Annotated in this window: 44 protein-coding genes and 1 pseudogene (2 of these 45 cut by a window edge); 32 read left to right on the top strand and 13 right to left on the bottom strand. The window is 40.0% G+C overall.

Annotated features, from left to right (window positions below):
• The 12 genes from addA to IEU90_RS00215 all read left to right on the top strand — a co-directional run.
• Positions 1-2,131, top strand: partial view of a helicase-exonuclease AddAB subunit AddA gene (gene addA / locus IEU90_RS00270; protein ID WP_188357564.1) — the 3' portion only. Its footprint begins 2,042 nt before the window's first position; only the last 2,131 of its 4,173 coding nucleotides appear in the window; the start codon falls outside the window, past its left edge; it ends in the stop codon at positions 2,129-2,131.
• The gene (locus IEU90_RS00265; RefSeq protein WP_153709465.1) at positions 2,132-3,067 is read left to right on the top strand and encodes a LacI family DNA-binding transcriptional regulator; all 936 of its coding nucleotides are present in this window, start codon (positions 2,132-2,134) and stop codon (positions 3,065-3,067) included.
• A 66-nt stretch (positions 3,068-3,133) separates the two neighbouring features.
• Complete coding sequence (locus IEU90_RS00260) at positions 3,134-4,312, top strand: acetyl-CoA C-acetyltransferase (RefSeq protein ID WP_153709466.1); 1,179 nt, start codon at positions 3,134-3,136, stop codon at positions 4,310-4,312.
• Between the two features lie 296 nt (positions 4,313-4,608).
• Positions 4,609-5,958, top strand: coding sequence for an SLC45 family MFS transporter (locus IEU90_RS00255; RefSeq protein ID WP_153709467.1), 1,350 nt, complete (start codon positions 4,609-4,611; stop codon positions 5,956-5,958).
• A gap of 92 nt (positions 5,959-6,050) precedes the next feature.
• Positions 6,051-8,303: a glycoside hydrolase family 65 protein gene (locus IEU90_RS00250; protein ID WP_153709468.1), complete on the top strand. Its 2,253-nt coding sequence runs from the start codon at positions 6,051-6,053 to the stop codon at positions 8,301-8,303.
• 18 nt (positions 8,304-8,321) lie between these two features.
• The gene (gene pgmB / locus IEU90_RS00245) at positions 8,322-8,984 is read left to right on the top strand and encodes a beta-phosphoglucomutase (protein WP_153709469.1); all 663 of its coding nucleotides are present in this window, start codon (positions 8,322-8,324) and stop codon (positions 8,982-8,984) included.
• 72 nt (positions 8,985-9,056) lie between these two features.
• Entirely contained in the window at positions 9,057-9,551 is a 495-nt protein-coding gene (locus tag IEU90_RS00240) for an Lreu_0056 family protein (protein ID WP_188357563.1), read from the top strand.
• 81 nt (positions 9,552-9,632) lie between these two features.
• Positions 9,633-10,256, top strand: a complete 624-nt coding sequence (locus IEU90_RS00235) for a GTP pyrophosphokinase (protein WP_153709471.1) — start codon at positions 9,633-9,635, stop codon at positions 10,254-10,256.
• 1 nt (position 10,257) lies between these two features.
• Positions 10,258-10,923, top strand: coding sequence for a response regulator transcription factor (locus tag IEU90_RS00230; protein WP_153709472.1), 666 nt, complete (start codon positions 10,258-10,260; stop codon positions 10,921-10,923).
• A 12-nt stretch (positions 10,924-10,935) separates the two neighbouring features.
• Entirely contained in the window at positions 10,936-12,183 is a 1,248-nt protein-coding gene (locus IEU90_RS00225; RefSeq protein ID WP_153709473.1) for a sensor histidine kinase, read from the top strand.
• 1 nt (position 12,184) lies between these two features.
• A complete protein-coding gene (locus IEU90_RS00220; protein WP_153709474.1) occupies positions 12,185-13,375 on the top strand; it encodes a chloride channel protein in 1,191 nt (396 codons plus the stop codon).
• A 166-nt stretch (positions 13,376-13,541) separates the two neighbouring features.
• Complete coding sequence (locus IEU90_RS00215) at positions 13,542-14,882, top strand: glutamate--cysteine ligase (protein ID WP_153709475.1); 1,341 nt, start codon at positions 13,542-13,544, stop codon at positions 14,880-14,882.
• Positions 14,883-14,983: 101 nt separating this feature from the next.
• Here IEU90_RS00215 and IEU90_RS00210 read toward each other — a convergent pair whose 3' ends face one another.
• A complete protein-coding gene (locus IEU90_RS00210) occupies positions 14,984-15,703 on the bottom strand; it encodes a gamma-glutamyl-gamma-aminobutyrate hydrolase family protein (protein WP_153709476.1) in 720 nt (239 codons plus the stop codon).
• Between the two features lie 116 nt (positions 15,704-15,819).
• On the opposite strand from IEU90_RS00210, the gene IEU90_RS00205 reads away from it, so the two are divergent.
• The 3 genes from IEU90_RS00205 to IEU90_RS00195 all read left to right on the top strand — a co-directional run bounded on the left by IEU90_RS00205 (position 15,820) and on the right by IEU90_RS00195 (position 18,879).
• Entirely contained in the window at positions 15,820-16,686 is an 867-nt protein-coding gene (locus IEU90_RS00205) for an aldo/keto reductase (protein WP_188357562.1), read from the top strand.
• A 14-nt stretch (positions 16,687-16,700) separates the two neighbouring features.
• The gene (locus IEU90_RS00200) at positions 16,701-16,997 is read left to right on the top strand and encodes a cupin domain-containing protein (protein ID WP_153709478.1); all 297 of its coding nucleotides are present in this window, start codon (positions 16,701-16,703) and stop codon (positions 16,995-16,997) included.
• Between the two features lie 94 nt (positions 16,998-17,091).
• On the top strand, positions 17,092-18,879 hold the full coding sequence (locus tag IEU90_RS00195; RefSeq protein ID WP_188357561.1) for a glycerophosphoryl diester phosphodiesterase membrane domain-containing protein: 1,788 nt from the start codon (positions 17,092-17,094) through the stop codon (positions 18,877-18,879).
• A gap of 46 nt (positions 18,880-18,925) precedes the next feature.
• Here IEU90_RS00195 and IEU90_RS00190 read toward each other — a convergent pair whose 3' ends face one another.
• The gene (locus IEU90_RS00190) at positions 18,926-19,423 is read right to left on the bottom strand and encodes an ECF transporter S component (RefSeq protein ID WP_153709480.1); all 498 of its coding nucleotides are present in this window, start codon (positions 19,421-19,423) and stop codon (positions 18,926-18,928) included.
• 267 nt (positions 19,424-19,690) lie between these two features.
• Between IEU90_RS00190 and IEU90_RS00185 the strand changes: the two genes are divergently transcribed.
• Together IEU90_RS00185 and IEU90_RS00180 are read left to right on the top strand one after the other, a co-directional pair.
• On the top strand, positions 19,691-21,040 hold the full coding sequence (locus tag IEU90_RS00185) for an FAD-dependent oxidoreductase (RefSeq protein WP_153709481.1): 1,350 nt from the start codon (positions 19,691-19,693) through the stop codon (positions 21,038-21,040).
• A gap of 137 nt (positions 21,041-21,177) precedes the next feature.
• Positions 21,178-22,083 (top strand): Rpn family recombination-promoting nuclease/putative transposase, encoded by a 906-nt coding sequence (locus IEU90_RS00180; protein ID WP_225431249.1) that lies wholly within the window; start codon positions 21,178-21,180, stop codon positions 22,081-22,083.
• A 103-nt stretch (positions 22,084-22,186) separates the two neighbouring features.
• Here the strand turns inward: IEU90_RS00180 and IEU90_RS00175 are convergent, their stop codons facing one another.
• The gene (locus IEU90_RS00175; RefSeq protein WP_153709482.1) at positions 22,187-23,161 is read right to left on the bottom strand and encodes a GMP reductase; all 975 of its coding nucleotides are present in this window, start codon (positions 23,159-23,161) and stop codon (positions 22,187-22,189) included.
• Between the two features lie 197 nt (positions 23,162-23,358).
• On the opposite strand from IEU90_RS00175, the gene IEU90_RS00170 reads away from it, so the two are divergent.
• Positions 23,359-24,657 carry an adenylosuccinate synthase gene (locus tag IEU90_RS00170; RefSeq protein WP_153709483.1) on the top strand — a complete coding sequence of 433 codons (1,299 nt, stop codon included), beginning with the start codon at positions 23,359-23,361 and terminating at the stop codon, positions 24,655-24,657.
• A gap of 240 nt (positions 24,658-24,897) precedes the next feature.
• Positions 24,898-25,434: a bifunctional pyr operon transcriptional regulator/uracil phosphoribosyltransferase PyrR gene (gene pyrR / locus IEU90_RS00165; RefSeq protein WP_153709484.1), complete on the top strand. Its 537-nt coding sequence runs from the start codon at positions 24,898-24,900 to the stop codon at positions 25,432-25,434.
• Positions 25,435-25,519: 85 nt separating this feature from the next.
• Here pyrR and IEU90_RS00160 read toward each other — a convergent pair whose 3' ends face one another.
• Complete coding sequence (locus IEU90_RS00160; protein ID WP_188357560.1) at positions 25,520-25,906, bottom strand: hypothetical protein; 387 nt, start codon at positions 25,904-25,906, stop codon at positions 25,520-25,522.
• A 139-nt stretch (positions 25,907-26,045) separates the two neighbouring features.
• Between IEU90_RS00160 and IEU90_RS00155 the strand changes: the two genes are divergently transcribed.
• The 3 genes from IEU90_RS00155 to IEU90_RS00145 all read left to right on the top strand — a co-directional run bounded on the left by IEU90_RS00155 (position 26,046) and on the right by IEU90_RS00145 (position 29,271).
• Positions 26,046-26,777 carry a gamma-glutamyl-gamma-aminobutyrate hydrolase family protein gene (locus tag IEU90_RS00155; RefSeq protein WP_188357559.1) on the top strand — a complete coding sequence of 244 codons (732 nt, stop codon included), beginning with the start codon at positions 26,046-26,048 and terminating at the stop codon, positions 26,775-26,777.
• A gap of 5 nt (positions 26,778-26,782) precedes the next feature.
• Entirely contained in the window at positions 26,783-28,168 is a 1,386-nt protein-coding gene (locus tag IEU90_RS00150; protein ID WP_153709487.1) for an APC family permease, read from the top strand.
• 461 nt (positions 28,169-28,629) lie between these two features.
• The gene (locus IEU90_RS00145) at positions 28,630-29,271 is read left to right on the top strand and encodes a TetR/AcrR family transcriptional regulator (RefSeq protein ID WP_225431250.1); all 642 of its coding nucleotides are present in this window, start codon (positions 28,630-28,632) and stop codon (positions 29,269-29,271) included.
• A gap of 65 nt (positions 29,272-29,336) precedes the next feature.
• Here IEU90_RS00145 and IEU90_RS00140 read toward each other — a convergent pair whose 3' ends face one another.
• Both IEU90_RS00140 and yicI read right to left on the bottom strand, forming a co-directional pair.
• Positions 29,337-30,503, bottom strand: coding sequence for an ROK family transcriptional regulator (locus IEU90_RS00140; RefSeq protein ID WP_153709488.1), 1,167 nt, complete (start codon positions 30,501-30,503; stop codon positions 29,337-29,339).
• A 107-nt stretch (positions 30,504-30,610) separates the two neighbouring features.
• Positions 30,611-32,899 carry an alpha-xylosidase gene (gene yicI, locus IEU90_RS00135; protein ID WP_188357558.1) on the bottom strand — a complete coding sequence of 763 codons (2,289 nt, stop codon included), beginning with the start codon at positions 32,897-32,899 and terminating at the stop codon, positions 30,611-30,613.
• A 267-nt stretch (positions 32,900-33,166) separates the two neighbouring features.
• Between yicI and IEU90_RS00130 the strand changes: the two genes are divergently transcribed.
• The 4 genes from IEU90_RS00130 (at position 33,167) to IEU90_RS00115 (ending at position 38,484) form a co-directional block, all read left to right on the top strand.
• A complete protein-coding gene (locus tag IEU90_RS00130; RefSeq protein WP_153709490.1) occupies positions 33,167-34,561 on the top strand; it encodes an MFS transporter in 1,395 nt (464 codons plus the stop codon).
• Positions 34,562-34,624: 63 nt separating this feature from the next.
• On the top strand, positions 34,625-35,533 hold the full coding sequence (locus tag IEU90_RS00125) for an ROK family protein (RefSeq protein WP_229723496.1): 909 nt from the start codon (positions 34,625-34,627) through the stop codon (positions 35,531-35,533).
• Positions 35,534-36,997, top strand: a complete 1,464-nt coding sequence (locus IEU90_RS00120; RefSeq protein WP_153709492.1) for a glycoside hydrolase family 1 protein — start codon at positions 35,534-35,536, stop codon at positions 36,995-36,997.
• 11 nt (positions 36,998-37,008) lie between these two features.
• Positions 37,009-38,484 (top strand): glycoside hydrolase family 1 protein, encoded by a 1,476-nt coding sequence (locus IEU90_RS00115; protein WP_153709493.1) that lies wholly within the window; start codon positions 37,009-37,011, stop codon positions 38,482-38,484.
• A gap of 71 nt (positions 38,485-38,555) precedes the next feature.
• Here the strand turns inward: IEU90_RS00115 and IEU90_RS00110 are convergent, their stop codons facing one another.
• The gene (locus tag IEU90_RS00110) at positions 38,556-38,963 is read right to left on the bottom strand and encodes a hypothetical protein (RefSeq protein ID WP_153709494.1); all 408 of its coding nucleotides are present in this window, start codon (positions 38,961-38,963) and stop codon (positions 38,556-38,558) included.
• Positions 38,964-39,099: 136 nt separating this feature from the next.
• Between IEU90_RS00110 and asp1 the strand changes: the two genes are divergently transcribed.
• The 5 genes from asp1 to IEU90_RS00085 all read left to right on the top strand — a co-directional run bounded on the left by asp1 (position 39,100) and on the right by IEU90_RS00085 (position 47,572).
• Positions 39,100-40,641, top strand: a complete 1,542-nt coding sequence (gene asp1, locus IEU90_RS00105; RefSeq protein WP_188357557.1) for an accessory Sec system glycosyltransferase Asp1 — start codon at positions 39,100-39,102, stop codon at positions 40,639-40,641.
• Between the two features lies 1 nt (position 40,642).
• Positions 40,643-42,145 carry a glycosyltransferase gene (locus tag IEU90_RS00100; RefSeq protein WP_188357556.1) on the top strand — a complete coding sequence of 501 codons (1,503 nt, stop codon included), beginning with the start codon at positions 40,643-40,645 and terminating at the stop codon, positions 42,143-42,145.
• 116 nt (positions 42,146-42,261) lie between these two features.
• Positions 42,262-44,301 carry a fibrinogen-binding adhesin SdrG C-terminal domain-containing protein gene (locus IEU90_RS00095; protein WP_153709497.1) on the top strand — a complete coding sequence of 680 codons (2,040 nt, stop codon included), beginning with the start codon at positions 42,262-42,264 and terminating at the stop codon, positions 44,299-44,301.
• Between the two features lie 185 nt (positions 44,302-44,486).
• Positions 44,487-46,169, top strand: a complete 1,683-nt coding sequence (locus tag IEU90_RS00090; protein ID WP_153709498.1) for an alpha-glucosidase — start codon at positions 44,487-44,489, stop codon at positions 46,167-46,169.
• Between the two features lie 17 nt (positions 46,170-46,186).
• Entirely contained in the window at positions 46,187-47,572 is a 1,386-nt protein-coding gene (locus IEU90_RS00085) for an SLC45 family MFS transporter (RefSeq protein ID WP_153709499.1), read from the top strand.
• Between the two features lie 80 nt (positions 47,573-47,652).
• Here the strand turns inward: IEU90_RS00085 and IEU90_RS00080 are convergent, their stop codons facing one another.
• The 6 genes from IEU90_RS00080 to IEU90_RS00055 form a co-directional block, all read right to left on the bottom strand.
• Entirely contained in the window at positions 47,653-49,029 is a 1,377-nt protein-coding gene (locus tag IEU90_RS00080) for an amino acid permease (protein WP_153709537.1), read from the bottom strand.
• A gap of 176 nt (positions 49,030-49,205) precedes the next feature.
• Entirely contained in the window at positions 49,206-52,376 is a 3,171-nt protein-coding gene (gene carB, locus IEU90_RS00075) for a carbamoyl-phosphate synthase large subunit (RefSeq protein WP_153709500.1), read from the bottom strand.
• Positions 52,369-53,457, bottom strand: coding sequence for a carbamoyl phosphate synthase small subunit (locus IEU90_RS00070; RefSeq protein WP_153709501.1), 1,089 nt, complete (start codon positions 53,455-53,457; stop codon positions 52,369-52,371). Before IEU90_RS00070 ends, carB begins: the two co-directional genes overlap by 8 nt.
• Positions 53,458-53,819: 362 nt before the next feature.
• Positions 53,820-55,193 (bottom strand): SLC45 family MFS transporter, encoded by a 1,374-nt coding sequence (locus IEU90_RS00065; protein WP_153709502.1) that lies wholly within the window; start codon positions 55,191-55,193, stop codon positions 53,820-53,822.
• A gap of 162 nt (positions 55,194-55,355) precedes the next feature.
• The gene (locus IEU90_RS00060) at positions 55,356-56,369 is read right to left on the bottom strand and encodes a LacI family DNA-binding transcriptional regulator (RefSeq protein ID WP_153709503.1); all 1,014 of its coding nucleotides are present in this window, start codon (positions 56,367-56,369) and stop codon (positions 55,356-55,358) included.
• 78 nt (positions 56,370-56,447) lie between these two features.
• Positions 56,448-57,362 (bottom strand): LysR family transcriptional regulator, encoded by a 915-nt coding sequence (locus tag IEU90_RS00055; protein ID WP_153709504.1) that lies wholly within the window; start codon positions 57,360-57,362, stop codon positions 56,448-56,450.
• Between the two features lie 113 nt (positions 57,363-57,475).
• Between IEU90_RS00055 and vprA the strand changes: the two are divergent.
• Positions 57,476-57,671, top strand: a pseudogene (gene vprA, locus IEU90_RS00050) (vinyl phenol reductase) (it continues 1,252 nt past the right edge of the window).

The raw sequence follows: 57,671 nt of genomic DNA, 5'->3' as shown, positions 1-57,671 counted from the left end.
AAACCAGGAATTGATTTTTCATCCAGACGATGGGCAAATGCATCCGATTAATTATGGCGACATAGTGTTATTGGAACGGACAAAATCAATTAACAATGCATTAATGGAAGAATTTAATAAACTTAACATTCCGCTGACGGTTCATGATGTTGAAAGTTACTTTCAGGCCACTGAAGTACGAGTAATGATGGCTCTCCTTAAATTGATTGATAACCCACAGCAGGATATTCCATTAGCCGCCGTTTTGCGGTCGCCAATTGTTGGTTTGAATAATCAAGAACTTGCCTTTATTCGATTACAAAATCGGTCCGCTGATTACTACACCGCTCTTAAATCATTTATGAGCAATTATCAGCGTAAAGCTCTTCGCCACCAGTCCGTTTTTACAATGGAGCAAACGACCCAGCTGTATGAAAAGCTAGATCATTTTCTGGATTTATTACGGACTTTCCGTCAGACGGCGCAACAGCAAACCCTTGTTGAATTGATTTGGCAGATATACGACCAAACAGGGTACCTTGATTATGTGGGAGCAATGCCGGGCGGTCACCAACGGCAGGTAAATCTTCACGCGCTTTATCAACGAGCCCATTCTTACGAGCAAAGCAGTTTTAAGGGTCTTTATCAATTTATCCGCTTTATTGAAAAGATGCAGGAACATGATAAGGATCTAGGAGTAGCGCCGACACAATTAACTGCTAATACTGTCAACGTCATGACTATTCATGGGAGTAAAGGACTTCAGTTTCCGGTTGTCTTCTTAATCGATGCGACTCATGGTTTCAATAAGGGAGCGGCTCGTGAAAATGCCGTGGTTGATGCCGTAGCAGGGGTTGGGATTCGTTACATGGACGATCAGCGAGTGGTTTATGATACCCCGCAGCGCCAAGCAGTGATTGAAGAAGTCCGGCGTGGAGAACGTGCAGAAGATTTACGAGTTCTTTATGTAGCATTAACACGGGCAGAGCAGCGCCTAATCATTACCGGATCGTTTAACGAAGAGATGCGTACTCAAAGCCTGACCGGATCATGGGAACGATGGCAAAAAGCCTACCAAAGTAAGAATTTGCTCATTGGATCGCAGCCACGGATAAATGCAAATTCATTTATGGACTGGATTGGGTTAGCCCTAGCTCGTTATCCGGAGTTTAATGCTCAACGCTTAAGTCGTGGTAATGTAATTCTAGAAGAAAGTTCACTATCCGATACCAAAATAGCGGGTCTTGCGCCTGATCCTAACTTTATTGCTAAGACATATACAGCTGTCGATGTTACAGATGAATTAGCTAAAATCGGCGAAAATGCAAGTAGTATCGTAACCGCAAATAATGGTACAGCTGATAATGAAGTTCCGAGTCAAAAAATTGAAAAGATTTTGCGCTACCGTTATCCATATAGTGTTGCTACAAAAACAACCGCTTATCAGTCTGTAACGGATGTTAAACGGGTTTTTGAAGATCCTGACACACGTGATATGGCTCGCTGGGACTATGATCAACAGCAAAAGGTTAAAACGCAGGGAATATACCTAAATAATAATTTTGATGTTCCTGCCTTTATTCGCCAAAATGACCAAACACCGGCTGCAACAGAAATCGGGACAGCTACCCACCTTGTTTTCCAAAAACTTTCTCTTGATCAGGGAGTAATCGATGTGGAAGCTGTTGACCGTGAAATTCAGCAATTAGTTGCCGAAAAATTAATTAGTCCGCTAGTTGCCGCGCGTATTAATCGTGAAGGAATAGCATCTTTCTATCAAACAATAGTTGGCCGGCAAATCATGAAACACCCAATGGATTACCACCGTGAAGTTCCGTTTTCAATGATTATGAATGGACACGAGCTGTTTCAGGGAGTGAATGCCAGTGATGACGAACGAATTCTAATTCACGGAATAATTGATGGGTACCTAAAAACAAATGAAGGAATAATTCTTGTTGACTACAAGACAGATCATATTAACTCGGATTATCGAGACTTTGATTTAGCGCGAATTAAGGATCGGTATCGCGGCCAGCTAGAGCTTTATAAAGAAGCCCTGAACCTAATGGAAGGGATTCCAGTTGTCCAAATGGGTCTCTACCTGTTAGAATTAAGTGAATTCGTTTTATTTACAAAAGAAGGTGATTAGTTGGCTACCATAAAGGATATTGCACAAAAAGCTGGTGTTTCGGTATCAACTGCGTCTCGGGCATTAAACCATAATCCGCGAATTAGCGAAAAAACTCGCCAACGAATAGAAGAAATCGCAAAAAGGTTAGGCTATCAACCAAATTACAATGCACAAAACCTAACAAGGGGCGAGTCTAATATGGTTGGTATTATATTCCCGGTAACTAGTGATACTGCTCCGGCCAACCCATTCCATATTGATTTAATGCGGGGAATTAGCATGGCGTTAAAGCCGATTCATTATGAAATGGTTGTAGCAATAGCGCCAACAGCTGATGACCTCTTGCAGAGTGTTAAATCAATGGTTGAGCAATCAAAGGTACACAATTTTCTGGTCTTTTATACTACCAAAAATGACCCGATTACTGAGTACCTGCGACAAAAAAAGCTTAATTTTGTCGTAATTGGTCATCCCAATCATCGCGAGGACCGGTATGTCGATAATGATAATATTGCCGCCGGTAGAGTAGCCACTGATTACTTAATGGATCATCAACAGGTTAAATGTCCAGCATTTCTCCAGTCCGCCAGTGATTGGGTGTATGAACAGGACCGTAATCATGGGTACCAGCAAAGTATGCGGAATCATCAGCTGCCTGCAATTAGTTGGCGTTATACAGAAGATGGACCAGCTATTAAAGATTTTATTAAACAACACCCGCAAATTGATTCAATCGTTTGTGCTGATGACCTGTTGCTGGTACGATTAGTAAGGCAATTACAAGAATTTAACTTACCAACAATTTGTTTTAACAATAGTCGGCTTATGGGGATGTTAATGAACCAGGAAGATAAGGTTGACTTACAGCCGCGAAAATTAGGTCAACAGGCAGTTGAATTACTTTTCGAGCCTGGAGAACAATGCCGAATTGTTGATTTTAAAATAAATGATTAATTAAGAAAGGACCACGGATTTTATTGCCAGGGTCCTCTCTTATTTTTGCAATGGAGGGAATCATTAATGGAGAAGGTTTACATTGTTGCTGCTCAACGGACACCAATCGGTAAGTTTAATGGTCAGTTAGCATCAAAAACGGCAGTTGAATTAGGGGCAATTTCAATTAAAGCCGCTCTTAAGAAGGCTGGTCTTACGGGAGCTGACGTTGATCAAGTATTGATGGGGAATGTTATTCAAGCCGGTACAGGACAAAATCCAGCACGGCAGGCCGCAATGAAAGCTGGTTTAGGGGAGCAGGTTCCGGCTATTACGATCAATGACGTTTGTGCATCAGGAATGTCGAGTGTTGACTTAGCAGCGAGTTTAATTCGCGCTGGGCAAGCACAGGTAATAATTGCCGGTGGGATGGAAAGTATGTCGCAAGCGCCATATGTACTTCCGCGTGCTCGAAATGGCTACCGGTTCGGAAACGGGACCTTACTTGATGCAATGCAAAGTGATGCGTTAAATGATGTCTATGGCGGGTATCCGATGGGGATTACAGCTGAAAATATTAATGATAAATATCAAATTACTCGTCAACAACAGGACGAATTTGCATTTACAAGTCACCAGCGGGCTGTCAAAGCACAAAAAGCAGGGTATTTTGATTCTGAAATTGTTCCCGTTGAAGTTAAGCAAAAACGAACGACAATCACTGTTACAACTGATGAGGCTCCCCGTCCCGATACTTCAGTGGAAGCTCTTGGTAAATTAAAACCGGTATTTAAGGCTGATGGAAGTGTTACTGCAGGCAATGCATCAGGGATAAATGACGGTGGGGCAGCCCTAGTTCTTGCATCTGCGACAGCTATTGAACGACTTGGATTAACGCCCCTTGCTGAATGGCAGGGATCGGCGATTGTCGGACTTGATCCAGCGCTAATGGGACTAGGTCCGTATTATGCAATCAATAAACTATTAGCAAACCAGCAGCTTTCGGCAGATGAAGTTGAAACTTATGAAATTAATGAAGCATTTGCAACGCAGGCGATTGCATGTCAAGATTTGCTGCACTTGGATCCAGCAGCTGTAAATCCTTGGGGTGGCGCGCTTGCTCTAGGTCATCCCGTTGGCTGCTCTGGCGCACGAATAATCGTTACGATGATTAACGAAATGCACAAAGATAATCATGAGCTGGGAATCGCTTCTCTTTGTGTAGGCGGCGGAATGGGTGAAGCCGTTTTGCTTAAGAAAATGTGATAATGAATATTATTAATAGTTAAGAAGGTTAGTGATTAGGAAAGCTTCAATCACTAACCTTCTTTATTAATTTAAGTGAATATATTTTAAATAATTAATTAATATAAGCTTAAGATTGGACCTATTCATGGCAATAACTTTAAATTGCAAAAAATATAACTCTTTCTAAAAAAAGTTGTGCAATCGGTTGCACAAATATTTTAAATTTGATATCATTAATATTGCAAAAATACATGAAGCGCTTACAATAATAAGTGTCTTTTGGAACTATTTTATAAGTTAAGGAGTTGTTAGCAATGAGTCAAGAAAAGTCCGCTGGGGCTGGATTACCAACTCTCTCAAAGAGTACTATCTGGATGATCAACTTTGGATTCCTTGGTGTTCAGACAGCATTTACTTTGCAGAGTTCTCAAATGAGTCGGATCTTCCAAACTATTGGGGCCGACCCTAACAACCTTGGCTGGTTCTTCATCTTACCACCATTAGCTGGTTTGATTGTTCAACCAATCATTGGTTATTATTCAGACCGTACATGGGCACCTAAATTAGGTGGTCGGCGGTTACCATACTTACTATTGGGAATGATCGTTGCTGTTATTGTTATGATTTTGCTTCCTAATTCAGGAAGTTTCGGTTTCGGGTATGGTTCACTGGCTGCCCTTTGGTTCGGTGCAATTACTGTTGCTTTACTTGACCTTTCATCAAACGTGGCTATGCAGCCATTCAAGATGATGGTTGGTGATATGGTTAATGATGACCAAAAGAGTTATGCATATGGGATTCAAAGTTTCTTATCAAACACTGGTGCCGTTTTGGCTGCCGTTTTCCCATTCATCTTAACTGCATGGTTCGGGGTTCGTAACACTGCTAAACGGGGTGTTGTTCCTGATTCAGTTATCATTGCCTTCTACGTTGGAGCAGCATTGTTAGTTGTTACTAGTTTATTTACTGTTTTCCGGGTTCACGAATATGATCCGGCAACATATGCTAAGTACCATGGTATTTCTGAAGATGATAACAAAGAGGGTGGAAACTGGTTCACACTCTTAAAACATGCACCAAAGGCATTCTGGACGGTTACTCTTGTTCAATTCTTCTGCTGGTTTGCATTCCAATACCTCTGGACATACTCAGCTGGGGCAATCGCAAAGAACGTTTGGAATACTGTTGATGCTACATCTGCTGGTTACCAAGCTGCTGGTAACTGGTACGGTGTGCTTGCAGCTGTTCAATCAATCGCGGCTGTTATCTGGTCATATGTTTTAGCTAAGGTGCCTAACAAGTACCACAAGCTTGGTTATGGTGGTAGTTTACTTCTCGGTGCTCTTGGATTTATTTCAGTATTCTTTGTTCACGACCAATGGACACTGATTGTTTCATACACCCTTGTAGGTATTGCATGGGCTGCTATGAACACTTACCCATTAACCATTGTTACTAATGCGTTGACTGGTAAGCACATGGGTACTTATCTTGGACTATTTAACGGTTCAATTTGTTTACCACAGATTGTTGCTTCATTATTGAGTTTTGCTTTATTCCCATTATTTGGTCACTCACAAGTTCACATGTTTATCCTTGCTGGTATCGTTATGGCCCTCGGTGCTATTTCCGTTGCCACAATCAAGGAAACTTATGCTGAATAGAGAGTTATTAATAAAATAAATAAATTAATTAAGTTATAATAAAGGCGGGTTGAAAACTACCTTTATTTCAGACGAAAGGAATTGAGATTTTAATGAAACGTACATTTGATATTGCCCCTTGGCATGTAGCTACTCACAAGTGGGATCCACAAGACAAGCGTTTGCAAGAATCAATGACTAGTTTAGCCAATGAAAACCTTGGTATGCGTGGCTTCTTTGAAGAAGGTTACAGCGGTGACCACATGGAAGGTGTTTACCTTGGTGGTGTTTGGTTCCCTGACAAGACTCGTGTTGGTTGGTGGAAGATTGGTTATCCTAAGTACTTTGGTAAGATGATCAATGCTGTTAACTTCATGAAATTAATCATTAAGGTTAATGGTGAACAACTAGATTTAGCTAAGCAAACACCAAAAGACTTCAAGCTTGATCTTGACATGAAGCGCGGTGTCTTAGAACGTGAATTTACTGTTGAAATTGGCGGTACTGAAATGTACTTCAACTTCGAACGTTTCGTTAGTGCTACTCAAAAAGAATTAGTTGGTCAACGTCTTCACATTAAGAATCGCGGCAACAGCGATGCTAAAGTTGAAATCACAAGCATGATTGATGCTGACGTATACAATGAAGATGCTAACTACGATGAACAATTCTGGAATGTTTTAGGCAAGTCCGCTAATGGTGAACATGCTGAATTGACTTCCATGACTAAGGAAAACGACTTCGGTACTCCACAATTCATCGTTGGAATGAAGACTACTTCAAAGACAAACCTTGACCATGCTGGTGATGGTACTGATGAAAAGCACGCATACAACACCTTTGAAGGTACTGTAGCTGCTGGTAAGGAAGTTAACTTTGAAAAGCGGAGTATTGTAATGACTTCTCGTGACTACGATACTCAAGAAGAAATTGAAAAGAACCTTGACGAATTAAGCGCAAAACTTGATACGCAAAGCTTTGATGACTTACTTGCCCCACACATTAACGAATGGGCAGACCGTTGGGTTAAGTCTGATGTTGAAATTGAAGGGGACGAAGGTGCTCAACAGGGTATCCGCTTTAACCTCTTTGAATTATTCTCAACTTACTACGGTAACGATGACCGTCTTAACATCAGTCCTAAAGGGTTCACTGGTGAAAAGTACGGTGGTGCTACTTACTGGGATACTGAAGCTTACTGTATTCCTGTTTACCTTGGTGTTGCCAATCCAGAAATTGCACGTAACTTATTAATGTACCGTTACAAGCAATTGGACGGAGCTTTTGTTAACGCTAAGGAACAACACTTGAAGGGTGCATTATTCCCAATGGTTACTTTCAATGGTATTGAATGTCACAACGAATGGGAAATCACTTTTGAAGAAATTCACCGTAACGGGGACATTGCTTTTGCCATCTACCTTTACACTAAGTACACTGGCGACAAGTCATACGTTCTTAATGAAGGTGCAGAAGTTCTTACTGAAATTTCTCGTTTCTGGGCTGACCGGGTACACTACTCACAACGTAAGAACAAGTACATGCTTCACGCGGTAACTGGTCCTGATGAATACGATAACAACGTAAACAACGACTGGTACACTAACTTGCTTTGTCGCTGGACTCTTAAGTACACCCTAGAAATCTTGGATGAAGTAGACAGCGATGTTGCTAAGAAGCTCAATGTTTCTGAAGATGAAAAGCGTCAATGGAAGTCAATTGTTGATAACATGTACCTTCCATACGATAAGGAACGTGATATCTTCCCAGAAAACGATGGCTTCATGGACAAAGATCTTAAGCCAGTTGCTGATATTCCAAGTGACCAATTACCAATTAACCAACACTGGTCATGGGATCGGATTTTACGTTCACCATACGTAAAGCAAGGTGACGTTATCCAAGGTCTCTGGGACTTCATTGATGACTTTACAAAGGAACAAAAGAAGAACAACTTCGACTTCTATGAACAATTTACTGTTCACGAATCAAGTCTTTCAGCTTCAGTTTACTCAATCATTGCTGCTGATATTGGTTACGAAGACAAAGCCGTTGAATTATATGAACGTTCAGCACGTCTTGACCTTGATAACTACAACAATGATACTTCTGATGGTTTGCACATCACTTCAATGACTGGTAGTTGGCTTGATATTGTTCAAGGATTTGCTGGTATGCGGGTTCGTGGTGATGAATTACACTATGCACCATTCCTTCCTAAGAAGTGGGATTCATACCAATTCCGTCAAATGTTCCGTGGTCGGATCTTGAAGGTTAAGGTTGATAAGCACGGTACTAAGATTGACTTAGTATCAGGTGACCCAATCACAATTGATCTTGACGGCAAGAAGCTTGAATTAAAGTAATTGTTGGAGGCATTTGAGATGAAGTTTGAAGATTTGAAGGGTTTTGCATTTGACCTTGATGGTGTTATTGCTGATACTGCCCGTTTTCACGGTCAAGCATGGCACCAACTAGCTGATAAGGTGGGAACTGAATGGACTCCCGAATTAGCTGATGCATTAAAGGGTGTTAGCCGAATGGATTCATTAGAGTTAATCTTAAAGGCTGGCGGTCATGAAAATGACTACACTCAAGAAGAAAAAGAAGCTTTGGCAACCGAAAAGAATGATAACTATATCAAGTTAGTTGAAACTTTAACGCCTGCTGATATTTTGCCAGGAATGAAAGATTTCTTAGACGAATTAAAGGCTAATGGCTACCATATTGTATTGGCTTCTGCTTCTAAGAATGCTCCTAAGGTTCTCAAGTACTTGCAATTAACTGATTACTTTGAAGGAATCGTTAATCCAGCAAACTTGAGCCATGGTAAGCCAGATCCAGAAATTTACTTAGAAGCTGCTAAGTTGATGGACCTTCCTGCTGACCAAGTAGCTGGTTTAGAAGATGCCCAAGCTGGTGTTGAATCAATTAACCGTGCTGGCGAATTATCAATCGGCTTTGGGGCTGACCTTAAGGATGCTGATGTTAAGTTCGCTAAGACTGGTGATGTATCATTAGCTGCAGTTAAGGCTCAAATGGACTAGTAAAATCTAGCTTTCCTAATAATTTATAAAAAGTTCGCTTAGAAATATCTAGGCGGGCTTTTTTGGTATGAGATGATGAAAAAACGAATTTTAATTATTATATTTACCTTAATTATTTGTATTGGAATCGGGACTTTTATCCGAAATAGGCAAGAAAGTAATCATAATGCACCGAATAATAGCAGTAGCCAAGTTGACAAAGGCTTAACTATAGAGCTTACAGACCAGCAGATAGGCATATTAGTGGGGCTTGAAATTTATCCGGATTGGGTGAAGGAACAACTGCGTAATAGTAATCTAATTTATGGTGTAGTTAAACCAGGAGATACTGTTCCGACTGGAGTTAAAGATTATAGTTATTTAGTTGCGTCGGATAAAACAGCATCGCCAATTATCTTTTTCAACGCGCATGATAATCAGTCGGTTACGATTAAATATGCTGACCATGACGGCAACCAGCTCCATGTTAAAGAAGTGACTGAAAAAGACCTTGTCCAAAAATTTTATCGTACGAGGGAGCAAAAGAAACAGGTTAATAATGATGTTAGCTTATTACGAACGGAGTAAGGAAAATTAAGAAAGGATAAAGTTGCATTTTATAAAAAACTATCGCCTGTTATAATATTCAAATTAAAGGAGGAAACTGCGATGACAATCTACGGTCCATATGATGAGATTTTGCCCGAAATTTTGTCGCTGACAACTGAACGTATTAAGCAACTAAATCAACAGGCAGTTTATAATAAACAGCCTAAACTTTATGAGCATTTAATTGCGCGGGTAAAGACACCTGAAAGTATGACAGAAAAGTGCGAACGCAAGGGCTATCCAGTCAGTACAGAATCAGCCTTGCGCAAGTGTCGAGATGCAGTTGGTGTACGGATTGTGTGTAATTTTATTAGTGACATTGACCGGTGCCTTGAACAATTACGGCAAGCTGATTGGTGTCAAATCATTAAAGAAAAAGATTATATAACAAATGCAAAGCCCAATGGTTACCGCAGCTATCATGTAATTATTGATGAAACTGCACCATATCGCGATATTGACGGGAATCAGCCCGGACATTTTTATGTTGAGATTCAATTGCGAACCATTGCGATGGATTCATGGGCAAGTCTTGAACATGAAATGAAATATAAGCACAACATTGCTAATCCAGAGCGAATTGGACGTGAATTAAAGCGATGCGCTGACCAGTTAGCCTCTTGTGATGTTCAGATGCAAACGATTCGTCAATTGATTAATTCAAGTGCGGGAGAGGACGATTAAAATGCGAATATTAGTGGCAGAAGATGAACAGCAGTTAGCAAAAGTCTTAAAAACTGCAATGACTGCGAGTGGTTACCAAGTTGATGTTGTCAATAACGGTCAAGCAGCAGTTGATAGTGCAAAGCAAAATGCCTATGATGTGATTATTTTAGATATTATGATGCCGGTGAAGACAGGGCTAGAAGCATTGGCGGAGATTAGGGCCGCGGGAAACCGAACCTATGTAATGATGCTGACGGCGATGGGTGAAGAAGATGACCGTGTTAATGGGCTGGATGCCGGGGCCGATGATTATTTAACAAAGCCGTTCTCCCTAAAGGAATTATTAGCCCGTTTAAGGTCACGACAACGCCGCGATGACGATTATGAGAATGGTATTCTTGAATTTGGTGACCTAACTCTTGATGGTAACGATCAGTCATTGCAGAGCCATAATTCAATTAGTCTCACGAATAAAGAAAACAGGCTATTACAATACTTTATTTTAAACGCGGGTAAGGAACTTTCCGTCAATGAACTGCTAAGCCATGGATGGGACGAAGAAGAACAGGCGGACCAAGAGGATTTATGGATTAATGTTTGTTACTTACGGCAGAAGTTGCAGGCAATCCAATCAAAAGTCACAATTACAGGAAAAAAAGAAGGACCATTTATGATTGCTCGTTAGGAGGAACACACAATGATTCAACGTTTTCGTTATAAATTTATTGCCCTTTCAACTTCGGCGTTAGTCTTTGTGATTCTAACTATCGTCGGCAGCCTGTGTGCTTTCACTTATTATCGGGCACATAAGGAAGTTCAAAGTGTTTTAACGATTCTGGTTAATAATGATGGACAGATTCCACGAAAAGGCGTTCAGGTGGATTCTTACAACCAACCACAGTTTTCGCGAGAGGGGCTGCACCAATATCGTTACTTTACGGTTATCACTGGTCAAGATAATAAAATTAGTGAAATTCAAGATGATCAAATCGCAACGATTAGTCCTCGCGATGCGCGAATTATGACTAACCGAGTCGTAAAAAAGAAGATTAAAACAGGCCAAATCTACTATCATGGGGTAACCTATGCGTATAAGACCCGCCAAACGCGTGGGCAGCAGGTTATTGTCTTCCTTGATGAGACCTTGTTAATGGCACGAACGAGATCGTTGATGCATACAGGGTTAATTTTGGGGCTGGTAGTTCTTATTCTCTATACAATCGTCCTAACCCTCTATTCTAAACGGGCAATTCAGCCAATTATCCAGGCGGAACAGCGACAAAAAGAATTCATTACTAACGCAAGCCACGAGTTAAAAACCCCGTTAACGGTAATCTCAGCCAATAATGAAATGCAAGAGATTATTGGTGGTGAAAATGAATGGACTACCAGTACGCGGCAGCAGGTTGAGCGTTTGACGAAACTGATTAATAATCTTGTATCACTTGCTCGAATGCAGGAACAGCCGACAACCACAATGGTACCGGTTAACGTTAGTAAAGTTGCACGGGAAGCTGCTGGAAGCTTTAAGAGTGTGATATCGGCTGGTCAAAAACAATTTAAGGTTAAAATAAAGGATGATCTGATTGTTAATGCGGATGAAAATTATTTACGGGAACTGATTAATATTCTATTGGATAATGCGAATAAGTATTGTGATCCTAATGGAGAGGTAGATTTGACAGTTGCGCAGGCAAATTATGGTCGGAATATCGTGCTTAGGGTCGCCAATAGCTATCAAGACGGGCAAAAGATTGACGTGAAAAAATTATTCAATCGATTTTATCGGGTTGATGAATCCCATACTCAGGGTAAGAAATCCGGTTTTGGAATTGGCTTATCGATGGCAGAGTATATTGTGAAGATGTTTAAAGGAAAAATCACGGCTAAATATGCTGATGGGAAATTAGCGTTTAACGTAACACTTAAAGAGGCAGGAAAGTAAGATGAAGCATTGGCGCGCTCAATTAGGAATATATGCAATTCTTTGGAGTCTGATAATCGGAATGGTGACAGCAGGCTACTTAAACTTAGTGAACTGGGTAATTGATTTTATCTGGGCAGATTACCTGCAACATATGGGCAATATAAAAATTTGGTACCCATTTGTAGTTTGCGTCCCGCTAGGTTTCTTAATTGGCTATTTAAATAAGAAATGGGGCAACTATCCATTAACGATTGAAGAAGTTCTTACTAGTGTCCGCCTTAAGGGAAATGTCGACTATCATAAATGGTGGAAATCTTTCCTATTAGGGTTACTAGTTCTTGGTGCGGGTGGTAGTGTCGGTCCAGAGGCTTCCACAACGGTCTTAACTAGCGGTATGATAAATTGGCTTGGCGATCGTTTGCGATGGTCAAAATTTATGTCTCAACAATCGGCTGTTAATGTTTGGCGAGATAAAATGACCGCACAACAATTAGCATCTGCTCCACGGTTTAATGAATTATTTCATAGTAGACGAGAACGGATATTGTCCGTGTCCTTGCTCGTTATTATTGGAATAGTGGGAGCAGCAATTATCTTTAAAATGTTTCCTGAAGAAGGCGTCTTTGGCATTCACCACCGCCAAATTAATTGGCAATGGATTAACGTATTAACGGCAGTTCCAGCTTTTCTCGTCGGTTGTGCTTTTGGCAGGCTATTTGTTCGTTGTGAAAATTGGTCGGCCTTAATTGTTGATACTAAGCTTGGAAAGGTTTGGCAAGGCGGAATCTTTGGTTTGGTGTTAGCTCTTAGTTCATTGCTCACAGGTGACATTTTATTTTCTGGAGAATTTCGGATTGTTCCTTTTACTCACGAAGCATTTGGACTTTCGATTTCGTTCTTGTTAATAATTGCTTTGGTTAAGGCTATTATGACAAATCTTGGCTTTGCTATGGGGTGGCGAGGCGGAACAATTTTTCCTGCCATTTTCGCTAGTGTGGCAGTCGGCGTTGCTTGTGCGATGGCCCTGCCAGGCGATATGCATATAAACGCGGTTGTTGTTTTAGCAGCTAGTTTAACTGTCATTTTAGAAAAGCCAATATTAACAATTATTGTTTTAGTTTTATTAATCGCGATTGAACTTGCTCCAGTAGTGGTTGTTGTCTGCTTTTTGACTGGCTTTTTAATTAAGAAAATCCCCCCAATTAGGTGAGTTATATTAATAATTTTTAGTATTATAGCTGCCTAGTAGTGAGATGTTGCCATTAAAGTTATTTAAATTTCGTCTTTTTAATATCTAGTTGTTTATATGAGAAAATCACTGTATATTTATTAGAAAATAATTAGAGAGATGAGAATTTAAATAGGAGGCGAATAAGATGTTTAGCCGAATTGGGCAATTAATCTTTGATAACGAGGCAGTCGCTAAGACGTCTGATTTTACAATGGGATTGGAAATTGAAATGCAACGGGTTGATGAGGATGGCAATTTGAGCCAAGAGCCGTATCCTTCTGCTATTGGGGATGAGAAGACTAATCCGTGGATTACTAATGACTTCCTTGAAACAATGGCGGAGATGGTAACCCCGTCTGCTCAACATGCGCTTGATGCGATGCACTACTTATATGTGATCAATAATACCTTGCGATCCGCATTAGCACCTGGTGAGTTATTGTGGCCGATGTCGATGCCGCCACGATTGCCAAAAGATAAGACAAAATTACGGTTGGCGAAGATGGGACCTAAAAAAGAAGCTTATTTGAAAGAATGGGCTAAACGACATGGCTACTCTCAGGGAACACCCTGTGGAGCGCATATTAATCTTAGTATCGATACTCACGTGGTTGAGATGGTGTTAGAGGCATTCCCAGAACGATTTAAAAATGAGCGGGAAGTCCGTAACTATCTTTATACTGTTTTAGCACAAGGATTTGTTCGCTATCGCTGGCTGCTCACATACCTTTATGGGGCAAGCCCGCTAGTTGAAGAAAATTACTTTGAGCCAGGTAAAGGGTTGCCTCATCCTATTCGGAGTGTGCGGCAAAGTAAATATGGCTTTGGAACTAAATTTACTGGTGATTTTACTAATCTTGATCGATACATTGCCCGTATTGAAGAAGGGGTAAAAGCGGGAATTCTAACATCTGATTATGAATTTCATGGTCCTGTACGGTTTAAAGGCAATGCAGATTTGAAAAAGCTCCCAGAACAGGGAATTGAATACTTAGAACTGCGGATGCTGGATCTTGACCCTAGTAGTTCAGTTGGGGTGCGAACAGGTACCCTGCGCTTTATTAGGTTGTTAGCAAGTTACTTTATTATGCATCCGCCGTTGAAGGAAAATGAAGTTGAAGATATCTTATTAAATGCTGATAAGATGAATGAAACGGTTGCTGAAGAAAATCCGCAAGAGGTATGTCAATATCAAGCAAAGGCGCGGGCAATCTTGAAGAGTCTTGAACGGTACGCAAACCAAATCCAACTTGGTCCAGAATACTCTGAAATTCTTGAAGACTTAGAAGACCGTGTTGAGAACCCATATACGACTCCTAGTGCAAAGCTGCTCAATTATGTTAAAGATGGTTCGTTAACTGAGTATGCATTGCGACGGGCAAAACGGTATCAACGTGCAGCCCAAGAAACAATTCATCCATTTAAGGGCTTTGAAGATGGACACATTTATACTGCTGATGAGCTTCGGCAAGAATTAACCCGGTAATGACAATATTATTGCATAGAAGAACCCCAGTGCTCGGGCAAAACCGAACGCTGGGGTTCTTTTTTATGCATTTTTAATGGCTGATTGCGTTCTTCTTTAACCTATTTAGAAGATCGCGTAATTAGGTCAGCGAAAATAGCGCGTGAATAGTCGTAATGCTTAAACATATTTTCTGGATGCCATTGAACTGCTAGAATCTGATCTGAACCAGTAGTTTCAACAGCTTCAGGAATTTGGTCATCAGCCCACGCAGTTACATGGAGGGGAGACGCAATTTGATTGAGTGCTTGGTGGTGGCGTGAATTTACGTACGGACGGGCACCGACAAGCTTAAATAATCGGCTTGTCTTATCTGTATTAACGTGGTGTGATGGAAAGTTTCCAGGAGCGTCTTGTGAATGCTTAAGTGTCGGGTGCGGCTCTTCTGAGAGATCCTGATAAAGGGTTCCCCCCAGAGCCACATTAAGTACCTGCATACCACGGCAGATTCCCATTATTGGTTTTCCCGCTTCAAATGATGCTTTGGCAAGACTGACCTCAAATTGATCACGCTTCAGATAAGTTGGTCCGAGCTTTTGATGAGGCTCTTCATCAAAAAAGGTTGGATCAACATCGCTACCCCCGGCAAAAATAATGCCGTCAAAAAGGTTGAGGTAACTTGATGCCAACTCGGAGTCAACACTTGGTAAAATTACTGGTAGCCCTCCCGACTTAATTATCGCTTCGATTAAAGGACGGGGTGCAAATGCTGCATTCCGTTCGTTAATGATATTAGTTGCCTCGGTTAATGTGTCTGCAGGAATAGCAATTCGTGGTCGCATAATTCTCCTCCTTAGTTAATTTTAATAATATTATAATCAAATCATAATTTGACGAAAATAGCAAACTGAATTTTAAAGCTAAAAAAGATATAATAGAAGATGAAAGAAGGGATACAATGCTTGAATTAACTAATATTAACTCAACCTTTAATCTAAATAATGGCGTAAAGATTCCATGTGTTGGCTATGGGACCTTCCGAACTCCCGCAGATGTTGCTGAAAAAGCAGTTAAAGAAGCGATTGCAACCGGGTATCGTCATATTGATACCGCTGCTGTATATGGTAACGAAGAAGCGGTTGGAAAGGGAATAAAAGACTCAGGAATCAACCGCCAGGACCTGTTTGTTACAAGTAAGCTATGGAACACTAATCGAGGCTATGAAGAGACTAAGAAGGCCTTTCAAGAAACGCTGGACCGTCTCCAGATGAATTACCTTGACCTTTATTTGATTCACTGGCCTGCTAATCAAAAGCAATTTGGTGATGAAGCTGCGAAAATTAATGCAGAAACCTGGCGAGCAATGGAAGACCTTTATAATGAAGGTAAGATTCGGGCAATTGGCTTGAGTAATTTTATGCCGCACCACATTGTTGAATTAATGAAGACGGCTAAAGTTGCTCCGGCGGTTGACCAGATTGAAGTTCACCCAGGCTGGCCCCATACTGAGGAGATTAAATACTTACAAGCGCATAATATCCTCGTTGAAGCTTGGGCACCACTTGGCGGTCAGGGAGCAGAAGTGATGAGCAACCCGACACTTTTGCAAATTGCTGATAAATATCAAAAGACCGCGGCTCAAATTTGCTTGCGTTGGATTTTACAGCAAGGTGTATTACCATTGCCAAAATCCGTTCATAAGGAACGAATGGTAAGTAACCAGCAGATTTTTGACTTTGAACTAACCGATGAAGAAATGCGGAAGATTAGTCTATTGCCAAACCTTGGTGGTCAGTGCGCTGATCCCGATGATGTCGACTTTTAAGGGGAAATACTATAATGGAGTTCATCAAGACTAACCCAAATATTGACTTATATGAAAATGTAGTTGAGACTACGAGCCAAGTAGTTACTCATCTCGTGATTCCACGTGGTAAAGAGATAGCAGAACATCATGCCCCGTACGATGTAATTGTTGTGCCGATAAAGGGAGCAGTTATTTTTGGCGATGTTGCTGGTAATCGCGAAGAAAAGCTTGTTCCTGGCGATCTTGTAAAAATGAAACCTAATGAACATCATTATTTAAAAGCAGTTGAAGATGCTGAAGTGATCGTAATTAAATCTAAACTAGCATAAAAACAAGCCGATTCCGTGTTTTCTAACGGGAAAGGCTTTTTTGATTGGCTTTTTAAGGTATAATTTTCTTGACTATTTTTAAGGGAGTAGAGTAATGAAGAATGCCTATCGTGCGTTTAAACAGTATTCCCGTCAGTTTAGAAATAACTGGCTTGAATACCTGATGTTATTTGGTGGTCTTGATTTAGTTAATCAGTTTGCGGTGATTCCATTTTTTCGGTGGATAACGACTTTTGTATTGCAAGCAGGGGAGATCCCTTTTGTTTCATATCAGAACATTATTATTATTTTAACGAAGCATCCATTAGTTGTTATTAGCCTAGTCGTTGAGTTGGCGTGCCTGCTGATTATTGTTTATGGTGAATTTATGCTCCTTCTTACTGGTTTTCGTGAAATTGGGTTGCCTGATTTTCGATGGCGCCAGATATTTAAGGAGACGCGTAAAACGATGTCCTTGCTGAACCTAGGCTCATTAATTTTATTGTTGGGATATTTCCTATTAGTAATTCCGTTTGCGGATATTATTTTTCGCACGCCGTTATTGGCAAAGATCCAGATCCCCCGGTTTATTATTGATTATTTGATGCGGAATGGATGGTTAATTAGCGGCTTGTTATTGTTCTATATAGCAATGTTCACGCTAGGGATTCGCTTGATTTTAACGATGCCGTTAATGGCTTACCAGCACCTTCGCTTAAGAGTAGCGATTCATCGTAGCTGGCAAATGACGAGTAATTTACGATGGGCGGCGCTTCTTGGTAAAATTGTCTTTGTAACGATTATTACCAGTGCTTTTACGATGTGTTTCTATATATTAATTTATCTGCTTCAAGTAGGATTAGATTTATTACCCGGGAAATTTCCCCTCTTTACTGCGATCTTTAATTTATCGATATTGCAGTTAGGGGGCGAATTGCTCGCAGTGTGGGCTGGAACAGTGGTTCTACTGGTAGTTGTTAATCCGTTAACGAGAATAAGTGAACTTGCAACTGCTTCTGAACACCCATCACGGGGTTTACTGGAAATATTTACCTTGATGCTCCTCGTGATTGGCTTGGCAACTGTTGCTAATAATACTTTTTACTTGCTAGGTCATGGGGTAAAAAGGCCGATTACGATCTCACACCGGGGCGTTGCCGAAGAAAATGGCGTTCAAAATACAATTCCGGCAATGGAAAAAACGATAAAATTAAAACCGGATTACATCGAAATGGACCTACACGAAACGAAGGACCATCAATTTGTAGTAATGCATGATGAAAATCTCAAGGAACTTGCTGGTGTAAATAAAACTCCGCATGAGCTAACGTTAAAACAATTAACTAATTTAACGGTTCGCGAAAACGGTCATTATGCTAAAATTGCAAGCTTTGATCAGTATTTAGCGGTGGCGGAAAAACATCACCAAAAATTACTAATCGAAATAAAAACTACTCCTCATGATTCAAAACAAATGCTTCAAAACTTTAACGCGCGTTATGGTAAACGGATTTTACGAGACCATGACCAAGTTCATTCGCTTGATTATAGCGTGGTAACAGGACTGAAGAAAATAAATCCGCGGTTAACTGTTTTGTATATTCAACCTTATAATTTTGGAAGTCCGCAGGGAGCTGCCGATGGGTATTCAATGGAATATTCAACGCTGAACCAGGACTTTATTACCCAAGCGCATTGGCAGCGACAGCCAGTATATGCGTGGACAGTTAATGAATCGGGAATTATGAAGCAGGTTATGTATAATCACGTTGATGGTATTATTACGGATAATCTTGGCGAATTAAACGCAACAATTAAGGAATTTACGAAAAAGCAGAGTTATGCTAATAGAATCTTAAATTATATTATTATCCTTCCGACAACTAGTGGGATTGAGCCGTAAAAAAACTTCCGCCGTTGACTTTAAGTCAATGGTGGAAGCTTTTTGTTTATCCTAAATTATGTTTTTTGAGTTGTCTCATAACCACTAGGGCAACGAGGCCGCCAATCATTCCTTGGATAAAGTTTGAACCTAAACTCAAGAAACCAGTAATTACATGATACATGACAGTGTTGCAGATGAAGTAAATGGCAATCATAATAATTGTTCCGGCTAAAATCGCTACCCATTTACCCCAAACAGTATTACCGTATTTCTTATATATCCAACCGCTAATAAATCCTTCTAAACCATGGGCTGCAAAAGAAAATAAAGCATCTTGCGGGAATCCTGAAATAAGATCGAGAAACATCCCGCCGAATCCGCCAACAATGGTTCCTGCTCCCGGACCAAGAAGCATTGCAGCAATAAATACTCCCGCATCGCATAAATTAACGTTACCATGAGTCCAAGGGATCGGAAAAAGAAAGAACCGCCCTAGGACAATTGTAAGTGCAAGAAGCATTGCGCCAATGATCGATCGCCGCAATCGAAAAGTTGATTCCATATTAAGACTCCTTTTTATGAGTTATGAGTAATTTTACAGTAATTAATAAAATTTTTCAGATAAAATTTTGGCTGCTTATTTATCTGTTGATCTTCTAAATTATTTATTTAAAACTTGACGTTAATATAATTTAATATTTAAACATTGTAATAAAGGCGATAATTGATTTTCTTCCGATAAACAATATTCCTATTTTATATATTGATAAAAATAATATTCCATGTATAATTAATTGTGAAAATTAGAACATGATATGAGGTGTACTTTATGAAGGTTATTATTGTTGGTTGTACACACGCGGGAACAATCACCGCAACACAGATTTTACAAAATCATCCAGAAACTGAAGTAACAATTTATGAGCGTAATGATAATGTTTCATTCCTTTCATGCGGGATTGCCGTATACTTGAGCGGTGATGTAGGTGACCCAGATGCAATGTTCTATTCTAGTCCTGCACAACTTGCCGAGATGGGAGCAACAGTTAACATGCAGCATAATGTTACTGATATTGATCCCAAGACAAAAACGGTAACAGTGACGGACCTTGTGACAGTTGAGACAAAGACCGACCACTATGATAAATTAGTTGATACAACTGGTTCCTGGCCAGTAATTCCACCAATTGAAGGTGTTGATGGTCCGCACGTTTATCTCTGCAAGAACTACCATCACGCAAAGGAACTCTTCAATGTAGCTAAAGATGCTCAACGGATCGTTGTCATTGGTGGAGGATATATTGGTGTTGAATTAGTAGAAGCCTACACACGCCAAAATAAGGATGTCACATTAATCGATGGCTCGCCACGGATGCTCCATAAGTACTTTGATCATGAGTATACTGATCGGATCCAAAAAGAATTTACTGATCATGGAGCGCACTTTGCGTTTGGTCAACGAGTAACCGGTTTTGAAAATCATGAAGACGGGGTTACTGTAAAAACCGATAAGGGAAGTTACGATGCTGATATCGCTGTCCTATGTGTTGGGTTCCGTCCAAATACTGACTTGCTAAAAGGCAAAGTTGAGATGCATGAAAACGGAGCAATCGTTACTAACGAATACATGCAATCATCAGATCCAGATATTTATGCTGCTGGGGATTCAACATCCGTTCATTATAATCCAACTGGTAAAGATGCTTATATCCCATTGGCCACTAATGCAATTCGGCAAGGAACGATTGTTGGAACGAACTTATTTGGCAATACCATGCGCGATATGGGAACTCAATCTAGCTCTGGATTAAACCTATATGGTACGACAATGGTTTCGTCTGGTTTAACTTTAGAAAATGCTAAAGAAGCAGGATTTGATGCTGCCGCCGTTACAATTGAAGATAACTACCGGCCAGAATTTATGCCAACAACGACGCCTGTGTTAATGACATTAGTTTGGGATAAGAAGACCCGTCAAATTCTTGGCGGACAATTTATGAGTAAGCATGATGTATCTCAATCTGCCAATATTATCTCGTTATGTGTTCAAGATAAGCACACAATTGATTATTTAGCATTTGTCGATATGCTTTTCCAACCACACTTTGACCGGCCATTTAACTATGTAAATATTCTTGGTCAGGCAGCGGTTAAGAAACAAGCTGAACTAAGTAAATAATTACCTTCGTGGAACTAAGAGATTACCGTTAAGGGTAACTGCTCTTAGTTCTTTTTTTATTAAAAGTGAAAAAACAAATTTTTTACGTATATATATTATAGAGGCCTCGCAAAATAGAACTTGAAGGAACTTATAATATGGATAGACAAAGATTAATTTCTTATGCGCGGAAAAAGTGGCAGGAAATGACGATTACTAGTGACCCGATGTTTGGGATGGTGATGGAGAATAAGGAGATTTGTCTAGGACTAATTAACCGTGCATTGCCGAAACTAAAAGCAAGAAAGATTATGCATTTAGTAACGCAGAAAGATGTTAATGTAGTGGCAGCGCATCGGGTACGATTTGACGTATTTGTTCAAGATGACCAGAATAATACGGTGGTAATTGAGATGCAGGTCAATAACAGGAAAAACCTTCCTGCCCGCTTGCGTTATTATCAGGAACAAGTTGACCATAGTTTGTTACGTGCGGGAGCAGATTATCGATTACTGGATAAATATCCGACCTACGTGATTATGTTTTGTGATTTTGACTATTTTGGTCGCGGATGGGCACGGTATGAATTTAAGATGAGTTGCACTCGTGATCATAAGTTAAAGTTTAGCGATAATCGAACAATAGTGGTATTTAACGCTTTGGCAAAAGAGTTTAAAAATGATGAAAAACCAATCAAAGATTTTCTTGCCTTAATGCGTGATCAAGGTGACAATAAAGATAGGTTTATAGCGCAGATTCAAAGAGAAGTTGATAAGGTCAAACAAGATCCGGAAAGGAGACAGGGCTTTATGAAGTACGAGATGTTAATGATGGATGCTAGACGTGAAGGACTTGAAGAGGGACGAGCAGAAGGACTTAAAAAAGGTCATGAAAAAGGACGTGCAGAGGGCATAAAGATTGGGGAGGCTAGAGTACGTGATAAAGGAATCAACACTCTCATTAAAAACCTGCAAGAATTAAATGTTAACCAAAGCATGATAAAACAACGAGTCAAGGATAGCTATGACCTAAGCGATGAGGAATTAGCAAAATATTTTGATTAACTAGGGTGAGCAGGCTCGCTGCAATGACTTTGTTTTTAGTTAGATAAGATATTAAAAAACGACTTATATTTACTCAATTAATGCAAATATAAGTCGTTATTTGTTAGAAGTCACCATTCATAATTGAATCTTTCACAATCATATAATCTACTTTACGAATAGCTTCGAGATCACGACCGCCAGAGTATGAAATAGAGGACTGTAGATCTTCTTGCATTTCGGTTAAAGTATCTTTAATTGAACCGCGATATGGGACGAGCATTTGTTTTCCTTCGACGTTACGGTATGCGCCCTTTTGAACTTCAGATGCAGAGCCCCAGTATTGTTTATACTTTTTCCCATCGATATTAATAACATGACCAGGAGATTCCAAGTGACCAGCGAGCAATGAGCCGATCATGACCATTGAAGCCCCGAAACGAACGGATTTAGCGATGTCGCCATTATGTCTAATTCCGCCATCTGCAATGATTGGTTTACGAGCAGCCTTTGCACACCAGCGAATTGCAGATAATTGCCAGCCTCCAGTACCAAAACCAGTCTTTAACTTGGTAATACATGCCTTACCAGGACCGACTCCGACCTTAGTTGCATCTGCACCGGCATTCTCGAGATCACGGACAGCTTCAGGAGTTGCAACGTTACCTGCAGTGACGAAAGTATCAGGAAGCTGTTCTTTAATGTATTTAATCATTTTAATTACAAAATCAGAATGACCATGGGCAACATCAATTGTGATATATTCTGGAATTAATTGTTCGGATTTTAGCTGATCAATAAATTTGTATTCATTATCTTTTATTCCAACAGAAATCGAAGCATACAAGCCTCTATCATGCATTGCCTTAATGAATGCTGCCCGTTTATCCGGTTCAAAACGATGCATGACATAATAATAACCATTTTGGGCAAGCCAAATAGCTAGATCCTCGTCAATAACACTCTCCATATTAGCAGGAACAACAGGGATTTTGAATGTGCGCGGACCGAACTTCACACTTGTATCAGCCTCTTTACGACTCTTAATTACACATTTATTAGGCACCAATTGAATATCATCATAATCAAATGTTCTCATTAGGGCAGCAGCTCCTTTTCAAAAATTACCGTAATCATTATGCATTAAAATATGATGTGCGTCAACAAAAGAGCGTACATTTAGTTAATGCTAATAAAAAATAGTTCGATAAAACGGTTGACGATAGGAAATTAATTCGGTAGAATAGCGAAGTAAAAACGTTAATTTTAGAAAACTAAACCATGAGGTGAAATTAAATGTCATCAGTTGTTATTGTTGGTAGTCAATGGGGCGATGAAGGAAAAGGTAAGATGACCGATTACCTGAGCCAAGAGGCAGACGTCGTAGTCCGTTCACAAGGTGGTAATAATGCCGGTCATACAATTGCCTTTGATGGTAAGAAGTTCGCGTTACGCCTTGTTCCATCTGGTATTTTTGCTAAGGATAAATTAGCAGTAATTGGAAACGGGGTAGTTATTAACCCGCCTGCATTGCTAAAAGAATTGCATTATCTTCAAGACAACGGGATCGATATTTCAGGCTTACGTATTTCCAGTCGTTCCCATATTACATTCCCATACCACATTCTCCTTGATAAATGCCAAGAAGAAGCAAAGGGTGATCACAAGGTTGGAACAACGAAGAATGGTATTGGCCCCACTTACATGGATAAGGTATCACGAGTTGGTATTCGGATGTGTGACTTACTTGAAAAGGATACATTCAAAGAAAAACTTGAACGTAATTTAGCTGAAAAGAATGAACTTTTCACTAAGCTTTACCATGTTGACCCAATTAATTTTGATGATATCTTTGAAAGCTATTACGAATACGGCCAAGAATTGAAACAATATGTTACTGATACAGCACAAATTGTTAACGATGCCCTTGACCAAGATAAGAAAGTTCTGTTTGAAGGTGCGCAAGGGGTTATGCTTGACGTTGACCAAGGAACATACCCATACGTAACAGCTTCAAACCCAATCGCTGGTGGGGTATGTACTGGTGTTGGCGTAGGCCCTAATAAGATTGAAACGGTTGTTGGAATTTGTAAGGCATATTCTACTCGTGTTGGTGCCGGTCCATTCCCAACTGAATTAACAGATGAAATTGGTGATCAAATTCGTGAAACCGGTCATGAATATGGAACTGTAACTGGCCGTCCGCGTCGTGTTGGTTGGTTTGATAGCGTAGCAATGCGTCATGCCCGCCGTGTTTCAGGAATTAGTTGCCTTAGTCTTAACTTGCTTGATGTTTTGACTGGTTTAAAGACTGTTAAGATCTGTACTTCATATAAGCTTGATGGCAAACAAATTGATTACTACCCAGCTAGCTTGAAGGAACTGGAACGTTGCGAACCAGTTTACGAAGAACTTCCAGGTTGGGATGAAGATATCACTGGTGCTAAGCAATTTGAAGATTTGCCTATCAATGCGCAAAACTACTTGAAGCGGGTAAGTGAATTATCAGAATCACCACTTGCGACTGTTTCTGTTGGTGCTGACCGGATTCAAACAATTATTGTTAAGGATCCATGGGAGTTAGCACATAAGTAAAAAAAGAGCTTCTAACGTTTACATTTTTGAGCGTTAGAAGCTTTTTATCTAAATGATGAGTTCAATAACTAGGAAGATTGACAGCAACGCGATTGACCCTTAGAATAATAATAATACTTAAATGGTGGTTCCCGTTAGCTTCTTAGGTATATGGGAAGACTCAGGTGAATTTCTGGATCCTTCCTGCAATAGCGGAGGGTCTTATTATTTTAGAAGATTTTAAATTAAGGAAGTGACATGATGGCTCATGAGATTGTAGACGGCTCAAGTATGCAACGTGCATTGACCCGGATTACTTATGAGATTATCGAACAAAATAAAGGTGTCGATAACTTGGTATTTGTTGGAATTAAGACGCGGGGAGTGTACTTAGCGAAGCGCTTGGCAAAGCGACTTAACCAATTAGAAAATGTTGAAATTCCGGTGGCAGCGCTTGATGTTTCTCTTTATCGTGATGACCGTCATGTACCAGATCCACATCAAGAACCGACAGTAAAAACTGACCAATTAGATATTGATATTACAGATAAACATGTCATTTTGGTAGACGATGTACTATTTACTGGGCGGACAGTCCGAGCAGCATTGGATGCTTTAATGGATATGGGGCGGCCAAATCGAATTTCACTTGCAGTCCTTGTCGATCGGGGACACCGTGAATTGCCTATTCGTCCTGATTTTGTCGGGAAGAACATTCCAACAGCGATGAACGAGACTGTCCATGTTGCGGTTGAAGAATACGATGGTCATGAAGACGTCACAATTGAACATAATTAACAACTAGGGGCTTAGGAATAGCCTCTTTTTTCTACTTAAAGTCAAGTCATATCAGCATTTAGTGACTGTATTGACCTGACTTTTTTTATCTAATATTTCTCCACCAGTCAACAGTAGCGTATTCGCTAAATACACGCGTCCCAAATTTTTTGCGGAACCAGCGAACCTGCTGAGGCGTAAAGCCGCGACAGACAAAAGGCAGCTTTTCCCAATGGCGGTAAAGCTCGTAAAGCAAGAGAATATACTGCTCTTTTGTAATGTCTTGGGGCGCAATTTCACTGACCATGGTGGTAGATATTCCGGTACCGAGTGCGGGAAATGTATCGAGGCTGATTTTATACATTGGATGATCGCCAATATTAGTAGTAAAAACCATCAGTGCCTGCTTTTGTCGTGGACGATAAATCTCTTCAATGCGCCGGTTAATTTTTTGTACTCGGCGTTTTGTTGGATTTAAAATGATATTTCTCATACGAATGCCTCTAATCGAACATCTGTTTTGAAATAGTATATCATAAGAAAACTTATCGATAAATGCTTACTTTTTATTTACTTATTTTTAATAAATAGTTATTATAAAACTTATGCATAAATTGAGAGAGGAGAAAACGATGAAAAAGCCGATTATTGGAATATCAGGCTCACGGATTATTAAGCAACAAGGTCCATGGCCGGGATATTACCGTAGTTATGTTAATGAAGATTATGTTGATTCAGTAATTCAAAATAACGGGGTTCCTTATATTATTCCATTTAATGAAGACCCGGAAGTAACAGTTATGCAGGTTAAAAACGTTGATGGGCTGATTTTGTCAGGCGGTCATGATATTGATCCGCGTCTTTACGGCGAAGAATCCTTGCCTAAAATTGACGAGATCTGGCCTGCTCGTGATAGTTTCGACATGTTATTACTACGAGAAGCAGAGAAACAGCAAAAACCGGTATTGGGAATTTGTCGTGGCGCACAATTAATTAATGTTGCCCATGGCGGTTCACTCTACCAAGATTTTAGTTATCGTGAACAATTGACATTAAAACATAGCCAGGGTCACACTCCTGATCTTGAAACACAATCAGTAGTTCTAGAACCGAAAAGCTATCTTGCAAAGTTATTTGGTAAAAAGGAACTGAGTGTAAACACTTTTCACCACCAATTAATCAAAGAGGTAGGAAAGGGCCTTAACCCTGTTGCGCACGCGAAAGATGGGGTTATTGAAGCCGTTGAAAATAATGATGGTTCATTGATCGGCGTCCAATGGCATCCAGAAATGCTTCATCGTAGCGATCCAGAAATGAACAAACTATTTATTGATTTAATTAAGAAGTCAGCGAAAGAAGGATAAAAGGGATGACAAAGACAAAACTAGGCTTTTGGTCTATCGTATTGTTAGCGATTAATTCAATCATTGGGTCGGGGATTTTCTTAACCCCGGGATCGGTTGTTTCAATGGTCGGAACTAAGGCACCTTTAGCCTATTTCTTTGCGGCAATTTTCGCATCAATTCTTGCAATTACATTTGCTGCCGCTGCTAAATATGTCAACAAAAGCGGGGCAGCTTACTCGTATGCCAAAGCGGCATATGGGGAGAACATGGGCTTTTACATGGGGGTTGTTCGGTTCTTTTCAGCCTCAGTTGCTTGGGGTGTAATGGCGGTCGGTGTTATTCGGACGACTTTTTCTATTTTTGGCTGGAACCAGTCATTTTGGAATATCACCCTTGGCTTTATTGTCCTAATGTTGATTATTATGATAATTAATATGATGGGAAGACGGGTATTTACGGTTATTAATGACTTATCAACGATTGGTAAGTTAGGTGCGCTTGCCCTAATTATTGTAGCGGGGATAGTTGTTTTACTTAAAACCGGAGCTAACCATTTTAATGAGCTTAACGATATGACAACTAGCACCGGCAAACCATTAATCCCAGCATTCACAACGTCTGGATTCGTAATGGCAGTGATTTCTGCATTCTATGCCTTTACCGGATTTGAAGCAGTTGCTACTGGTTCGGAAGATATGAAAGAACCAGAGAAAAATTTACCCCGTGCAATTCCACTGGCGATCCTCGTGATTGCACTTGTTTATATTTGTACAATTGCAGTAGCGATGATGGTAAATCCTGCTGCGATGGTTACAACAAAACAGGTTGTTGCATTGGTCGCAATCTTTCATAATAAAGTATTACAAGATGTGATTCTTGTAGGTGCTATTATTTCGATGTTTGGGATTAATGTCGCTTCTTCTTTCCATACACCGCGAGTATTAGAAGCAATGGCTAATGAAAACCAGGTGCCGCAATTTATTGCTCGGCGAACGAAGCGAAATTTCCCATTAGTTTCATTTGTAATTACATTAGTGTTGGCAATGGGGATTCCGATGGCGTTCCAATATAATTTGCCAACGATTATCGTTATTAGCGCAACGGTGCGGTTCTTTGAGTTTATTGTTATCCCGCTAGGAGTTATTCGCTTCTATCGGGGAACAAATCGTGAAGAAATCCTACCAGCTAACAAACATTTCTTTACTGATGTGATTTTACCAATTCTTTCCGTCGTTATTACTGTCTTCTTACTGCTTCGTTATGATTGGGTAAGTGAATTTAGTATTAGGCATAACGGACAATTGGTGCCAAATTGGTTTGCGATTTTTGGAATGCTTTTTGGCTTTATAATTTTACCGTTAATCTTATTCTGGCTAACGAGACGTGAACGGGCGGAAAACGAAAAATAAATAAAACAAAGACTCTACAGAATTAAAAAGTGTTCAACGACTGCACAATCGTTGAACACTTATTTTTTAGATAATAACAGTAGCGGATATCGCACATTATCGGCTACTAATTAAATGGACGTTTTGTCCGATTGAAGAGCCTAATGAAAAAAGCAACCATTGGCACCACCCTAGAAGAAAGAACTGTTAAGTTTTGGGAGTTTATTTGAAATTATCCTTATTAAAATGAGAAAAAAGATAAGGATATAAAAATAGATTCTTTTCTTCAAAGTTGTCTTTATCGTTAGAATTTCAATTCAGGTGTATCTTAACACCTTATTTATCACTTGTTAACAGTATTGAGAGATTATGCACCAATAGTGTAAAAGTTCCACTAAAAATATATTTTCTTTAGCTGAGGATCAATTTTTACTATTTTTTAACTTGAAATAGTATTATGCTAAAGTACTAGGAGGTAAAAGATGGATATTCGCAAGATTAATACGTTAAATCGAATAAAAGAAGGATTCATTGCCGTTCTAGATTCTAAAAAACTGTCTGAAGTTACTACAAATGATATTGTAAATAGTGCGGAGATCAGTAAGAAAACCTTCTACAATTACTATCAAAATAAACATGAACTTCTTCATGATATAGAAGATGAATTATTAAATAAGTTACGACAAGCGTTGATAACTGATCGAGAGACTTTAAAGAATGACAATCATCTTCCGGATGCTGATGAGATCAAGAATTTAGCTGGTGTTGCTTTTAACCAGACTTTATCATTTTGCAATGAGAACAAGCATTTCTTGGTAAACTTGCTTTCTTCAAATGGTGACATGCAGCTTTATCAAATGATTGTCGAGTTAGCAAACGACGAATTTGATGCTCGTGTCCCATATTTATTTGGTGATATTGATATAAGCAAGGCTGATGTCAAGTCACCGTTACCATTTGCGTTTATTAAGACGCTCTACATCAATACTATTGTCAATTTATTGATGTTATGGGGTGCGGCGCCTGATTCCTTAAGCATTAATGAAATTAAATCGATTGCTGGTTTAGTTCAAACTAAGTCTCCGGTAGAATTGATTGAAATTTATAAGTCATATTCAGAGTAAAAAAATCCGTTCAAATAGGTAATTTAGCCTTATTGAACGGATTATATTTTTTATTAAAAAAGCAGTTAATCGATTTTTCGCGACCACTGAAATTTAAGAGCAACGTTTTCCAATCCAAGAACATGGCGAATAATTAAGGCACCAGCTCCAAGTAATGAGACGTATTGTGACCCGTTAATAATCTTTAAGGGCACCTGATACTCATACTCTTGGAGTTTTTTGTTAAGTTTAAGAGTAAATGCAGGCATAACTTCTAGCAATGGCGAATTGATGTAGATTCTTTCGGGACCGTAAAGATAAGTTAAGTTAATAATGAGCTGACTGAATATTTCTACAGTATTATTAAGCACTTTCTCAACTTTTGCATTGGGATGCCGAGTTAATTGGTGAATTTCGCGATAAGAAAGATTACTATGTCCGGTTGCCTTTTCTAACTGCTGCTGGATAAAATCAACTGAGCAATAATCACCGACTTCTTGCAGTTTTCCTTGTTGATTGGGGACTTTTACACTTCCTAATTCACCAACCATTCCACGAAAGCCGCTGAATAATTGATGATTTGCAATAATACCGATTCCAGGGCCGCGATGAACGCTAAGGACAATGAAATTTTTGGGTGTTGATTGATTTGCATAGTCCCGCTCAAAAATAGCAGCCAGATTAGCTTCGTTTTCGATTAAGACAGGTACACCGTAATGTTTTTCATAATATTCTCGTAAATCAATACCATTTAGTGGAAAATAGGGAGAATGGATTACCTTATTGTGATCTACTACGGCATGAATTGAAAAACTAATTCCTAATAAGCCTCGTTCAGTTGCATATTTATCCTTTGCTTTTTCAAGTGCCTGATTAATTAAGTTCATTACAGTTAAGATTTCATGATTTGCTAAATCAATGCGGTGATAACTAAGCTCATGTCCTGCCATGTTAAGGAACATAATATGAAGATGTGCATAGGTAATATTAAAACAAGCAACGTAACCATAATTTTCGTTGAAACGATAAATCTCTGGTTTGCGTCCGCCGCTTTCTGTTGATGAGCCGCGGCCAATGCGTTTGATGTAATTACGGTCATCAAGTTCCTTAAACAGTGATGAGATTGTTGATTTATGGAGACCAGTATTACGAGCAATATCAGCGCGTGAAATGGCAGAGTGATTAAATAGTTCTTTTGTAACTGCCTTTAAATTAATAGTTCGCGTTAAATCATGATTATTATTTTTGTCCATGACTGGCCTCCGTAAATAAAAAAGCGGGAGTAGAAAAATAACTCTATTCCCACTAGAATTTGTAAGATTCGATTGTTGTATTTTGAGTAAGAGAATAAGTTGAAACACTATAATTGTACTGATTGAATCTTATCCGTCAAGTCGAAGGTCTTAACCTGATCATCAAGATGGACAAATAATTTTGGCAATTGGTTCATTGCAGAAGTATCAACAGTTATTTTATCGCCATTACGCGAAACAGAAACTTGACCGTGATGATTTCCTTCTTCATCGACAATGTCTTGGGTGTGAGTACCTTCTGTTGGCTGATAAACATGAAGCTCTGGGGCAGTTAAGTAATCATATTTAGCGTGCTCTGCGTTAGGATTAGTAAGAAGAATGGCATTTTGTCGAGCAAGGAGAGGCAAAGTCATGTAATCAAATTTTTCGTTAATCCATTGACCAGTTGAAATATTGTAGGACTTATTTGTTAAGATATTTGTCCACTTACCAGTTGGTAGGTAATACTTAGCTTCACTACGGTCATTAAAGATTGGTGCAACTAATAATTGTGAGCCAAGCATATACTGCGTACTAATTGTTTCAGCGCCTTGATCTGCTGGGAATTCCATAAACATTGGCCGCATCATTGGGTACCCATGTTCGTGCGTTTCAACTGCTTGCTCAAACAGATATGGCATTAGTGAAAGCTTATTTTTAACGAATTTACGAGAAACGTTGACGGCTTCTTTGTCGTAATGCCAAGGAACACGGTATTCAGAACTACCATGATAACGGCTGTGAGTAGAAAGAAGGCCGAATTGGGTCCACCGTTTATAAAGATCGCTAGGACAGTGGTCATTAAAACCACCGATGTCATGGCTCCAGAAACCAAACCCAGAACTCATAAAGGAAAGGCCTCCACGAAGAGAAGCAGCCATTGAGGTGTAACGAGAATCACTATCACCACCCCAGTTAACAGGGAACTGCTGAGTGCCAACCGTAGCTGAACGCGCAAAGACAACTGCTTCTTTTTCACCTTTAACTTCTTTAATGGCATTAAAGACAGTTTGATTATAGAGGAATGTATAGTAGTTGTGCATTCTCTTAGGATCAGAGCCGTCAAAGTAAACTGCATCTTTAACAGGAATTCGCTCTCCAAAGTCAGTCTTAAAGGCATCGACGCCCATATTCAATAGGTCTTTAAGATAACTTTGATACCATTTAACTGCATTAGGATTTGTAAAGTCGACAAATGCGTTTCCAGCTTGCCATCGGTCCCATTGCCATGGATTCCCGTCTGGACGCTTAATTAGATAGCCTTGATCGCGAGCTTCTTTAAATAATCGTGACTTTTGGCTAATATATGGGTTTAGCCAAACGCAGACTTTAATGCCGCGGTCATGAATTTTTTTAATTAGGCCAGCAGGATCTGGGAACATATCTTTGTCCCATTCAAAACTTGTCCATTCGAAACCTTTCATCCAGAAACAATCAAAATGAAAGACATCTAATGGAATATTATTTTCTTTCATTTTATCAATAATATTAAGGACTGTTTCTTCACTGTAGTCTGTAGTAAAGGAAGTAGTGAGCCAAAGTCCGAATGACCAAGCTGGTGGAAGAGCGGGTTTTCCGGTTAGGGAAGTGTAATTAACAAGGATGTCTTTAGGAGTAGGACCATAAATAACATAGTATTGGATACTTTGCCCTTCCACACTGAATTGAACTTTATCGTTGTATTCAGATGCTACTTCAAATGATACTGTTTCAGGTTGGTCGACAAAGACTCCGTATCCACGGTTAGTAAGGTAGAATGGAATGTTCTTATATGTTTGCTCGCTTCCAGTTCCACCGTCCTTATTAACTGTATCAACGGTCTGCCCGTTCTTAACAAAGTGAGTAAATCTTTCGCCTAAACCGTAAACATATTCACTAACATCAAGATCGAGTGCTTCACGCATATAATGTTTGCCCGATTTTCTGTCGGTAATTTCTCCTTGCATACCAGGTTCAGAAGAAGTTAATAATTTACCATTGCCCCTGAACTGCATCTTAAAGGGTTGCTTGCCTAGTGGAATAGTTACCGCAAGATCACCGGATTTTACAGTGAAGTGGTCATTTTCTTTAATATCGGCATCCATTGGAACGTGCTGGTCGTTAATGTGGAAACTAGGCTGTTTTGGAAATTGATCGAAATGAGTCAATTTAATACCAAGGACGTTTTTTAATGGTGACGTAACATCAATTGTTGTTGCCCCGACATCGGTAGTTTGATCACGGTTGTTAACAGCTTTGTAAGGTACAAAAATAGTAGCTTTTTTATTATCATCACTAATACGATAATCATAGACCTGTGCTGGTGAATTAATATCAAAATTATCTTTTATTAGCCATAAACCATTTGTAAATTTCATAAGTATCCTCCTTGATTAGTTTGTCTACGATAAAAACTAACTGAATACAACTAGATTGTAAAATTTAATGTAAACGCTGTCAAGTGAAAAAATATAGAATTAAATTTACAACATATGCCTTTAATGTAGATAAAAGCGGAATTGTTATTATTTTTATTCTCCACCCAAGAAAGCGCTTGCAAAAATAAAACGAAAATGCTAGTATGTGTTTGTCTAAACAAACAACAAACAGTTGGACTTATGCAATTATTTTAAGAGGTGCTTATTATGGATAAATCTTCAGGAACAAACAAAGAAGTGCATATGCCTAATCTTGTTCATTGGCCTGAACGAATTAGTTATGCGGCTAGTGATTTTGCATGTAACATTTCTTTTGGTTTAATTTCAAATTTCTTGATGTTCTTTTATACGGATGCATTTGGGATTACTGCGGCAACCGTTGGAACACTATTCTTAGTTGCACGATTAGTTGATGCAGTTGATGGTCCATTCTGGGGAATTTGTATCGACCATACCCATACGCGGTGGGGAAAATCCCGACCGTATTGGTTATGGTTTACAATCCCATATTCAATCTTTTGTGTTTTAGTTTTTACAACACCAAATATGAGTTTGGAAGGTAAAATTATTTGGGCTTATATTACCTATATTGGTGTTGATGTTTTATACTCAGCGGTTAATATCCCAATTACATCAATTTTGCCAAATTTAACTAATAATCCTAATGAACGGGTTACTTTAAGTACAATTCGGCAGTTCTTTGGTACAGCTGGCGGAACATTAGTTTCTGTTCTAGCTTTACCAATGGTTAATGCTTTCGGTCATGGTAATGAACAAAAAGGGTTCTTTATCTCTAGTATTATCCTTTCTATCGTTGGTTGCGTATTATTGCTGAATACGTTTGCCAATACTCGTGAGCGAATTCAAACTAAGGAATCAAAACAGGCTTTACCGATAAAAACATCTCTCAAAGCGTTGAAGCATAACTGGCCATGGGCAGTTATTATTTTCATCAACTTTATTTACTGGATGGGAATGCAAACTCGTAATCAAGTCACGGTATATTTCTTTAAGTACAATATGAATGCAGCCTGGCTAACTTCGATTATGCTTGGACTTCAATTGGCAGCATTAATTACTGTTGCAATCACGCCATGGTGCTCAAAGAGATTTGGAAAGCGGAATACAATGTTAGCCGGAATGCTTATCGCTATTGCTGGTCAGTTTGTAATGTATCTTGGTGCTAAAACGTTAAGTGTTGGTACAATCATTGCTGCAAATATTATTGTTAACTTGGGTACGGGACTTGTATCTGGATTAATTGCCGTTATGCTTGCTGATGCCGTTGATTATGGTGAATGGAAGAATGGTGTTCGTGCAGAAGGAATTGTTACTTCATTCTCAAGCTTTAGTGCCAAATTTGGTATGGGTATTGGTGGTGCCGTTACTGGTTGGATTTTAAGTATGGGTGGTTATGTTGCTAACCACGCTCAGACAACATCATCTCTCAATGCCATTACTACTAACTATGTTTGGGTTCCGATGATTGGTTTTGCTCTTTCAGCTGTTGCCCTTCTTTTCTACAAAGTTGATTCGTTTGAAGGTAAGATGCAATCTGATTTGCGTGCAAAACATGAACGTGAACGCCAACAAGAAAAGTAAACAGTGATTTGGGAGGGCCGAGTTAGTCCTCCTATTTACTTATTGTGTGAGGGGATGAGATACGTGAAAAAAGATTATCTAAGCATTGATGTAGGTGGCACTGAAACAAAATACGGAATTTTAGATCGATCAGGAAACATAATATACCATTCCAAAGTTTCTACACCTAAGGAAGAACTTTCATCATTTTTGGTGATAATTGATAATTTAGTTCAAAAATATTATGACCAAATTCGTGGAGTAGCCTTTAGCGTCCCTGGACGGGTTAACCCTATTACTGGTGAAATTGGTCTCGGTGGTGCCCTTCCATATCTTGATGGCGTTAACTTGGTTGATCATTTACACAATAAATTTGGTAAAGGATTGATCGTTAGTGTGGAGAATGATGGGAAAGCAGCCGCGTTGGCAGAATTATGGTTAGGCAATTTGCGCAATGAAAAAAATTGTGCGGCAATCGTTCTTGGAACTGGTGTTGGAGGCGGGATAATTCTTGATGGGCACCTTTATCGTGGTTCGCATTATCAAGCTGGCGAGTTAAGTTTTGTTGCATTTAAAAATGGTAAAGATAAATATGGGAACGTCGGGTCAGCGGTCTTGATGATTAATCAAATAGCTAAGTATTATCATTTGCCAGATATTAATGATGGCCTTGCAGTATTTGATTTAATAAATCATCGTGACAAATATGCTTACAAAATATTTAAGAAATATTGTTGGAAAATAGCTAACCTAATTCTTAATATTCAAGCTGTTCTTGACTTGGAGCGCTATGTTATTGGTGGTGGAATCAGTGCTCAACCGATTGTTGCCGACACAATTGCAGCAGAATATCAAAAACTATTAGTAAAGTTGGATTTAACTAACATTCCACGACCAGCGATTATGAAAGCTTATTTTGAAAATAATGCTAACTTGTACGGTGGCGTTTATAACCTTTTGCTTCAAGTTAACGGAGAGTTGGAGGAAAACTAAATGTACAGTACAGATTATCCCCAATCATTTCCTGCCGGATTTTTATGGGGTGGCGCAAGTGCAGCTACCCAAATTGAAGGTGGATGGAATGTTGATGGCAAAGGTTTATCCGGCGCAGAATGCATCATTGCCGGTGGACAAAAAAATTCTACACAAGACAATGTAACAAAAAAAGATCTTTTACTAGCAGTGAAAAGTCAATCAGAAATGAAATATCCGAAGCGACATGGAAATGATTTTTATCATCGCTACAAAGAAGATATCCAATTGATGGCTAAAATGGGGTTTCAAGCATATCGATTGTCAATCTCTTGGTCACGTATTTTCCCTCATGGAGATGATGAAAAGCCGAACGAAAAAGGCTTGGAGTTTTACGATCGGATTTTTGATGAATTACATCGGTATAATATTGAACCGGTAGTCACGCTTTTTCATTATGATACCCCGGTTGCGTTGACCTTTAAGTATAACGGCTGGGCAGATCGAAAAATCATCTCAGCGGCGACCAGATATACTCAATTAGTATTAAAACGTTACAGTGATAAAGTTCGTTATTGGATGACTTTTAATGAAATAAATACCGGAACAACAGGCTTTCACGCGACGGGTGCAGTTGATAGTGATCTTTCAAAACATGAACAATTGCAGTTACGTTATCAAGCACTTCACCATCAATTTATTGCGAGTGCTATTGCAACAAAGCAATTACACCAAATAAATCCGCAGGCTAAGATGGGGTGTATGATTGGCCGTGACCAAACCTATCCTGCAACGGCTAATCCTAGTGATAGTATCCTAGCTCAGCAAGAAGACCGTCTAAATTTGTTTTACCCTGATGTGCAAATCCGCGGCGAATATCCTGAGTATATGAACCGATATTTTAAGGATCATGGTATAAAAATTAAAATGAAACCAGACGATCAACAATTATTAAAGAAAAATACGGTTGATTATTTAAGTTTTAGCTATTATACGTCAAGAGTATCTAATAGTCGTCCAACCAGTAGTGATAAGAAAATAACAGTTAATATGGCGAATGGGTTTAATAATCCTTATCTTGAGGGAACACCGTGGGGATGGCTAATAGATCCTGTAGGGTTGAGAGTAACACTCAATGAGTTTTGGGATAGGTATCATGTTCCACTATTCATTGTTGAAAATGGGCTAGGAGCAGTAGATCAATTAACTAATGACCGAAAGATTCATGATGATTACCGGATTAATTACTTACAAAGTCACTTGGAACAGGTAAAAGAAGCAATCAAAGATGGTGTGAATTTAATTGGCTATTTGATGTGGTCACCAATTGACTTAGTATCGTTCTCTACTTCAGAAATGAAAAAAAGATATGGCTTGGTATATGTTGATCTTGATAATGACGGGAACGGATCACTTAACCGTATTCCTAAAGACTCGTTCTATTGGTATCGACAGGTAATTAAAACAAATGGACTTAAATTGTAGGAGTGAGAAAAATGTATGCAACAGACTATCCAAAAACTTTTCCGGAAAATTTTCTTTGGGGCGGTGCAACGGCTGCTAGTCAAATTGAAGGAGCTTGGAATATTGATGGAAAAAAACTTTCTGGAGCTGAATGTATTAAAGGAGCTAAGAAAGGAAACATTAACTCAACATTAGATGATGCAACGTTAAGGAGTATTACCGAAGCTGTTAATAGCGATTCAGAAAAAGAGTATCCCAAACGTCATGGGAATGATTTTTATCACCACTATAAAGAAGATATTCGCTTGTTAGCAGATATGGGATTTAAGGCATTTCGGATTTCAATTGCATGGTCAAGAATTTTCCCTAATGGTGATGAATTAACGCCAAATGAAAAGGGCTTGGAGTTTTATGACCGTGTTTTTGACGAAATGCGTAAATATAATATTGAACCAGTAGTTACACTATCACACTATGAAATGCCGATTGGATTAACCCTCAAATATAACGGGTGGGCTAGTCGCCAAGCAATTAGTGACTTTACTCGATATACGGAAACAGTATTTAGAAGATATAAGGACAAAGTTAAGTATTGGATGACATTTAATGAAATAAATACCGGAACAACAGGCTTTCATGCGACTGGAGCACTAGAAGATGGATTGAAGACAGAAAATGAAAAATTACAGTTGCGCTATCAAGCGCTTCACTATCAGTTTGTAGCGAGTTCGTTGGCAACAAAACAGCTTCATGAAATTATTCCAGGAGCGAAAATGGGTTGTATGCTGGCACGAATGCAGACGTATCCGGCTACATGCAATCCGGCTGATGTGGTGATGGCACAAAAAGTAGACCGGTTAAATTTATTTTTTACTGACGTTCAAGTATGCGGTGAATATCCTGAATATATGAACCGATACTTTGCAGAACATAATATTACAATTAAAATGTTAGCGAATGACCAACAAATTTTGAAGAAATATCCGGTTGATTACCTAAGCCTTAGCTACTATATGTCTAGTGCAACAACGGCCAAAGAGGTTAATGATTTAACTGCTGAGGCCACTGGAAATCAGCATGCGGTTCGTAATAAATACTTGAAGACAACACCGTGGGGATGGCAAATTGATCCGCAGGGATTACGAATTGCATTAAATACTCTATGGGATCGTTACCGCACACCATTATTTGTCGTGGAAAATGGAATGGGTAGTTATGACAAAATTAGTGAAGATGGTAAAGTTCATGATGATTATCGAATAAGTTATTTGCGGGCACATATTGAGCAGATGAAAGAAGCTGTTAAAGATGGGGTTCAACTAATGGGATATCTCACGTGGGCACCAATTGACCTTGTTTCATTTTCAACTTCACAAATGAGTAAACGCTATGGCTTTGTATATGTGGATCTTGATGATGATGGAAATGGAACGTTGGAGAGAATGCCCAAAGATTCATTTTATTGGTATAAAAAAGTAATCGCGACAAATGGCGAGAATTTAGATTGATTAATATAGAAAATTGAACCCCTAGTAGCTGACATAAGCGTCAGTATACTAGGGGTTCATTAGTATTTATATTACTTATCTTTCCAATATCGTGACCGTGTCAGCAATTCTCGTGAGCGTTGGTCAGCGGGACGATAGCCTTTATTAAATAAGTGTCGGAAGTACATCATGTTATAGAAAAAGCCAAAGAAAACAGATGGCCATGGGAACTGTACCAGGCTATTAAGCCCAAAGAAGAGGGCAACTAGTCCATAGTCAAGGGTTAGCACAATCATTAAAATAAAATTGTAATAGTCAGCACGGAAAAGAGCTGGCAGTGGGCCAAACCAAAGAGTTGTCCATGAAAAGCCGACTTTGGCAATTCGGATATCCCCCTGGTCATTAACGATTTTAGCGTAATTCGGTGGTAGGGGGAGATTGTTTAAGTTAAACGGATTTTGGTTATCATTATTATTGTTATTACCAAATGGGTTTTGCATATCTCGTCCACTTCTTTCTATAAATACTAATATTAACACATTGCACGGTTGATAGGAAACGTCTAGCAAGCTTTCAAGGAATATTAACAATTATATGGTAAACTCAAAGTGATAACCATGAAAGGGGAAATAGAGAATGCTTTTTTTCCTAAACGATAATATTCAAAGAAATAAATCTGGGATCGAGCACGCGCAGATTAAACGCTTGCACTTATTTGAAAAGTACCACCAGCCTGCTAAAATCGTTACACGTCAATATTCAAATGAACTTCATTTGGTTACGAACGAAGCAGGAATTAATGACCATGATTTTGTGAATTTATTTGATTATTTCCAAGAAGCTTGTGATGTTCCGCAAAAGAATATTCGCATTAAGGATATTCCGGTTAACCCGCGCTGGGAACGAAAAGCTGATGGAATTAATTATAATTATTATCAAAATGGTAAACGAATTCTCTATATCCGCCGTCGAAGCGATACTGACCGCCGGGTGATTAACTTACAATACTTTGATCATTTTGGGAAGTTGCTAAAAGTCAGCTGGTTTGATAGTCGGGGGTTCATTTCGGTAGAGCAGCTTTATGACTGGGAAGGGAAAATGGCTACAGAAAACTACTACCGTCCTGATGGTTCTCTTGCTATTCAACTCACTCACCAAAAAGATAAGCGGGATAAGGAGATCAAAACGTACCACCTCTTTAACTATCACGGACATGATTATCATTTTAGTGATTTCGAACAATTGACGCGGTTCTTCCTTGATGAACTGGTTACGAATAAAGAAATTTGTGGTCAGGGACCGGTTGGCTTTGTAGTTGACCGGGTTTACGAATTAGGCTGGGCAGTTTTAAATATGAAGCACCGTGTTTTTCGAGTACTACAGCTACATAATGATCATGTTAATAATCCGGCTGACATGCTGCATTCACCGCTTAATTATAACTACGATTGGGGATTGAAGCATCTTCAGGATTGGGATGGAATTATTACATTAACCCCGCAGCAGCAAAAAGATGTTTACGACCGGTTCGGTAAATTAGGTGTGAAAATATATCGGATTCCTGGCCCGATTGTCCCAGCGTCCGTTATTGACAAACGGCATGTTCCATTTAAAAAGCGGTCTAAAAACCAAGTGGTAATGGTGGCCCGTCTATCTCCAGAAAAACAGCAAGACCACTTATTAAAGGCATGGCCGCAAGTCTTAAAAGCAGTTCACAATGCTAAGCTGGATTTTTGGGGATATGCTAATGATAACTTCGATAAGACCCTTAATAAAATTGTTACTGAGGAGCAAATCAGCAGTTCGGTAACATTCCACGGCTATACAGATGATGTCAATTCAGTATATGAAGACGCCCAGCTGCTTATTTTACCGAGCCGTGCTGAAGGATTGCCTCTATCACTGGTGGAAGCCCAGTCCCATGGATTGCCGATTGTTGCTAATGATATCAAGTATGGTCCGTCAGACGTAATTATTGACCAGCAAGATGGTTTGCTAACTAAGAATGGCGACATTGATGGCTTAGCCCAAGCAATTATTAGCTTATTAACAGACCAGGAACGATTAGCGAAAATGAGTGCGAGTGCATACGAAGATAGTAAACGTTATTCGGAACCGAATGTGATGAAATTGTGGAATGAACTGGTAGCTGATATGCAAGCAAAGGGGGAAGAGTAAAGTGTGCTTTTTTGTAAATCAGTATTTATTAAGTAGTAACTCTAGTGTTGAACATGCGGAAATAAAACGGCTAGCCTTATTCAAAAAGCATGGCGCCCCTGCAAAATTGGTAACACGTGACTTTGACCCTGTACTCCATGAAACAATAAAAAAATTTGCTTTAACTGATGACCAGCTCGTGAATATGTATGATTTCTTTGCTGGAACAACGGATTATCAAGGACAAAAACTCCACACAGAAGACCTGCCCCTGCCAATTGATTATCAGGTTGGGACCGGAAATAACTATCGTGAAGTTAAAGATGGTAACCGGCTTGTTTGTGAAGTTCACTTTGCGGCCGGGACAGTTGGTCAGGTAAACCATGTCGACTACTTTGACATTGCTGGAAACATGACGCTTCGCCAGCGTTACGATATTCGAGGCTTTAAGGCCGTGGATGAATTCTTTGGTGAGGACGGGCAGATGTATTATAGCCGTTATTACCGTCCAACCGGGCAGGTTTACCTTGAACGCTACTTTGTTAAGTCGGTTGAAAATACACCGATTAACTCCTTGAATGTATTACGAAATTACCAAGGTAAGGACTATTACTTTGATACCCTCGAAGACTTATTTACCTTTTTCCTTGATGAGTTAAACAAAGAAAATGGCGAAAATAATATCTTCATTGCTGATCGCCCAGCAGTAGCAATTAAGCCGGTTCAAAAGATGACCAGCAAAGCAAAGCGGTTCTTGTGGCTGCCAATGAATCAAGTAAACGACGGGCAGGATTTGATAAACGGACCGCTGAACTCAATGCTTGTTGAGCCAATGACAACGGCGGCAAAGAAGTGGGACGGTATTATTGTCATGACGGAAAACCAAGCAAAGGTATTACGTCGTCAAATTCATGATGTCATTCCGGTATTGGTAATTAACGGTGTACCGGTATTACAGGAGTACCAGCGAATCGATGAAGCAGATCGGAAGCAAGGGCAATTAATTTATGTTGGGCGGTTGGCGGAAGATAAGCAGACTAGCCAACTAATTAGTATGTTTGCACAGATTCACCAACAAGTACCAGCAAGTAAATTAACCCTTTACGGCTATGGGACTGTTGGAGATGTTGATAATTATAAGAAACAGGCTCAAAATATTGGTGTGGGTGATGCTGTTGAATTTGCCGGGTATCAAGTACAGCTGGATGAAGCATATGATCAAGCGCAATTGTTTGTTGATGCAAGCAGGATTGATGCACAGCCGCTTGCGATGGGTGAGGCGCTAAATCATGGAGTGCCGGTTGTTTCATATGATTATCTTTATGGCCCTGCTGAAATGGTAATCTCAGGACAAAATGGCGAAATCATTCCATTAAACAACCAAGCACGCTTTATTCAGACGGTTGTTAAATTATTACAAGATCAAAATGAGCTTCAGCAGTTGAGTAATGGTGCTTATAATAACCTTGCCGGGTTAGCTGAGGAAAAAACTTGGCAGCAATGGCAACAGTTATCATCTATATAACTAAAAATTGAGTATAATAGAATAGAAAGATAAGAGCGAAAAAATAATAGTAGTGTTTTTGAAGCCTTTAACTGTTATCTATCGATAAACTAAAGACGGAGAATGAGGGCGTGAAAATGGATAATTATCAAGCAATGAATTTTTATTATGGACTTCTAAATCTACGGGCTGGTTTTTTTAGGGCTAACTTGTGCGAAGTGTTGATGCTTGTTGCGCAAAGCGTGCCAGATGAGAATCAACAGCCAGAAACGGCATACCAGCCGACGGAAGAAGAATCACAACAAAAGAATCAAGTGACTCCTGATCAGTTTGAATTCGGGTCATTTTATGAAGACGGGCATATTTTGCATAATGTGAAAACTGATACGCAAGCGGACTTTTTCCTTGACCCGACTCGTGAAGATACAGTCAAGTGGCATACGAGTTTTACGGTTGCTAAGGATGTCCGTCCGGCTGACCAGTTTGTTGTTCAGTTATCACCGAACTTGATTATCGCTCCCAATGGTCATCCCCAAAAGCCAATTCCAGATTTCACCGATCAAAATGGTGTGGCTATTGCGATGGGGGAATATTATCCTGAAAAACATCAGCTAGTATATACGTTTACTAATTACGTAACGGAACACCGGCAAATAATTGGTGAGTTAACGGGAGAATTGGCAGTTGATCCGTTAACAACGCCTGAAAATAAGTTCGGCTTAGGTTGTTTTATTAGCATAGATGATTACCGTAAAGACTTTACGATTGATGTTGATTATCCCGACCTTGATGATGATATGTTCTTGGGGATTTCTAGTCGGATGATGCACTTTGATCAGGATCAGCATCTTTTTACCGACTTAATTTATGTTAATCCTGCTCAAAAAGACCTTAACCATGCTTATATTATTTTTAATACCAGCGACCTTGTTGAAGATTTATCAAATGCCATTGTTAAACCATCGATAATGCGGATTGAAATTTACCGCAATTCTCGTGACCTGAAGCTGCCGCAATCTTATGGGGTAAACCTTCAACGGCTACGAGAAATTACAAACCGTTTTCCTATTGTTGAAGGCGACCACCTTGTTGAAACGCCACTTACGATGTCATTTGCCGACAATAAGATGCGCTTGAACTTTGCGGCTGACAATACTAATGATTCCTACATTATCAAGGTAATTGGCCAGTATAATGATGAGCTTAATGGCGCAGTCCGGCTACGTGCGCGCTTATTTGGCGTTGACCAGCAAAATGTTTACATGAGTAATTCAACGGCGGCAATGGCTGATGGAATACCAATGCAAGCAACTGGTCATGCGGTTCCTAAAGCAGGTGTTGAAACTGCCGATCCAGTTGCCGATGATACGTCAGCAAATGCAGAAATGGATGAGCTCGCAACAAATGTTCCACGTGAATCACCAGAAGTTGTTGCGATGGAAGAACAGAATATCGATATTCCGGTTGATTTAGGTGAAACAGATGCTAACGCAGAACCGGCAATGGACGAACCATCTGTAGAAGAAGATGACGTAGAGGAATCATCAGAAATTGAAACGACAGAAAATCACGACGCAGCGATTGCGCAGGACTTAGATGACACTGTTAGTGATATGGCAAGTGAGGAAATACCAACAGACAGTGAAGTGCAGGATCGCGATGTTGAAGATGAGATGACTACGGACGATCTGCCAGTGGAAAGTGAAGTCGCTGAATCAATGGCAATGAGTGAGCAAGAAGAAACTACCGCGGATTCATCTGCTTACATTGTCTCTTTTGCTGATTCAGCAACGAGTCCTGATAAAGAAATTGAAGATTCAACGGAAGATAGCGAAAGTGCGCAGCCGGCAGTTATGCAAGGTGCTGTAGGAGGCGATGAAGTATCAATCGCATTGAGTGTTCCTGCACAAGAAACCGTATCTAGTGAGGCTGCTTCGACTGCTCCAGCTGAGTCTGATTCGCTAACAGCAAGAACTGGTGAACAGCCTACTGCGGCACAATCGACTGAACCAGTGTCAGAAGAAATTGTTACTGCAGAACAGCAAGTTGAAGAAACGCAAGAGGAAACTTCAACTGCTCCGCTACCGATGCCTGGGCGACGACCGCCACGTCGGCATGGCCGGTTCCAGAATAATGGTCGTTTAAATCACTCGCTACGTCATTTACGAAGATTTTAAATTCTTAAGTAAAAGGTTGAAAATACGCTTTTCAGCCTTTTTTATTTTACTAAAAATGTAATCGTTTACATAAAACTCTTGCAATTAAAAATATAGGTGTTAATATTTAATTGAGCTTAAGTAAACGTTTACATTAATGGTTAAAAGCAAAAATCGCGTAATTTTATGGAGAGAGGTTTTATTTTATGGAAAATAATCATTGGTGGAATAAATCAGTTGTTTATCAAATTTACCCCAAGAGTTTCCAAGATACTAATCATGATGGTGTCGGTGACCTTCGCGGAATTATTGACCGTCTTGACTATATTAAGAAACTTGGTGCCGATGTTATTTGGTTAAATCCGATTTATGAGTCGCCACAAGTTGATAATGGTTATGACATTAGTAACTATGAGGCAATCAATCCGACACTTGGTAACATGGATGATTTTCAAGAACTGATTGATGGGATTCATGAACGGGGAATGAAACTGGTCATGGATTTAGTTGTTAACCATACTTCTGATCAACATAATTGGTTTAAAGAGTCGCGAAAAGGGAAAGATAATCCATATCGTGATTATTATATCTGGCGTGATGGTAAGGATGGTAAAGAGCCAAATAATTGGGGATCATACTTCTCGGGTGCTGCTTGGAAATATGATGATGAATCTGGTCAATATTATCTCCACCTTTTTGCCCCTGAACAACCAGACCTTAACTGGGAAAATCCACAAGTTCGCCACTCTGTCTATGACATGATGAATTGGTGGGCTGCCAAAGGGGTTGATGGTTTCCGCATGGATGTTATTAACCTGATTTCAAAACCAGATGGACTGCCAGATGCTAAGAAGAGCGGCGATGAGAAATACGCCAATGTTGAACCGCTCGTATCAAACGGTCATCGGATTCATGAATTCTTGCAAGAAATGAATAAGAATGTCATGAGTAAACACAAGATGGTAACGGTTGGTGAAACACCGGGAGCTACGCCAAAAGATGCTGAAAAATATGCCAGCCTTGATAATAAAGAGTTAAACATGATTTTCCAGTTTGAACACATGGGCCTTGACAGTAATCCTAATCCAGCTCTTGGCAAGTGGGATGACCGTAAAACCAGTCTTAAGGATTTGCGGGCAAACTTAACGAAGTGGCAAGAAAAACTTTATGGTAAGGCTTGGAACTCGCTTTATTGGAATAATCATGATCAGCCACGGGTTGTATCACGTTTTGGTAATGATCAAACAGAAGATTACCGTGTCAAATCAGCCAAGATGTTAGCTACAATGACCCATATGATGCAAGGAACACCGTACATTTATGAAGGGGAAGAAATTGGAATGACTAATGCCTACTTCCCAAAGCTTGAAGATTATGTTGACCTTGAATCAATCAATGCTTATCACCAACTGGTTGATGACCAGCATTTGCTTGATGGTAAGACGATGATGAAATATATTGCTATTCATTCACGTGATAATGCCCGGACGCCAATGCAATGGGATGATAGCAAGTATGCCGGATTTTCCGATCATACGCCATGGGAGAAGGTTAACCCTAACTATAAGCAGATTAACGTCAAGAATGCTTTGGCAGATAAAAACTCAATCTTCTATTACTACCAAAAGCTGATTGAGCTGCGCCACACAATGCCGGTAATCACTAATGGAAAATATGCATTGGTTCCTGGCAATGACGATGATGAACAAATCTTTGCATATACACGGCAAGACGATGATACGACTTTATTAGTAATCTTGAATTATACTGATGAGACTGTAAATCGCCATTATGATGTACCAGCTGATGCGAAATTGCTAATTAGTAATTATGAGGATGACCAAAATGACACCATCCGTCCATATGAAGCTAAGGTTTATCAATATTAGAGTGGGGATGAACGATTATGGATAAGTCACTTTCAAATTCGAAACAAAAAGTGGAAACGAAACAGATTGATCTTGATACGGGAATGCCTGATTTACCCAAGAAAGAATTGTTTGCAATTACGTTTGCCTTTCTTGGAATTAACATGGCGTTCTCACTGCAAAGCTCACAAATGAGTCGTATTTGTCAGACAATTGGAGCTAACCCTAATAATCTTGGTTTCTTCTTCATTTTTCCGCCATTAATGGGAATGATTGTTCAACCGATTATGGGGAAGATGTCAGATCGAACATGGAATCGGTTTGGTCGGCGGTTGCCATACCTTTTATTTGGGACGCCAATTGCGGCATTAGTTTTAATTATGTTGCCATTCTCCGGCTCTCTTGGCTTTGGATATGGTTCAATGGCTGCGATGATTTATGCTGCTACGGCGGTATGTTTGATGGACTTATTTAGTAATATTTGTATGCAGCCATCACGGATGATTGTTGGTGACATGGTTAATAATAAGCAAAAAAACTTTGCCTGGTCCTGGCAGCAAGTCTTTTCTAACGGTGGAGGAATCTTAGCCACGATCTTGCCATTTATCTTTACGATGTTTGGGATGTCAAATACTGCTAAAAAGGGTGTTGTTCCTAATACCGTTATCTGGTCATACCTTTGTGCAGCGGCTGTTTTGCTTATTACCGGTTTGTGGACCGTCTTTAACGTTAAGGAATATGATCCAGAAACATATGCTAAGTACCACCACATTGATCCGGCTGAGCAAAACAAATCAGTTAGTCTTTGGAAGTTAGTCAAAACCGCACCACGGGCTTTCTGGGAAATTAACCTTGTTCAGCTATTTAGCTGGTTTGCAATCATGTATGTTTGGACATATACTACCGGAACCTGTGCTCGTAATATTTGGCACACTTCTGATGTAACTTCTGCCGGCTATCAAGCCGCTGGTAACTGGTACGGGATCTTAACGGCTGTTTATAGTATTGCCGGTATTGTATGGGGCTTAATTTACGCCCATGCTAAGGCTGGTTCACGGAAGAAATGGTACACATTTGGAATGATTGTTGGTGGCTTGGGCTTAATCTGGATGACTTTTGTAACAACTAAGACGACTTCAATTATTGCGATGATTATGTTTGGAATTGGTAACTTTAGTATTAATACCATTCCGTTTACTCTTCTTACTTCCTCTCTCAATGGTAAAAACGAAGGGGCATACCTGGGACTCTTTAATGTCGGAATCTGTGTGCCACAAATTATTGCATCGCTATGCAGTTTCTTCCTCTTCCCACTTGTTGGTCACAATCAACCAATGATGCTTTTGCTTGGCGGGATCTCCCTTCTTATCGGGGCATTAGCTGTCCAAACGATCCATGAAGGGGTTACGGTTAAAGAAGCATAGGATACTAAGATGAATTTCTCCTTTATAAAACATAAATATCTGTAAAAAAGGCAGTGACTGGAAAATCCAGCTACTGTCTTTTACTTTAATTTGATTTTGTCGAGAGGGATAAGGTGGGTATGGTGACGAATTTTATAATAGAGATAAAAGCCAATAAAGAGAGGCACGCTCATGTAAGTAATAAGGATGTTTGACCAGTCGAGTTTGATGAAGGCATTAATATTTTGACCAGCAATGACAATGATGCATAAGACGAAAGCAAAGATTGGACCAAACGGGAAAAGAGCGGCATGGTAAGTGAGTTCATTGAGGCGGTGACCCTGTTTAAGAAAACCGCGTCGAAAACGATAATGAGCGATTGCAATTCCTAACCACTCCATAAAGCCAGCTAAACTAGTGGCACTAATTAAGTAGTTATAAACGTTTGGGCCGATGAATTGCAGTCCCCAAAGAGCTAAACTCAGGACGGACATGGCAAGAAAACTGATGATTGGAACTCCGCGCCGGTTAACGTCCTTGAATCCTTTCCATAAGAACCCCTCCATTGATTGTGAGAAGAGGATGCGTGAAATAGCATATAGCCAAGAGTTGGCTGATGAAACCACTGCAATTAAGATTACAAAGTTCATGATTCCAGCGGCATAACGCAGGCCAGCATATTGAAAAATAAGGGTAAATGGACTGGTAATGATATCTTGGACGTTGGAGCTAAGTAGCCGTTTATCGGTGTATGGAAGAATGCAGGCAATGACTGAGATTGTCAAAATATAAAATAATAGGATTCGCCAGAATGTCGCATGAATTGCCTTTGGGATGCTGTGCTTTGGGTCAGCCGATTCACCAGCAGCAATTCCGACCATTTCGGTCCCCTGAAACGAAAAACCAGAAACAACAAAAGCACTAATGATTCCTGGAATACCGTTAACGAAAGGGGCTTGTTTATAGGTGAAATTCTTAAAACCAATGGCCGGATGATTGCCGACTAGTCCAAGAATTATGCCAATTCCGACGATAAGAAAAATAATTACAGCGGCCACTTTTAATAAGGAGAGCCAAAATTCCGCTTCACCATATGCTCGGACGGAAAAGTAGTTAATGGTAAAAATAATAACAAAGGCGAGTAGGCTAAAGATCCACGCTGCAATGTGGGGAAACCAAAAATTCATGACGATCCCAACGGTTGATAACTCAACGGCAATCGTAATTGCGCCCCCGAACCAGTAATTCCAACCCATCGCAAAGCCGAGTGCGGGATCAACATAATGGGTTGCGTATTCCGCAAAAGAGCCACTGCGCGGATTATAAGTAGCCATTTCCGCGAGACTCGTCATTAGGAAGAAAACCATCAACCCCATGATGAAGTATGCGACTAAGCTACCACCAGGACCAGCAGTTGTGATTGCTGAACCACTAGCAATGAATAAGCCGGTTCCAATGGTTCCGCCGAGGGCAATCATGGAAAGGTGGCGGGATTGAAGAGTATGCCTAATGTGGCCCAACTGATTTTGACGATTCAAGTTAATAAGCCTCCTAAAACAATATCATAATTAGATTTTAGTAGTGAGAAGGCGAAATGTTAAATGCCTATTATCAGAGGTTAGCTATGCAGAATGGTTATACCTTTGCTATCAGCCTATTCAATTGTTATCGTTTCAAGTGCTTGACTTTCTTTCATGCTGAGTAAGGCGCGAACAGTATCAAGCGAGGTCATTAATGGTACGTTTTGTGCGATAGCATCTTGGCGAATTTTAAAGCCAACTGAATTTTGTTCGTAATCATGCTGCATTGTGTTGATAACAAGGTCGATTTGACCGTTCTTAAGCAGCTGCTTAATTTCGTTTGTTCCTTGGACCACCTTCATAATATGAACGTTGTTATTTTCCAGAAAATCATCGGTTTCGCCAGTTGTAATAATCTGCCAGCCGATTTTTCTAAGCCGGTTTGCAATCGGTAAAATTTTGTCCTCGTTACCGTGTTCGATTGTCAGTAATACTTTACCGTAATTTGGTAATTGTACATGAGTGCCAACAAATGCCTTGCGTAATGCTTTCGCAAAAGTATGATCGCTACCCATGACTTCTCCGGTTGACTTCATTTCTGGGCCAAGGAAAGAGTCAACACCGGCAAGCTTGTTAAAACTAAAGACTGGTGCTTTGACATGAATAGTCTGTGGTTCGGGATAAAGGCCATCATCAAATCCTTGATCTGCAAGTGATTGTCCGAGAATAACCTTTGTTGCTACCTGGGCCATCTCAATTCCCGTGATCTTGCTGAGGAATGGGACTGTCCGACTTGCCCGGGGGTTCACTTCTAGGATATAAACTTCATGATTATGAACAATGAATTGAATGTTCATGATTCCCACGCATTTGAGGGCGACCGCTAATTTTTTAGTTGCATTGACGATCTGCTGCTTAATATCGTTGTCAAAATGCTGCGGAGGGTAAACAGCCATTGAATCACCAGAGTGGACTCCGGCGTGCTCAATATGTTCCATAATGCCGGGAAGGAGAACGTTTTTACCATCACAGATTGCATCAACTTCACACTCACGTCCTTCAAGGTAGGTATCAATTAGGATTGGGTGGTCGGCGGTGACTGTTGCATTTTGTTGGAGGTACTGCTGCAATTCATCTTGGTTGTAAACAATTTCCATTGCTTTACCGCCAAGGACATAGCTAGGACGGACAAGCACCGGATAGCCGATTTTTGTTGCTGCCTTGATCACATCCGCATGGTTAGTAGCCGTTAAGCCGACTGGTTGTTTTAATTTGAGGTCATTGATAACTTTATCAAATACTTCTCGATCTTCTGCAGCATCAAGGTCCTTGACTGTTGTCCCCAAGATTTTAACCCCGTTAGCAGCCAAATCAGCGGCTAAATTAATGGCAGTCTGCCCGCCAAACTGAACGATTACGCCCTTAGGATGCTCTAAGTCGATTACATTGAGGACATCTTCAAGGGTTAATGGTTCAAAATACAGCTTGTCAGAGATTGAAAAATCAGTTGAGACTGTTTCGGGGTTGGAGTTAATAACGATTGCCTTATAGCCGGCACGTTGAATTGCTTTAACACAATGGACGGTAGCGTAATCAAACTCCACCCCTTGACCAATCCGGATGGGACCGGACCCCAGTACAAGAATAGATGGCTGTTTGGTTTGTTGGCTTTCGCTTTCGTGGTCATATGAACTATAAAAGTAAGGGGTTGAAGATGCAAACTCGGCGGCACAAGTGTCAATCATTTTATAAACAGGGATGATTTCGTTTTGCTTACGGAAAGCCCGAATTTTTGCGGGAGTAGTTTTCCATAAGTTGGCAATGGTCTGGTCACTAAAACCGTACTTTTTAGCAGTTGTCAATGTCTCGGGATCAAAAGGATTGTCGCTGAGTTCCCCCTCTAATTCAACGAGATGCTTGACGATATCAAGAAAGTAAACGGAAATTTTAGTAAGGTCATGAACCTGAGAAAGGGAGTAGCCGCGACGAAAAGCTTCGGCAAGGTAGAAAAGGCGGTCGTCTTGAGGGTGGATAAGTTTATCCTTTAGTTCAGCAGCAGTTGCCCCGTGAGCAAGGGGTGAGAATAAATCCTTTTCGTCGATTTCAAGAGAACGGATAGCCTTATGCAGGGCTTCTTCAGCGGTTCGCCCAATTGCCATCACTTCACCAGTGGCCTTCATTTGACTACCGAGGTGCCGATCTGCCTGAGTGAATTTGTCAAAGGGCCAACGGGGGATCTTGCAGACGACGTAATCGAGGGCTGGCTCAAATTCAGCATAGGTTGTTTTAGTAACGGGGTTCTTAATTTCATCAAGCGTTAACCCTACCGCGATTTTTGCGGCCATCTTGGCAATCGGATAACCGGTAGCTTTTGAAGCAAGGGCCGAAGAGCGAGATACCCGGGGGTTCACTTCAATGACATCATAATGATAGCTATGAGGGTCCAGAGCCAGCTGAACATTACAGCCTCCTTCGATTTTAAGCGCGCGAATAAGCTTTAATGCGCAATCCCGCAACATCTGATATTCACGGTCGGTCAAGGTTTGGTTCGGAGCAAAAACAATTGAGTCACCAGTATGAATGCCGACAGGGTCAAAGTTTTCCATACAACAAACCACCATTACGTTATCGGCAGCATCCCGCATAACTTCAAATTCGATTTCCTTATAACCAGCAATCGATTTTTCAATTAAACACTGGGTAGTTGGCGATAGCTCGAGACCGTTTTTAGCGATAGACTTCATTTCAGTATCGTCGTGACAAATACCGCCGCCAGTTCCGCCCATGGTAAAGGCGGGTCGTACAATCACCGGATAACCAATCTGGTGGGCAAAGGTAAGTGCTTCATCAATTGAATTGACCGTTTGGGAAGCTGGAACCGGTTCCCCAAGGTCTTCCATCAATTCCTTGAACTTTTCACGATCTTCTGCTTCGTCAATCGATTCAAGCTTCGTTCCAAGCAATTCGATCCCTAGTTCATCAAGAATGCCTGTTTTTGAAAGAGCAACGGCAAGGTTTAAGCCAATCTGACCACCGAGCGTCGGTAAAATAGCATCAGGGTATTCTTGGCGAATAATTCGGGATACTGAGTCAACAGTTAATGGTTCAATATAAACGTGATCAGCAATTTCAGTATCGGTCATAATGGTAGCAGGATTAGAGTTTACAAGGATCGTCTCATAGCCTTCTTCACGTAATGCAAGACAAGCCTGAGTGCCTGAGTAGTCAAATTCGGCTGCTTGACCGATGATAATGGGACCAGAACCAATGACAAGAATCTTATGAATGTCGGTACGTTTAGGCATATGCAGGAACCTCCTTGTGGCTGTCAATTAATTTCATGAATTTATCGAATAAAGCGTCAGCGTCATGCGGTCCCGGTGCCGCATCAGGGTGGAACTGAACTGAAAATGCGGGATATTTAATATGTTCAAGCCCTTCAACCGTTCCATCGTTGATTTCAGTGTGGGTTATCTTAAGGTCTGTATTAGCAATTGACGCTGGATCGACTGCATAACCGTGGTTTTGCGAGGTAAAAGCAATCTTGCCGGTGTGGAGGTCGCGAACAGGGTGGTTGAAACCACGGTGACCAAATTTCATTTTGTATGTTTGCGCACCATTAGCGAGTGCAAAAATTTGGTGGCCCATGCAAATACCAAAAATAGGGATATGCTGTTCAATTTCAGCAACCATTTCGGCCGCAGATTCCATTTCAGTTGGGTCGCCGGGACCATTTGAAAGTAAAACACCATCAGGATTGAGTTCCATTACTTCGCTAGCAGTGGCATTGTATGGGAGAACGGTGACGTTGCAGTTGCGCTTGTTCAGCTCACGAAGGATACTATTCTTCATTCCAAAGTCAATAACGATGATATTACGTTTAAGGCCAGGGTTAGCGTAGGCTTCTTTAGTTGATACCTTGCTAATGATGCCCTTGGTTGGTGTTGAATTTTGGAGAAGAGCGACTGTTTTTTCAGTGTTGGCTAAGGTGTCAGTCATTATTCCACGCAGGGTTCCATACTGACGCAGTTTACGGACTAGTTCACGAGTATCGATTCCGGATAAGCCGGGAATGTTGTTTTTTTCAAGGAAGGCTGGTAATGATTCAGTCATCTTCCAATTGCTTGGCACACGGGCAATTTGGTGACAAATAACACCTTTGATCTGGGGGTGCAGGGTTTCGTTATCTTCATTATTAATGCCGTAATTACCAATGAGCGGATTAGTAAAGACTAAGATTTGATTAGCAAATGACTGGTCAGTAATCGCCTCTTGGTAGCCGACCATTCCGGTAGTAAAGACAACTTCACCAGGGGAAAACGTGGTGCTACCAAAGGCTTCACCAGTATAAACAGTACCATCTTCTAGAATTAAATATCGTTTCATGAGTTTCATCCTTTCCTGAAAAACCCTTCCACTGATCACAAAAACTAGCCACGTTGAAAAAAGTTTAATAAAAAAACGCTTAATCCATTTGAAAAATAGGCTAAGCGTATACAAAAAATTGAATATATTATGTATATTTCAATGTTAGTAATTCAACGCTGACCTTGTTAGTCTCACGGGACCAAATTAAAGGATAATGATTGATACTAAGTTACTGTAAAATTATTCTTTTGTCAAGCATATACTGTATGTTTATTCAAAAAATCAAATATTTAAACATTTTATATGCATAAATGCTTGTTAACATTATAGCAGATAAAAGGCCGGAAAAAACAAATTTTTTCCAGCCTTTTGACATTAAATTATTCAGCATAAGTTTCTTTAATAAAGAGAACTGCGATTGCACCCAACAGGGCAGAAATACCTGTGATAAGCATCATGTTAACTTGTGAACTGCCTAGTAGTGGGAAGAGACCAAAACTAAGAAGTGAAGCAACCATTTGTGGTACACAGATCGAACCGTTGAATAGTCCGAGGTAGGTACCCATATGCTTACCAGATAAGGCATTTGTGACCATAGTTAATGGGTAGGTATTCATTGATGCCCATGCGATTCCGATTAGAATGAATGAGAGGATAAGGGCATTTTGTGAATGAATAAAGAAGATTGACGTGTATCCAATTGCACCGAGCAACAAACTGATGGAGTATCCTGCTTTATGGTGGTTGTTAGGAACCTTAGCTAAAACGTATGACCAAACAACAGCAGCCACTGATTGAACAGCAGTCATAACACCATACCAGTTACCGGCAGCTTGGTAAGCAGCAGACGATGCATCGGTAGTCATCCAAACGTTCTTAGCAATTGCTCCCACGGCATAAGTAGAAAGGTACTGGAATGAGAACCAGCAGAAGAATTGAACTAATGCAACGTTCCAGAATACTCGTGGTGCATGCTTAAGAAGGGTAAACCAATTTCCACCGGTCTTATTATCTTCTTCTGAAATACCATGATATTTGGCGTAAGTAGCAGGATCATATTCATGAACCTTGAAAATTGTAAACAAACAGGTGATTACAAGGATAACTGCACCGACATAGAATGAAACAATAACTGATTGCGGAACAACACCCTTTTTAGCAGTGTTTGAAACACCCCACCATGTAAGCAGGAATGGGAAGATAGCTGCAAGAACCGCACCGGTATTACAGATTAAACTTTGAATCCCGTATGCGTAACTCTTTTGGTCATCGTTAACCATATCACCAACCATCATCTTAAATGGCTGCATTGCCATATTCGATGAAAGATCAAGGAAGGCGACAGTAATCGCACCAAACCAAAGGGCAGCTAACGAACCGTAACCGAAGCCAAAACTTCCTGAATTAGGAAGCAAAATCATTACAATCACGGCAATGATCATCCCGATTAACAAGTAAGGGAGACGACGGCCACCGAGCTTTGGTGCCCATGTTCGATCAGAGTAATAACCGATAATTGGCTGAACAATTAATCCTGCAAGCGGTGGTAGTAAGAAGAACCACCCCAAATTGTTTGGATTAGCACCAATCGTTTGGAAGATACGGCTCATTTGCGAACCTTGCAACGTAAAGGCGATTTGAACACCAAGGAAACCAAAGTTAATCATCCAAATGGTACTCTTTGGTAAAATTGGTAATCCACTCGTCGAAGCTTTTTGGTCTTGGTTAAGTACAGTAGACCCATCCTGACTCATAACAAACAACTCCTAACGAAAAAATATAAAATAATTGCAATGGGAGCTTATGTAAGCTCTTACACGAATAATATAGCAGACAATTTATTTTTGTGCAACCGTTTGCAAAAGATAAATAAAAAACTTCCAATCGTTCAAACTAACGAAGGAAGCAGATTAAAATTAATTTTGTAGCGAAGGCTTTTCAGCCAGAAGCCTTACGCTGTTGCGGGCTGTAATATGGACAGGTACGAACTGCGAACTTTGATTCTTCAACAAACTTCTAACTGCCAGTACTCCCATCTGATAAAAGTCCTGAGTAACACTGGTAATAGTAGGGATGGTAATGTCACACAAGAATGTTCCGTCAATACTGACGAGCGACAAGTCTTCCGGAATCCTGATATTAAGCAAGCGGGCTTCTTTGATTAAACCAACCGCGACCATGTCACTGGCGGTGATGATTGCATCTAGGTTTTTGCTTGCTAAACCCTTTAGGATATTTTGCTGCGGACCAAAACTATAATCACCGTATACCACCCAATCACGGTGCGGCACTAGACCGTGTTCACACATGGCTTGCTGGTAACCGCGCAGACGCTGTTCCCCAGTTGAAGAACGGTCAATTCCCGCAAGACCGATCCGTTGGTGACCGTGATCGATTAGATAATTAGTGGCGAGGTAGCCAATTTTTTCATTGTCTGAACTAATAAACTTAAAACCGGTGTATTTAGGGTCGCTTTCATCGTAAACAGAAACTAGTCTACAAGGAGTGCTGGTTTCCCGCAAAGTCATTGCAGCCTGTTCATCAAGCGAGGTTGCAACTAGCAAGATTCCGGCAACGTGACGTTCGAGGGCAACACTAATCGCTTGATTGAGAAGCCGTGAGTCATGGTTGCCAGCATAAAGAATGAACATTTGATAGCCGGCTTTATCTGTTTCAGCCTGGATAGCCGCAATAATATCGTTTGAGAAATTTGTTTGCGTATTGTTTAAGATAACCGCAATCAGCTTACTGCTATGAGCAGCCAATTCGGCAGCGGCAATATTTTTCTTATATCCTAATTCTTTCGCAATTGCTTCAATTTTAGCCGCGGTTTCAGGCCGGTAAGATTTTTCCTTTTTTGCTAAAACACGGGAAACGGTGGCCGTTGAAACGTTGGCCCGTTGAGCAATGTCTTTAATTGTTGGCTTCATAGGCGGGCCCCTTTTACTTATATTATTAAGTCTATTATAGAGAATTCGCTATCAAATGTAAACGTTTTCAATAATGGTTTAGCGATGATTTATAGTATTATTCAAAAATTGGCGAAAGTATTTGAGGCCGTTAATATTATTATCTGGTCGATAAATTAGGCGGATTGAGTATTTTTGGGAGACACCGCTGGCTGTGGAGTGAAGGTGGCGAAAAACAATCCATTCATTTGGAAAGACTGGGAGGCTTTGAGGATAAAAAGCAATGGCTTGCCCTAAAGCGACTAGTGTTTGCATTTGTTCGATTGTGCCAACCCGCTGAACGTTGTAATGATGATTTTGCGGAAGGGTAGCTAAGAAGGCTGATTGAAGATAAGTTGAACTTTCGTTGCTATAGTAGAGAATAGTTTGACCTGTAAGATCTGCGGCAGATAATTCTTTTTTGGCAGCCAATGGATGGTCCTTACTAATTCCAAGAACCATTTCGCCTTCTGTAAGGATAGTGTTATTTAGCTCAGAGTTGAGAAGATGATCATGAGTTCCGTAATCAAGAATGTAGGCACAATCAAGGTTTCCTAATGTAACATCTGCGAATAAATGTTCCACACTACCCTCAGTCACCTGAAAATTAATGGGCTTATGTTTTGCTAACGTTTGATATTTTTTTAGGTGGGTTACAAGCAGACGCCCTTCAAATGGTGAAAAATAGCCAAGGCGGAGGTGCTGTAAGTTACTATTTGTAATGTCGTGTAGCTTACCAATACTATCATTTAATTGGTTAATAAGTTCATTAGCCCGTTGAGCGAAATAGGTACCGGCTTGTGTTAGTAAAATCTTATTACTGCCACGAAAGAAAAGTTTGACACCAAGTTCATTTTCAAGATTTGTCATTTGTTTTGAAACAGTTCGCTGTGAGATAAATTTCTGCTCTGCTACTTTTTGAAAACTGCCTAATTGAGAAACAGCTAAGAAATTTTCAAGTTGTTCAATTTCCACTATTGGATCCTCCTACCCGAAAAATTATTGCGGCTATCAACTATATTGCTCATATTAACATTTTCACAAAGATTTTATAATAAAAATATAGAAAAATACAAAGGGTGAAAATAATGAGAAATAAGCATAGATACTATGATGTTATTGTCGTTGGTTCTGGAGCTGCAGGGATGGCTGCTGGATTAACCGCGGTTCAGGACGGACATTCGGTTCTTTTATTAGAGAAAGGGAGAACAACCGGCGGAAGTACGAACTACACAGAAGGGCTGTTTGCAATTAATTCCTATTTACAGAAGGAAAAGGGGATTG

This window comes from Limosilactobacillus caviae (genome assembly GCF_014635905.1).
Lineage (GTDB): Bacteria > Bacillota > Bacilli > Lactobacillales > Lactobacillaceae > Limosilactobacillus > Limosilactobacillus caviae.
Note: the sequence above shows the minus strand (reverse complement) of the source record. Positions and strands in the feature narration are given on the sequence as shown.

Excerpts from the sequence above, each read along its gene's own strand:
- IEU90_RS00130 (WP_153709490.1), top strand. The coding sequence starts at position 33,167 with ATGGATAAATCTTCAGGAACAAACAAAGAAGTGCATATGCCTAATCTT.
- IEU90_RS00065 (WP_153709502.1), bottom strand. The coding sequence starts at position 55,193 with ATGAGTCAGGATGGGTCTACTGTACTTAACCAAGACCAAAAAGCTTCG.
- IEU90_RS00230 (WP_153709472.1), top strand. The coding sequence starts at position 10,258 with ATGCGAATATTAGTGGCAGAAGATGAACAGCAGTTAGCAAAAGTCTTA.
- IEU90_RS00195 (WP_188357561.1), top strand. The coding sequence starts at position 17,092 with ATGAAGAATGCCTATCGTGCGTTTAAACAGTATTCCCGTCAGTTTAGA.
- pgmB (WP_153709469.1), top strand. The coding sequence starts at position 8,322 with ATGAAGTTTGAAGATTTGAAGGGTTTTGCATTTGACCTTGATGGTGTT.
- IEU90_RS00140 (WP_153709488.1), bottom strand. The coding sequence starts at position 30,503 with ATGGACAAAAATAATAATCATGATTTAACGCGAACTATTAATTTAAAG.
- IEU90_RS00080 (WP_153709537.1), bottom strand. The coding sequence starts at position 49,029 with ATGATTGCCCTCGGCGGAACCATTGGAACCGGCTTATTCATTGCTAGT.
- IEU90_RS00090 (WP_153709498.1), top strand. The coding sequence starts at position 44,487 with ATGGAAAATAATCATTGGTGGAATAAATCAGTTGTTTATCAAATTTAC.
- IEU90_RS00220 (WP_153709474.1), top strand. The coding sequence starts at position 12,185 with ATGAAGCATTGGCGCGCTCAATTAGGAATATATGCAATTCTTTGGAGT.
- IEU90_RS00255 (WP_153709467.1), top strand. The coding sequence starts at position 4,609 with ATGAGTCAAGAAAAGTCCGCTGGGGCTGGATTACCAACTCTCTCAAAG.
- IEU90_RS00120 (WP_153709492.1), top strand. The coding sequence starts at position 35,534 with ATGTACAGTACAGATTATCCCCAATCATTTCCTGCCGGATTTTTATGG.
- IEU90_RS00190 (WP_153709480.1), bottom strand. The coding sequence starts at position 19,423 with ATGGAATCAACTTTTCGATTGCGGCGATCGATCATTGGCGCAATGCTT.
- yicI (WP_188357558.1), bottom strand. The coding sequence starts at position 32,899 with ATGAAATTTACAAATGGTTTATGGCTAATAAAAGATAATTTTGATATT.
- IEU90_RS00160 (WP_188357560.1), bottom strand. The coding sequence starts at position 25,906 with ATGAGAAATATCATTTTAAATCCAACAAAACGCCGAGTACAAAAAATT.
- IEU90_RS00150 (WP_153709487.1), top strand. The coding sequence starts at position 26,783 with ATGACAAAGACAAAACTAGGCTTTTGGTCTATCGTATTGTTAGCGATT.
- IEU90_RS00155 (WP_188357559.1), top strand. The coding sequence starts at position 26,046 with ATGAAAAAGCCGATTATTGGAATATCAGGCTCACGGATTATTAAGCAA.
- IEU90_RS00210 (WP_153709476.1), bottom strand. The coding sequence starts at position 15,703 with ATGCGACCACGAATTGCTATTCCTGCAGACACATTAACCGAGGCAACT.
- IEU90_RS00070 (WP_153709501.1), bottom strand. The coding sequence starts at position 53,457 with ATGAAACGATATTTAATTCTAGAAGATGGTACTGTTTATACTGGTGAA.
- IEU90_RS00205 (WP_188357562.1), top strand. The coding sequence starts at position 15,820 with ATGCTTGAATTAACTAATATTAACTCAACCTTTAATCTAAATAATGGC.
- IEU90_RS00225 (WP_153709473.1), top strand. The coding sequence starts at position 10,936 with ATGATTCAACGTTTTCGTTATAAATTTATTGCCCTTTCAACTTCGGCG.
- asp1 (WP_188357557.1), top strand. The coding sequence starts at position 39,100 with ATGCTTTTTTTCCTAAACGATAATATTCAAAGAAATAAATCTGGGATC.
- IEU90_RS00095 (WP_153709497.1), top strand. The coding sequence starts at position 42,262 with ATGGATAATTATCAAGCAATGAATTTTTATTATGGACTTCTAAATCTA.
- IEU90_RS00145 (WP_225431250.1), top strand. The coding sequence starts at position 28,630 with ATGGATATTCGCAAGATTAATACGTTAAATCGAATAAAAGAAGGATTC.
- IEU90_RS00200 (WP_153709478.1), top strand. The coding sequence starts at position 16,701 with ATGGAGTTCATCAAGACTAACCCAAATATTGACTTATATGAAAATGTA.
- IEU90_RS00215 (WP_153709475.1), top strand. The coding sequence starts at position 13,542 with ATGTTTAGCCGAATTGGGCAATTAATCTTTGATAACGAGGCAGTCGCT.
- IEU90_RS00060 (WP_153709503.1), bottom strand. The coding sequence starts at position 56,369 with ATGAAGCCAACAATTAAAGACATTGCTCAACGGGCCAACGTTTCAACG.
- IEU90_RS00240 (WP_188357563.1), top strand. The coding sequence starts at position 9,057 with ATGATGAAAAAACGAATTTTAATTATTATATTTACCTTAATTATTTGT.
- IEU90_RS00260 (WP_153709466.1), top strand. The coding sequence starts at position 3,134 with ATGGAGAAGGTTTACATTGTTGCTGCTCAACGGACACCAATCGGTAAG.
- pyrR (WP_153709484.1), top strand. The coding sequence starts at position 24,898 with ATGGCTCATGAGATTGTAGACGGCTCAAGTATGCAACGTGCATTGACC.
- IEU90_RS00115 (WP_153709493.1), top strand. The coding sequence starts at position 37,009 with ATGTATGCAACAGACTATCCAAAAACTTTTCCGGAAAATTTTCTTTGG.
- IEU90_RS00235 (WP_153709471.1), top strand. The coding sequence starts at position 9,633 with ATGACAATCTACGGTCCATATGATGAGATTTTGCCCGAAATTTTGTCG.
- carB (WP_153709500.1), bottom strand. The coding sequence starts at position 52,376 with ATGCCTAAACGTACCGACATTCATAAGATTCTTGTCATTGGTTCTGGT.
- IEU90_RS00180 (WP_225431249.1), top strand. The coding sequence starts at position 21,178 with ATGGATAGACAAAGATTAATTTCTTATGCGCGGAAAAAGTGGCAGGAA.
- IEU90_RS00085 (WP_153709499.1), top strand. The coding sequence starts at position 46,187 with ATGGATAAGTCACTTTCAAATTCGAAACAAAAAGTGGAAACGAAACAG.
- IEU90_RS00250 (WP_153709468.1), top strand. The coding sequence starts at position 6,051 with ATGAAACGTACATTTGATATTGCCCCTTGGCATGTAGCTACTCACAAG.
- IEU90_RS00185 (WP_153709481.1), top strand. The coding sequence starts at position 19,691 with ATGAAGGTTATTATTGTTGGTTGTACACACGCGGGAACAATCACCGCA.
- IEU90_RS00110 (WP_153709494.1), bottom strand. The coding sequence starts at position 38,963 with ATGCAAAACCCATTTGGTAATAACAATAATAATGATAACCAAAATCCG.
- IEU90_RS00170 (WP_153709483.1), top strand. The coding sequence starts at position 23,359 with ATGTCATCAGTTGTTATTGTTGGTAGTCAATGGGGCGATGAAGGAAAA.
- IEU90_RS00175 (WP_153709482.1), bottom strand. The coding sequence starts at position 23,161 with ATGAGAACATTTGATTATGATGATATTCAATTGGTGCCTAATAAATGT.